Origin of the sequence: Rhizobium sp. BK313, assembly GCF_014193655.1 — a bacterium.
In the GTDB taxonomy this organism is placed as follows: Bacteria; Pseudomonadota; Alphaproteobacteria; order Rhizobiales; family Rhizobiaceae; genus Rhizobium.
Window position 1 is genome coordinate 115344 of the sequence record NZ_JACHZQ010000002.1, and the last position, 57226, is coordinate 172569.

General features: G+C 58.5%; 51 protein-coding genes and 8 pseudogenes (2 of these 59 only partly in view). 23 read left to right on the forward strand and 36 right to left on the reverse strand.

The window, feature by feature from the left end; all coding sequences use genetic code 11:
* Both FHT86_RS12930 and FHT86_RS37990 read left to right on the forward strand, forming a co-directional pair.
* Positions 1-423 carry the 3' end of a nucleotide disphospho-sugar-binding domain-containing protein gene (locus FHT86_RS12930; protein ID WP_133707222.1) on the forward strand. Its footprint begins 873 nt before the window's first position, so the window shows 423 of its 1296 coding nt (coding positions 874-1296); its start codon lies off the left edge, out of view; it ends in the stop codon at positions 421-423.
* A gap of 152 nt (positions 424-575) precedes the next feature.
* Positions 576-788 (forward strand): annotated as a pseudogene (locus FHT86_RS37990) (NAD(P)-binding protein); the annotation flags it as partial.
* A 55-nt stretch (positions 789-843) separates the two neighbouring features.
* On the opposite strand, the pseudogene FHT86_RS12935 reads toward FHT86_RS37990, so the two are convergent.
* Positions 844-1784, reverse strand: a pseudogene (locus FHT86_RS12935) (IS5 family transposase).
* Between the two features lie 109 nt (positions 1785-1893).
* Entirely contained in the window at positions 1894-2352 is a 459-nt protein-coding gene (locus FHT86_RS12940) for a winged helix-turn-helix transcriptional regulator (RefSeq protein WP_246779497.1), read from the reverse strand.
* A 145-nt stretch (positions 2353-2497) separates the two neighbouring features.
* On the opposite strand from FHT86_RS12940, the pseudogene FHT86_RS38870 reads away from it, so the two are divergent.
* The 4 genes and pseudogenes from FHT86_RS38870 to FHT86_RS12960 all read left to right on the forward strand — a co-directional run bounded on the left by FHT86_RS38870 (position 2498) and on the right by FHT86_RS12960 (position 6856).
* A pseudogene (locus tag FHT86_RS38870) lies at positions 2498-3219 on the forward strand (MBL fold metallo-hydrolase).
* Positions 3220-3262: 43 nt separating this feature from the next.
* Positions 3263-4255: a zinc-binding alcohol dehydrogenase family protein gene (locus FHT86_RS12950; RefSeq protein WP_133707223.1), complete on the forward strand. Its 993-nt coding sequence runs from the start codon at positions 3263-3265 to the stop codon at positions 4253-4255.
* 355 nt (positions 4256-4610) lie between these two features.
* Positions 4611-5276, forward strand: a pseudogene (locus tag FHT86_RS12955) (IS6 family transposase); the annotation flags it as partial.
* Between the two features lie 539 nt (positions 5277-5815).
* Positions 5816-6856 carry an AraC family transcriptional regulator gene (locus tag FHT86_RS12960; protein WP_166656808.1) on the forward strand — a complete coding sequence of 347 codons (1041 nt, stop codon included), beginning with the start codon at positions 5816-5818 and terminating at the stop codon, positions 6854-6856.
* On the opposite strand, the gene FHT86_RS12965 is transcribed toward FHT86_RS12960, so the two are convergent.
* Entirely contained in the window at positions 6853-7869 is a 1017-nt protein-coding gene (locus FHT86_RS12965) for an alpha/beta hydrolase family protein (protein ID WP_133707225.1), read from the reverse strand. The two genes, FHT86_RS12960 and FHT86_RS12965, sit on opposite strands and share 4 nt — an antisense overlap.
* A 309-nt stretch (positions 7870-8178) precedes the next feature.
* A pseudogene (locus tag FHT86_RS37995) lies at positions 8179-8298 on the reverse strand (IS5/IS1182 family transposase); the annotation flags it as partial.
* 243 nt (positions 8299-8541) lie between these two features.
* Here FHT86_RS37995 and FHT86_RS38875 point away from each other — a divergent pair.
* From FHT86_RS38875 to FHT86_RS38885, 3 genes and pseudogenes are all read left to right on the forward strand, one after another.
* Positions 8542-8637: pseudogene (locus FHT86_RS38875) on the forward strand (ATP-dependent Clp protease proteolytic subunit); the annotation flags it as partial.
* Complete coding sequence (locus FHT86_RS38880; protein WP_409527594.1) at positions 8614-9687, forward strand: UvrD-helicase domain-containing protein; 1074 nt, start codon at positions 8614-8616, stop codon at positions 9685-9687. The pseudogene FHT86_RS38875 and the gene FHT86_RS38880, both read left to right, overlap by 24 nt.
* Positions 9688-9896: 209 nt before the next feature.
* Positions 9897-10400 (forward strand): hypothetical protein, encoded by a 504-nt coding sequence (locus FHT86_RS38885; protein WP_208116649.1) that lies wholly within the window; start codon positions 9897-9899, stop codon positions 10398-10400.
* A gap of 310 nt (positions 10401-10710) precedes the next feature.
* Here the strand turns inward: FHT86_RS38885 and FHT86_RS38660 are convergent, their stop codons facing one another.
* The 5 genes and pseudogenes from FHT86_RS38660 to FHT86_RS13005 form a co-directional block, all read right to left on the reverse strand.
* Positions 10711-11847 carry a DUF2326 domain-containing protein gene (locus tag FHT86_RS38660; RefSeq protein WP_166656809.1) on the reverse strand — a complete coding sequence of 379 codons (1137 nt, stop codon included), beginning with the start codon at positions 11845-11847 and terminating at the stop codon, positions 10711-10713.
* Positions 11848-11897: 50 nt separating this feature from the next.
* Complete coding sequence (locus FHT86_RS12990) at positions 11898-12515, reverse strand: hypothetical protein (protein WP_166656810.1); 618 nt, start codon at positions 12513-12515, stop codon at positions 11898-11900.
* A 2-nt stretch (positions 12516-12517) separates the two neighbouring features.
* Complete coding sequence (locus FHT86_RS12995; protein WP_133707228.1) at positions 12518-12766, reverse strand: ABC-three component system middle component 8; 249 nt, start codon at positions 12764-12766, stop codon at positions 12518-12520.
* Positions 12744-13517 carry an ABC-three component system protein gene (locus tag FHT86_RS13000; protein WP_133707229.1) on the reverse strand — a complete coding sequence of 258 codons (774 nt, stop codon included), beginning with the start codon at positions 13515-13517 and terminating at the stop codon, positions 12744-12746. Before FHT86_RS13000 ends, FHT86_RS12995 begins: the two co-directional genes overlap by 23 nt.
* A gap of 352 nt (positions 13518-13869) precedes the next feature.
* A pseudogene (locus FHT86_RS13005) lies at positions 13870-13959 on the reverse strand (helix-turn-helix domain-containing protein); the annotation flags it as partial.
* A gap of 215 nt (positions 13960-14174) precedes the next feature.
* Here FHT86_RS13005 and FHT86_RS38010 point away from each other — a divergent pair.
* Entirely contained in the window at positions 14175-15014 is an 840-nt protein-coding gene (locus tag FHT86_RS38010) for an ABC transporter ATP-binding protein (RefSeq protein WP_166656811.1), read from the forward strand.
* A 26-nt stretch (positions 15015-15040) separates the two neighbouring features.
* Positions 15041-15436, forward strand: coding sequence for an ATP-binding cassette domain-containing protein (locus FHT86_RS13015; protein WP_166656812.1), 396 nt, complete (start codon positions 15041-15043; stop codon positions 15434-15436).
* A gap of 234 nt (positions 15437-15670) precedes the next feature.
* Here FHT86_RS13015 and FHT86_RS13020 read toward each other — a convergent pair whose 3' ends face one another.
* A complete protein-coding gene (locus tag FHT86_RS13020; protein WP_133707232.1) occupies positions 15671-16807 on the reverse strand; it encodes an aminotransferase class I/II-fold pyridoxal phosphate-dependent enzyme in 1137 nt (378 codons plus the stop codon).
* 136 nt (positions 16808-16943) lie between these two features.
* Here FHT86_RS13020 and FHT86_RS13025 point away from each other — a divergent pair, with 136 nt between their 5' ends.
* From FHT86_RS13025 to FHT86_RS13035, 3 genes are all read left to right on the forward strand, one after another.
* Positions 16944-17615, forward strand: coding sequence for a transcriptional regulator (locus FHT86_RS13025; RefSeq protein WP_166656813.1), 672 nt, complete (start codon positions 16944-16946; stop codon positions 17613-17615).
* A 633-nt stretch (positions 17616-18248) separates the two neighbouring features.
* Positions 18249-19250 carry a glutaminase A gene (gene glsA, locus FHT86_RS13030; protein ID WP_133707234.1) on the forward strand — a complete coding sequence of 334 codons (1002 nt, stop codon included), beginning with the start codon at positions 18249-18251 and terminating at the stop codon, positions 19248-19250.
* Positions 19251-19309: 59 nt separating this feature from the next.
* The gene (locus FHT86_RS13035; RefSeq protein WP_246779500.1) at positions 19310-20929 is read left to right on the forward strand and encodes an MFS transporter; all 1620 of its coding nucleotides are present in this window, start codon (positions 19310-19312) and stop codon (positions 20927-20929) included.
* Between the two features lie 101 nt (positions 20930-21030).
* On the opposite strand, the gene FHT86_RS13040 is transcribed toward FHT86_RS13035, so the two are convergent.
* The 10 genes and pseudogenes from FHT86_RS13040 to FHT86_RS13080 all read right to left on the reverse strand — a co-directional run bounded on the left by FHT86_RS13040 (position 21031) and on the right by FHT86_RS13080 (position 30694).
* Positions 21031-22077, reverse strand: coding sequence for an AI-2E family transporter (locus tag FHT86_RS13040; protein ID WP_133707235.1), 1047 nt, complete (start codon positions 22075-22077; stop codon positions 21031-21033).
* Positions 22078-22173: 96 nt separating this feature from the next.
* Positions 22174-23616, reverse strand: coding sequence for an amidohydrolase family protein (locus tag FHT86_RS13045; protein ID WP_133707236.1), 1443 nt, complete (start codon positions 23614-23616; stop codon positions 22174-22176).
* A 226-nt stretch (positions 23617-23842) separates the two neighbouring features.
* The gene (locus FHT86_RS13050) at positions 23843-24400 is read right to left on the reverse strand and encodes a DUF1269 domain-containing protein (RefSeq protein WP_133707237.1); all 558 of its coding nucleotides are present in this window, start codon (positions 24398-24400) and stop codon (positions 23843-23845) included.
* A gap of 70 nt (positions 24401-24470) precedes the next feature.
* Positions 24471-24621, reverse strand: a pseudogene (locus tag FHT86_RS38015) (exonuclease); the annotation flags it as partial.
* 121 nt (positions 24622-24742) lie between these two features.
* The gene (locus tag FHT86_RS13055) at positions 24743-26023 is read right to left on the reverse strand and encodes a TRAP transporter large permease (RefSeq protein ID WP_133707238.1); all 1281 of its coding nucleotides are present in this window, start codon (positions 26021-26023) and stop codon (positions 24743-24745) included.
* A complete protein-coding gene (locus FHT86_RS13060; RefSeq protein ID WP_166656814.1) occupies positions 26014-26592 on the reverse strand; it encodes a TRAP transporter small permease in 579 nt (192 codons plus the stop codon). Before FHT86_RS13060 ends, FHT86_RS13055 begins: the two co-directional genes overlap by 10 nt.
* A 129-nt stretch (positions 26593-26721) precedes the next feature.
* Complete coding sequence (locus FHT86_RS13065; protein WP_133707240.1) at positions 26722-27699, reverse strand: TRAP transporter substrate-binding protein; 978 nt, start codon at positions 27697-27699, stop codon at positions 26722-26724.
* A gap of 264 nt (positions 27700-27963) precedes the next feature.
* Complete coding sequence (locus tag FHT86_RS13070; RefSeq protein ID WP_133707241.1) at positions 27964-28842, reverse strand: amidohydrolase family protein; 879 nt, start codon at positions 28840-28842, stop codon at positions 27964-27966.
* Positions 28843-28976: 134 nt separating this feature from the next.
* Positions 28977-29882, reverse strand: coding sequence for a 5-dehydro-4-deoxyglucarate dehydratase (kdgD, locus tag FHT86_RS13075; protein WP_133707242.1), 906 nt, complete (start codon positions 29880-29882; stop codon positions 28977-28979).
* 71 nt (positions 29883-29953) lie between these two features.
* Entirely contained in the window at positions 29954-30694 is a 741-nt protein-coding gene (locus tag FHT86_RS13080; RefSeq protein WP_133707243.1) for a FadR/GntR family transcriptional regulator, read from the reverse strand.
* 353 nt (positions 30695-31047) lie between these two features.
* Between FHT86_RS13080 and FHT86_RS13085 the strand changes: the two genes are divergently transcribed.
* Positions 31048-31770 carry a glutathione binding-like protein gene (locus FHT86_RS13085; RefSeq protein ID WP_133707244.1) on the forward strand — a complete coding sequence of 241 codons (723 nt, stop codon included), beginning with the start codon at positions 31048-31050 and terminating at the stop codon, positions 31768-31770.
* A 75-nt stretch (positions 31771-31845) separates the two neighbouring features.
* Here the strand turns inward: FHT86_RS13085 and FHT86_RS13090 are convergent, their stop codons facing one another.
* From FHT86_RS13090 to FHT86_RS13130, 9 genes are all read right to left on the reverse strand, one after another.
* Positions 31846-33036 carry a cystathionine beta-lyase gene (locus tag FHT86_RS13090; RefSeq protein WP_133707245.1) on the reverse strand — a complete coding sequence of 397 codons (1191 nt, stop codon included), beginning with the start codon at positions 33034-33036 and terminating at the stop codon, positions 31846-31848.
* Between the two features lie 84 nt (positions 33037-33120).
* Positions 33121-34173, reverse strand: coding sequence for an LLM class flavin-dependent oxidoreductase (locus FHT86_RS13095; RefSeq protein ID WP_133707246.1), 1053 nt, complete (start codon positions 34171-34173; stop codon positions 33121-33123).
* Positions 34174-34203: 30 nt separating this feature from the next.
* On the reverse strand, positions 34204-35145 hold the full coding sequence (locus FHT86_RS13100; protein ID WP_133707247.1) for an ABC transporter substrate-binding protein: 942 nt from the start codon (positions 35143-35145) through the stop codon (positions 34204-34206).
* A gap of 80 nt (positions 35146-35225) precedes the next feature.
* The gene (locus tag FHT86_RS13105) at positions 35226-36170 is read right to left on the reverse strand and encodes an ABC transporter substrate-binding protein (RefSeq protein WP_133707248.1); all 945 of its coding nucleotides are present in this window, start codon (positions 36168-36170) and stop codon (positions 35226-35228) included.
* Positions 36171-36246: 76 nt separating this feature from the next.
* Positions 36247-38025: an amino acid ABC transporter permease/ATP-binding protein gene (locus FHT86_RS38455; protein ID WP_133707249.1), complete on the reverse strand. Its 1779-nt coding sequence runs from the start codon at positions 38023-38025 to the stop codon at positions 36247-36249.
* Positions 37973-38587 (reverse strand): GNAT family N-acetyltransferase, encoded by a 615-nt coding sequence (locus tag FHT86_RS13115; protein WP_246779501.1) that lies wholly within the window; start codon positions 38585-38587, stop codon positions 37973-37975. The genes FHT86_RS38455 and FHT86_RS13115 overlap by 53 nt, the downstream gene beginning before the upstream one ends.
* A 25-nt stretch (positions 38588-38612) precedes the next feature.
* Complete coding sequence (locus FHT86_RS13120; RefSeq protein WP_133707250.1) at positions 38613-39800, reverse strand: M20 aminoacylase family protein; 1188 nt, start codon at positions 39798-39800, stop codon at positions 38613-38615.
* An 18-nt stretch (positions 39801-39818) separates the two neighbouring features.
* Positions 39819-41168: an LLM class flavin-dependent oxidoreductase gene (locus FHT86_RS13125; RefSeq protein ID WP_133707251.1), complete on the reverse strand. Its 1350-nt coding sequence runs from the start codon at positions 41166-41168 to the stop codon at positions 39819-39821.
* Between the two features lie 24 nt (positions 41169-41192).
* Positions 41193-42185 carry an MsnO8 family LLM class oxidoreductase gene (locus FHT86_RS13130; RefSeq protein ID WP_133707252.1) on the reverse strand — a complete coding sequence of 331 codons (993 nt, stop codon included), beginning with the start codon at positions 42183-42185 and terminating at the stop codon, positions 41193-41195.
* Between the two features lie 296 nt (positions 42186-42481).
* Between FHT86_RS13130 and FHT86_RS13135 the strand changes: the two genes are divergently transcribed.
* From FHT86_RS13135 to FHT86_RS13160, 6 genes are all read left to right on the forward strand, one after another.
* A complete protein-coding gene (locus FHT86_RS13135; protein ID WP_133707253.1) occupies positions 42482-43120 on the forward strand; it encodes a TetR family transcriptional regulator in 639 nt (212 codons plus the stop codon).
* 221 nt (positions 43121-43341) lie between these two features.
* A complete protein-coding gene (locus FHT86_RS13140) occupies positions 43342-44181 on the forward strand; it encodes a metallophosphoesterase family protein (protein ID WP_133707254.1) in 840 nt (279 codons plus the stop codon).
* A 20-nt stretch (positions 44182-44201) separates the two neighbouring features.
* Positions 44202-45500 (forward strand): ABC transporter substrate-binding protein, encoded by a 1299-nt coding sequence (locus FHT86_RS13145; RefSeq protein WP_133707255.1) that lies wholly within the window; start codon positions 44202-44204, stop codon positions 45498-45500.
* Between the two features lie 60 nt (positions 45501-45560).
* Positions 45561-46511, forward strand: coding sequence for a carbohydrate ABC transporter permease (locus tag FHT86_RS13150; RefSeq protein WP_133707256.1), 951 nt, complete (start codon positions 45561-45563; stop codon positions 46509-46511).
* On the forward strand, positions 46501-47355 hold the full coding sequence (locus FHT86_RS13155; RefSeq protein WP_183868800.1) for a carbohydrate ABC transporter permease: 855 nt from the start codon (positions 46501-46503) through the stop codon (positions 47353-47355). Before FHT86_RS13150 ends, FHT86_RS13155 begins: the two co-directional genes overlap by 11 nt.
* Positions 47355-48104, forward strand: coding sequence for a tyrosine-protein phosphatase (locus FHT86_RS13160; protein WP_133707258.1), 750 nt, complete (start codon positions 47355-47357; stop codon positions 48102-48104). Before FHT86_RS13155 ends, FHT86_RS13160 begins: the two co-directional genes overlap by 1 nt.
* A 422-nt stretch (positions 48105-48526) precedes the next feature.
* Here FHT86_RS13160 and FHT86_RS13165 read toward each other — a convergent pair whose 3' ends face one another.
* Positions 48527-48673, reverse strand: a complete 147-nt coding sequence (locus FHT86_RS13165; protein ID WP_133707259.1) for a DUF1127 domain-containing protein — start codon at positions 48671-48673, stop codon at positions 48527-48529.
* Positions 48674-49169: 496 nt separating this feature from the next.
* On the opposite strand from FHT86_RS13165, the gene FHT86_RS13170 reads away from it, so the two are divergent.
* Positions 49170-49499, forward strand: a complete 330-nt coding sequence (locus FHT86_RS13170; protein ID WP_133707260.1) for a DUF6665 family protein — start codon at positions 49170-49172, stop codon at positions 49497-49499.
* 99 nt (positions 49500-49598) lie between these two features.
* On the opposite strand, the gene FHT86_RS13175 is transcribed toward FHT86_RS13170, so the two are convergent.
* The 6 genes from FHT86_RS13175 to FHT86_RS13200 all read right to left on the reverse strand — a co-directional run bounded on the left by FHT86_RS13175 (position 49599) and on the right by FHT86_RS13200 (position 56142).
* Complete coding sequence (locus FHT86_RS13175; protein WP_133707261.1) at positions 49599-50654, reverse strand: ABC transporter ATP-binding protein; 1056 nt, start codon at positions 50652-50654, stop codon at positions 49599-49601.
* Positions 50655-50684: 30 nt separating this feature from the next.
* Positions 50685-51539, reverse strand: a complete 855-nt coding sequence (locus tag FHT86_RS13180) for a sugar phosphate isomerase/epimerase family protein (RefSeq protein ID WP_133707262.1) — start codon at positions 51537-51539, stop codon at positions 50685-50687.
* A 45-nt stretch (positions 51540-51584) separates the two neighbouring features.
* A complete protein-coding gene (locus FHT86_RS13185) occupies positions 51585-52826 on the reverse strand; it encodes an ROK family transcriptional regulator (protein WP_133707851.1) in 1242 nt (413 codons plus the stop codon).
* A 64-nt stretch (positions 52827-52890) separates the two neighbouring features.
* A complete protein-coding gene (locus FHT86_RS13190; RefSeq protein WP_133707263.1) occupies positions 52891-53733 on the reverse strand; it encodes a carbohydrate ABC transporter permease in 843 nt (280 codons plus the stop codon).
* Entirely contained in the window at positions 53730-54659 is a 930-nt protein-coding gene (locus FHT86_RS13195; protein WP_133707264.1) for a carbohydrate ABC transporter permease, read from the reverse strand. The genes FHT86_RS13190 and FHT86_RS13195 overlap by 4 nt, the downstream gene beginning before the upstream one ends.
* A 184-nt stretch (positions 54660-54843) precedes the next feature.
* Positions 54844-56142: an extracellular solute-binding protein gene (locus FHT86_RS13200; RefSeq protein ID WP_133707265.1), complete on the reverse strand. Its 1299-nt coding sequence runs from the start codon at positions 56140-56142 to the stop codon at positions 54844-54846.
* A gap of 288 nt (positions 56143-56430) precedes the next feature.
* Between FHT86_RS13200 and FHT86_RS13205 the strand changes: the two genes are divergently transcribed.
* Positions 56431-57226: the 5' portion of a Gfo/Idh/MocA family protein gene (locus FHT86_RS13205; RefSeq protein WP_133707266.1), read on the forward strand. It continues 251 nt past the right edge of the window; only the first 796 of its 1047 coding nucleotides appear in the window; it begins with the start codon at positions 56431-56433; its stop codon lies off the right edge, out of view.

Consider the following 57226-nt stretch of genomic DNA (forward strand, 5'->3'; position numbering starts at 1 on the left):
CTTGTGCTCGTGACGACGGGCGGCCGCGCGGTCACCGATTTTCCCGTGGATCTTCCGGCCAACGCCCGTATTGCCGCATATCTGCCGTTCGACTGGCTGCTCCCAAAAATCAATCTGCTGATTACGAACGGTGGCTACGGGACGGTCAACCAGGCCCTTGCCGCAGGCGTTCCGATCATCGTGGCAGGCGCGACAGAGGACAAGCCAGAGGTGGCGGCAAGAATTGCGTGGGCTGGGGTCGGGATCGATCTTAAGACTGCTACCCCGACTGCGGAAGCCATCAGGGATGCCGTCACGCAGATCTTCGAAAACCAGGAGTTCGCCAAATGCAGCGCCGGTATTGCTTCTGAGTTTCAAAACTACGATAGCCCGGCAATTTTCATGCAGACGTTAGATCGTATCGCGGAAAGCCGAGGATTCTGATTCCGTTTGATTCCCGCCGTCCGAACTTAACATCGAGTTTAAGGAATTCTCATGAACGCTACCGATCTCGCTCCTGTCGAAAATACCATAGAGACCGCGTTCGACGTCAGGAGCCCGGTGACCGGTCCGCGTGTGGCGAAATGGGGAGCGTAATGACGATCGCAACGGACATTGTAGACGCCGTTGTCATCGGTGCTGGTTGGGCGGGGCTGGGCGTCAGTCATGCGCTGGCGCAGCGCGGCTTGCGTCATAGAGTGTTGGAGCGAGGTCGCATCGGTGAGACCTGGCGAACCCAGCGCTGGGACTCCTTTCGGCTGAACACACCTAATATACAAACGGTGATGCCCGGAGATACCTATCTTGGTCAGCGTTGGTGCGGGGATCGGAGAATTTTCGGACTCTGATCTTTGATGCCGTCGTTTAGGCGGTGGTTGTCATGCGACGAACGGATTTCGGGCGTGCGCACGCAAGCATGCGATTGAGGACGGCGCAGCCGATGGCAACCTCGGTCTGTTGCGCTTTGAAGGATCGCGCCCTCAGTCGACGTCCGATGATGGACTTGTAGCGACCGATCGCCGTCTCGACGAGCGATCGCTTGCCGTAGCCAGTCGTGGCTTGCCATTTCATCCGACCGTCGATGCTGATCGCAGCGGTATGACAGTCCCTCTGATTGGAGGGCTCGATGTCGTTCTGCCGTTCCACCGCATTGCTGCGCGGCGGAATGACCACCGCGGCGCAAGCGCTGTGGTTGGTGACGGCGTCGTAGGTTGGTTTGCCGTCATAGGCACCATCGGCGGTGAATTGGACAATCGGACTGTCGATCTGGTCTAGTAGCGGCTCCACCTGCGAGGCGTCGCCGGTATCCTGGTCGGTCATGATGTGAGCGATGATCTCGCCGCTGTCGGCATCCAGTGCCAGATGCAGTTTGCGCCACCTGCGCCGTGATCTGGCACCATGCTTTTCTTCCAGACTGGCCAGCGCCATAGACCTCCAGCCCGGTGCTGTCGATAAGAACGTGAACGGGCTTCTTTATCGGAGCGCCACGGCCTTGCCGGCTGTCGGCCAATCGCGATGTCCGTGCTCGTCGGCTCAGCGTCGTGTGATCGGGGACGGCGAGATCCAATTCCATCAACTTCAGCACCGATGTCAGTAAACCCTCCGTCTGGCGAAGTCGCAGGCCGAACACCAAGCCTAGCGTGAGAGCGGTTTCGATCGCCAGATCGGAGTAGCGCGGCTGGCCACCGCGTGTCGAGCGCTTCGGTGCTTGCCACAACGACAGCGCTTCCTCTGTCATCCACAGCGTCATGCTCCCGCAGAAGGCCTGCCTCGTATTCCGACCAGTTCGCGACCCTGAACTTCATCTTACCGATACGATGGCGGTGGGCGGCATTATGCTTGAACCGGTTGTTGCGCATGCCGATCACCTAAGCCAACGCGATTAACGATCCACGCACCAAAGCCCTTCCAGGCCTACTGCGTTGCCTCGTATTGTTGCCACTCAAATCCGTAGCCGTCCAGTTCACGTCCGTCAGCCGCCTTGAGTACTACAGGCAGCAGCACCTCGTGGCGCTTGCTGTCCACCATGCTCGCCCTCAGTTCCCCAGGCTCGAACGTGTGCTTCTCCCCCCACTGCCAGAGAGCGACAATGATCACATGCAGATCCCTGCCTTTTTCGGTCAGCACATATTCCTGATAAGCGCTGCCATCCGAAGCTGGGATCATCTCCAGGATTTTTTCGTCCACCAGCTTCTTGAGGCGGGCTGCAAGAATGTTCTTTGCTAGACCCAGTCTTTTCTGGAAATCGCTAAATCGACGCGTGCCATAGAAGGCGTTGCGAACGATCAGGAGAGACCACCAGTCTCCAATCTCGCCGACAGAGCGCGCTATGGCGCATGCGCTTTTCTCGAAACTTGTGCGCTTTCCCTTCAAGATGTCAGTTCCCTTCAACACGAGGGCGACGGCCGCCCCTACGATCTTACAGACCATACCATGAAAAAAATCAGTTGCAAATTTAAACCAACTGCGTACAGCTAATCCAGTTGCAAACTTAAACCACCTTTGTCGAAGTGCAATTATGGCGAAAAACAAGAGTGCCCTACCTCTTAAATGGGAAGTGTTTATCCGCAAGCGCGCTAGAGCAACCCAAGGAGTTCCGCCCGGCAAAGACGACCTCACATGGGTATCGAACGCGGTCACACTCATCTACGGTGACAGCGATGCAGTTCTCGTTGACACATTGCTCAGCGACCAGCAGAACAGCGAACTCGGGGACTGGATAGAGGCGCGTCACAAGACCCTGCGCTGGATCTACATCACCCATGCCCATCCTGATCATTTTTTTGGGCTTGCACTGCTTCTGAAACTGAGCTGGAAGGTGATAAGCTCCTTCCCATCGAGGTCGGCCACACTGACACCGACCACACGACCAGTTTGTTTGTGCCATCGATCGGCCTTGTCCTGGCAGGAGATGCTGCCTACAACGGCACACATCCGTTTCTTGCCGAGTCCGATCATGCTGGACGCCTGGAATGGATTGCCGCCATCGACAAAATCTCCGCGCTCCAACCGCGCCATGTCGTTGTTGGTCATGGTCCGCTCGATCCAGACCATGCAGCGGCGCATCTCGGCGCCACCCGGAAGTACGTCGAGGCCTTCGATCGGCTCGATAGCCAGACGGCCATCGCGCAGGAGCTGTATGACCACATGATCGAGCTTTACCCCGACCGGATCAATCCCGGTTCCCTATGGGGTGCCGCTGACGCAGCCAAGACTTTTCTCGCGCGGAAGTCCGCCTGAGGGCTCCAAGCAACATTTATCCCCACACAGAAGGAAATTCGACATGAAAGCAGTCCAGTATCAGGATTACGGCGACTACCATCAGAACCGGGTGGTGGACCTGCCGAAGCCCCAGGCGGCCGACGGCGAGGTTCTCGTCGACATGAAAGCGTTCGGCATCAATCCTCTCGACAACACATTCCGGTCCGGCCACTTTTACGCAGCAACTGCGGAAAACCTGCCGCGTATCGGTGGCCAGACGGGTGTGGGCATCGTTGCCGAATCAAAATCCGCGGACTTCGCAGTCGGTGACCGGGTGTTCGTGACCGGACGTGGCTTTGGTCTCGTCGCTGACGGCACCTGGCGCGAATACGTCGCCGCTCCCGCAGCCGGACTGGCCAAGGTACCGGACCATGTTGACGACGCTCACGCTGCTGCCTTCCTAGCGGGGGCGGGATACCTGACTGCCTATCTGGTACTCACAGAATTCACGCAATTCAAGGAAGGCCAAACCATCCTTGCTCCGGGCGTCGGAGGTGCAGTTGGCATGGAAGCGGTGCAGCTCGCAAAGGTCTTCGGAGCTTCGAAGGCGATCTCCACGGCCAGCACGACGGCCAAGGCCGAGCAGGCCAAGGCAGCGGGATACGAGCACGTCATCGATCTCTCCGAGGAGAGCATGAGGGACGGCGTGATGCGCATCACCAACGGGAAGGGTGTAGACGTCGCTATCGACGGCGTAAGCGGCAAGCTCACAAAAGACTCGGTGGGGTCACTCGCACAGGGCGGACTGCTCGCCGTTGTCGGCTATGCCGGAGGCCGCGAAGCGGAAGTCGACGTGACCGACATCATCTGGAAGGCCGCCACGATCCGAGGCTTTACGATGAGACTGTTCACTCCGGAAAAGCTGGGCGCGGCCCAGGCGAAACTCCGGGAACATCTGGCCGAAAAAAAGCTCCAGCCCACCGTCGCCAAGACGTTCCCGCTCGACCAGGCGCCGGATGCTGTCCAGTATCTGATCGAGGCGCGCCCCTTCGGGCGTGTAGTGATGACGGCTTGAGGCGGTAGCTACGGGTCAGCGAAGCCGGATCTCGTCCTCAAAGATTGGGCTCTGTGTATCGACCCTCCTCAGCTTTCCAGCCGCAAACGAACATCTGCAGCATCGTGGCGGAGCTGGTCGCTGTCCATGAGCGTCAAGCGTGCTGCCGATGAAGGACCAGTCTAACGGCGATTTCGCAATCCGCCGTTAGCTAGCCGGGCGATGACACGAGGCATAACGCATTTATGGAACTTCGCTCGGTTATCGCGGCAGCCTGCCCATCTGGTTTTGTCGCAACTTTTCGCTGGGTTTGCAACCTGATTGATGATGGCATAGATCCGGGTTGAAGATGAACAGGCGGGCTGATTTCTCCGTCATGGTCGATTTCAAGGGCAGCCACTACCCGAAGGACGTGATTTTGTATGCGGTGTTTTTCTACGTTAGATACGCCGTGTCTTATCGCGATCTTGAGGAGATTATGGCTGAGCGCAGTGTTGCCGTTGACCACGCGACGCTGAACAGATGGGTTGTGAAATATTCACTGCTTATTGCCTGTAAGGCCCAGCGCCGGAAATCTGCAACCAGCAGCTCCTGGCAGATGGACGAGACCTGCATCCAGGTCAAAGGCCGGTGGACCTATTTCTATCGTGCTGTCGACAAATTCGGCAAAACCCTCAATTTTATGCTGTCTGCGCACCGCGACGAGGCTGCGGCCAGCGCCTTCTTCGCTCGCATGATCGAGAATAACGGGTGGCCCGAAAAGGTCGTCATCGACAAGAGCGGGACCAATCTGGCAGGTTTGCAAAACATGAGCTGGATGCTGCTGTTGCAGGGATGGTTCTGGCTGATCGAGATCCTGCAGGTCAAATATCTCAACAACGTGATCGAGCAAGACCACCGGTTTATCAAGAAGCTGAGCCGCCCGATGAAGGGCTTCAAATCTTTTCAGTCTGCGTCAGCGACACTGGATGGTATCGAGGTGGCCCACATGATCCGCAAGCGGCAATTTTCAACCAATGGCCAATCCGCACTTAAGCAATTTCACCGCGCTCGCTGCATAAGTGTGCCCAGCGATAGTCGTTTCTACGACCTTCCCAAAAGTTTGCGACAAAACCAGCAACCGTCCCCACTGCGGTTATATTGCTCTCAGCAGGTGGGTGAACGATCTGCTCGACGCGGATAGCGCGAAGACGCTGATATGTCGCGGACATGTCTGCAGCTCTGCAGCAGAGACTTGCGCGAGATCCAGGCTGCCGTCCAGGCTAGAGAGACCGCTTCCCGGCAGTCTCTCTGGGTCGTCGTGTTCAACAGCGGTTTCAGCCGTTTTGAACCGCGGCTGCCGCCTTGCGAATGACGGATCGTCTCCCTTGTTAGAACAACGAAACCAACGGACATCGGCAATGTTCCATTTATGCGAGGAAAGGGAACCTTTCCGCCATACGGTCGAGTACCGCCTCTTCAGGTATGGAGCACGCGTCTAAAGGTTTAAGGTAGGCTGGAAAGGCGGCGGCTTGACGTGTCAGAATGCGGTACCGGACCTCTGCCTTACACCCACAAGCGGGTGCTCCTTCGGAAAGAATTATGCCGTCAATTCCATTGCCATTCGTGACCGCTTTGCTGCTAGTCGTGCTGCTGACACGCATGGTTGGTCGTGACGGCCTTTCATGCCGACCGCTGTCATTGTTTGTCGCGCTCTGCGCTGTGCAGGCGATCATTCTTGGCCTGCGCTGGAATTTCGACTGGTCTCTGGCGCATTTTTTCCAGCCGATCGTGGCAGCCACGCTGCCTCCGCTGGCCTGGCTGGGCTTCGAGGACTTGCGCCGGCCTGACGCAAGGATCCGGCATTCGAGTTCGCTACATGCCATTCCAGCGATTGTCATTGCGGTGATGGTCTTTGTTTGGTCAGATCCGATTGACATGGCGCTGATCGTGCTGTTTTTCGGCTATGGCAGCGCCCTGCTATGGGTCGCTCGACAGGGGCCAGATACCCTGAGCGCCGCCCGTTTCGGTGACGCTGTTGCCGCCAGCCGCTCGCTGGCGACCGTCGGCGTGCTCTTTATCTTCGCCGGCGTAGTCGAGATCGCCATTGCGCTCGACATTGGCGGCGATTCGGGCGCAGGGATGATCGTCGGCTCTGCCAATATCGTGGCGCTCATCATCATCGGTTATGCGGCCGCAGTCGCCGGCCGCAGCCGCGTATTCGAAGAGCCGGGCGGCCCGATTGTTGCTGTACAAGCGCAGGTCCTGCGCCCCTCGGATGGCGGGTCGGGAGACGATTCGCAGATACTGGCGAACGTCGACCGGCTGATGCGCGAGCGCAAACTCTACCGCGATCCCAATCTGACGCTCGACCGGTTGGCGCGCCGGGCAGGCATTCCGGCGCGCCGCATCTCGACCGCAGTAAATCGTGTCCATGGCCGCAATGTATCGCAAATCGTCAACGAATACCGTGTGGAGGAGGCCCAAAGGCTCCTTGCCGACACCGCCGCACCGGTGATCGAGATCATGTTCGAGGCAGGATTTCTCACCAAATCCAACTTCAACCGCGAGTTCCTGCGGGTGACTGGCCTGAACCCGAGCGGATATCGCCGCTCGGTCCGCCGTGCAGAGGGCGACACTTAGCCCTTCACATGAAGCACCTTTGCTAAGAAGCGTTCGATTTTCATCCGCGTCCGTTTGTGGATGCTCTCGCGATCGCCTCTGTCGTCGCAGATCGTCGCGTTGGGGCCACTCAAATGCTTGGCGGCGCCCGGCACGCAGACCGGCAGGAAGCTGTAGTGCACGGCGTCGCTGATCTCGACATAACGGGTGGTTAGCGCCGGCAACAGGCTGGCCATGTGGCGCGATTCCAGCGCCGCCGGCAAATCGCGCACGGGCGACCCGGCTGCTATCACCAGCATGGGAATTTTCACGGCGGCCAGGCTTTTGACGTCGAAGCCCCGGGTGACAGCAGCATCGAGTGTCACGCCGGCCTTGATGCGCGCATCCTGCAGCGACTGCCGCAACGCCGCGCGTGACGTTTCATCCCTGCCAACACCGAGTGCAAGATAACCCCCGCAGGAAATAAGTTCCTTATGGTCGCGGCAGTCCTTCTCGAAGGCATCGGGATCGAAGCGGCCGCCTGCCAATTCCGCGACGGTCCAGCCCCCAAGCGAATGACCGATGGCCGCGATGCGGCTTGCGTCGATGGCCGAAGACCAGACGGGATCGGAGGTAAGCCTGTCAAGAAGCGCTGAGACATCGCGCGGACGCTCCCACAGGCGCGCGCCGACAGATGGGTTCATGTTGGACGATGTCGTACCGGGATGGTTGGCAGCGGCCACGATATAACCGTGGCGCACGAGGTCTACCGCCAGCCAATCCTGGTTCGTCCAGTTGCCGCCGTAGCCATGCGAGAGGACGATGAGCGGATGCAATCCGTGCGGGATGGCGGCGTCGGCGATGGCGGGCTGCAGGACGAAGCTGTCATCCTCGCCTTGCCGGACCGGTGTACCGGCGGCATCCGTGGGATACCAGACGGCAACGTCGAGCGTTCGGTCGTGGCCTTGTGACAATGTGAAATGACGAAATCCAACTGCTTCAGCGGCACGGGCAGGGAATGCCGTCAGCAAGATGAAAAATGCGATCTTGAGCATGGGAAGGTCTCCGTTAGCAGAACAGGGTGCGTTCTGTGCTAACTGCGAGCTCTGCTACGACCTCGATCATGATCGAGGTCACTGAAATGCACTGGTCGTGGAAAATCCCGATGAAAACCGACAAAGTTGGGGTACAGACGTACGCACAAAGGCACGAAAGCCTGCGCCTCCACCAACAATCGACGTCATCGTGCGGGGCGAATTTGACATTATCAGCGTCAAAGGTGTTGCCATGCCACGGAAGGATCCGTGAGAGCGTTGGTGCGGGGATCGGAGTAATTTTCGGGCTCTGATCTTTGATGCCGTCGTTTAGGCGGTGGTTGTCATACGACGAACGGATTTCGGGCGTGTGCACGCAAGCATGCGATTAAGGACGGCGCAGCCGATGGCGACCTCGGTCTGTTGCGCTTTGAAGGATCGCGCTCTCAGTGGCGATGCCCAGCGCTTCACGATCTGGTTCAGCTTTGCCTTGGCATCCTCGCCGGCCCCCGCAATCTCAATGCCGAGATTGCCGATCAAACAGCCAAGAGCATATTCCTGTTGCATGTGGCCCTGCCCGAGCGAGTGAAAATGCCTGGCGATGCGATTGAGAGGAGCATGCTCCTCGTCGAACAGCACCGGGCCGTGCTTGGCTTCAACTGATCTGCAATAGCCGTCCAACAGTTCGATCGCAAAAGGCCGATCCATCTCTACATCAATTCGCCAGATGGCGTCGTAACCAGTGGTCTCGCGATGTACGATACGATGCGTTACATTCGCGCCGCGGTGCTTTCTCGCCAACGGCGGGTCATGGTTGCCGGAGGTGCCGGGACCGGCAAAACCCTGATCGCGCGCGAAAAGGCAGTGAGCGCCGCTGAACAGGGCCTCAACACCCTCCTGGTTTGCTACAATCGCGGGCTTGCCGATCATTTACGTGAGCAATGTGCTGGCATTGACAATCTGGACGTCGCAACCTTCCATCAGCTTTGCCGGCGATGGATCGACAAGGCCAAGGTCGAGCTCGGGCGCGACCTGATTGCAGAAGCCCGCCGCGACTATCCGGGACTAAACGAATACGATCATCACCAGCCGATTGCCTTGGCTTACGCAATCGATCTGTTTGGTCCGCACTATGACGCAATCGTTGTCGATGAGGCACAGGACTTTGGTGACGAATTTTGGATGCCGATCGAACTGTTGTTGTCGGACCACGAGAAGGCTCTTCTCTACGTCTTCTTGGACGAAAACCAAGATATTTACCGGCGGTCTGCAGCGATTCCCCTCCCTGGCGAGCCGATGATGCTCGACAAGAACTGCCGCAACACGAACCGTATTCATGATGCGGCATACCGGTATTACAAGGGTGGAGTAATCGAAGCGCCGGCAATCGATGGCGTCGATGTCGAATTGCTCCCAGCGACAGGTATCGATAAACAGGCCCAGGCAATCGCCTCGCTGGTCACACGGCTTGTTAGCGAGGAGAAGGTCAAACCCCGTGATATCGCCGTACTGCTTTGCAATCCCCTGAAGCGCGAGTCGAGTGAACGCGCTTTGACGAGCAACGCGATACCCGCAAGTGCAAAATGGGGTCGGTTGGAATCGTATGGGGTTGGATCCATCACAATCGACACTGTAGCCCGGTTCAAGGGGCTCGAACGGTCTATCATCATTTTGTGGGCTATCGACGACTGTGATGCAGTCAAAGACCGGGAAACGCTATACGTCGGCATGTCTCGTGCGAAATCGCTGCTGTTCATCTGTGGTGAAAGGGCCGCTTGTGACCGCCTTATCGGAGCGACTGCCGACCCCCTAATGCATGGCGGATCTGGGTCGCGTTGATGCCCGTCCGCCACCTTAAAAATCCTGAAAATGGTCGTAACACCACCCTCAGAGCTGATTTTGCGGTTGGCTGACCAAGACGAAGTGCGTCGATCCCTGCTATCTCTTGATGAGAGGTTGTCGTCGCGGATCACCGGAGCGCAATGCAGTACGCAGTTGTTGGAAGCGAAAGGATCGAGGCTGTCCCTAGCGGGCGCGGCGCGTGCCCTATGTGCGGTTCAGCCGTGGTGGCCAAGTGTGGTCCCCGCGTTGTTCATCATTGGGCCCATAAAGGACGACGCAACTGCGATCCCTGGTGGGAGAACGAGACCGAATGGCACCGCCAATGGAAGAACCACTTTCCCGAAGAATGCAGGGAAATCTCTCATATCGCAGAGGACGGGGAAATCCATCGGTCTGACATCAAGACGCCACACGGGGTCTACATCGAGGTCCAGCACTCCGCAATGACGGATGCGGAGAGAAAATCCCGGGAGGAATTTTATAAAAATCTTATTTGGGTGATCGATGGACAACCATTCAAAAAGAACTTCGCATTTATCACATGTTGCCTCATCCCGCGTCGGAAATGGCTCAGGACCTTGTCTGGGCGAAAGCTGCGCGCCACATGCATGGCGCAAACGCCGGGATTTTCTTTCGGTTATCCGTCAACCGGCAGCACGATCCTACCATCACCAAGTCAACACCCGTGGAGGATTTATCGAGGGGATTGAACGCATCAAGGGTGCTGTCGAAGCAAGCTATCGCGGTCATCATCAGTATGACTGGATACGGCACGGGCGACATGGCTAGATGCGACATGCCCGGTCTACCTCGATTTTGGCGGTAGTTGCTTATGGCGACTAGAAACCTACGACGAATCCGGCCTCCGCTGCGTGAGAATGGTCAACAAGGTTCAATTCGTGAACGAGGCAATGACAAGCGAGCGCGGTGACGAGATAGCGGCGTCAGCTTATGATTAAACCTGCCCATAGCACCTGGCCCATCGTCCACCGGGTCGAACAGCTCGGACGCGGGCTGTCGTTAAAATTCTGCCACTTTGAAAAGGCGACCGGCCTGCCCGCTGTCGTCAAGCCTCAGAACTATCTCATCATCGGCAAACGCGACAACCCTCCCCTTGGCGTCGCGGGGTAGATCGGATGCGATAACAGTCATAATATACTGGAGCTTTCTGTGGCTGACCTGATGACGGACAACCTCAAGGAAGGCCAACTTCTTTCGATCATCCAAGGCTTCGAACATGCCGTCATGGTAGACGAAATGGAAGAACGGAATGTCTTCGTAAACCTGCAGAAGAGCCAGATCGAACAACGCGCAAATCAGCTTCTTGTAGCTGGTTCCCTCGCCTTGACTTGAGGCCACGCCTTTCTGTCCGGCGAGGCCAAGGCTAATCTTGTAGTCGAGATTGTTGTTCGAGTTTATGTGGAAGAAGAACATCCCTTCGTGATTGAGGACCTTCTGGCAGTACTCGTTAAAAATCCGAGCAAACCGTTCATAGACGACCGTCGGTTTTTCGAGCATCGCTTTGATCTCGTCGACCACCCGGCCGCGGTCGCGCTCTGCTTCACGGACCTGCCGCGCGGTCTCGGCGACTGCTTCAAGCTTTTTGCGCTGCTCGCCCAGATAGACGAGCTGCGCCTTCTGCTCGGTGACATCCTTCTGCAATGCCTTGAACTTGTCGAATGTGTCAGTCGAGCGAAGAACTTTCAAACGTTCTACACGCCGAGCGTCAAGCAACGTCTTTCGACCTTCGGCCTCCGAAAGCTCCTGCTCTAGATCCTTGCGGCGCTTGCGCAGGGCAGCATTGCGCTCCTGCGTGACCTTCTTCTTAAACTCCACAAGCTCGCCATACTGCTTTTTCAGTTGGGTCGGGAAATGGAGTTGTGCCTCATCGAAGATCGATTGAACCTCGTTCAAATCGAACTTATCCTTGTGGCTAAGAGAGCTGTCGATCTGGCCAATATCGTATCGAGCATCGTAAATATGCTGATTGAGCGACGCAATCTCGTCTTCGATGGTCTCGACCAGCTCGCGCATAATCCGACGCTCTTTGTCATCAAACTGGAATGCATCAAGCTGCCCCTCCAGATCCTCGACGTGCTGATGAAGCACTCCGAGCTCCGCCGTCAGCTTTGGAAGATCCTCTTCCTTGAATTGCACTTCGGCCTGCTGCTCGCCTTGCTTTTCCTGCAGCTTAGCAATGAGGTCATCTAGCTCGTATTTTCGGATGATGGGATCTTGATTGAAGCCGAAGAGGTGAGCGACGAACGGTTTCCAGTAAAGGTCGCGCCCGGATTGGAACTTCTGCAGCTGCAGTTCATCGCTCCAATCGCCCTGGGAACGCAGTAGGTGATGGCCTTTCTGTAGTCGTAAGGCTGTAGAGCACGCAGATCGAGCCATGCATCGAGAAGCTTGATCGCCTCATCGATTGGCAGATCGGGATGATCCCACGTATCATCAGGAGCACCATCAAAATCAGCATTGGGGTCCTGATGACGGGCAAGCGCTATACGGGTAGGAGCATCAACGCTTCGCCTTATTGTGGCATACCCGCCGGTGTTTAGCGCGATCTCGAGATAGAAAACGAAGTTAGCGAAGCGGTCGCGATGCCGGAAGAGAAAGCTCTCCTGCGACCACCCCTTCAGCATCAAGAAATCGATCAGCTGCAAGAGGATCGTCTTACCGAGATTATGTGAATCCTTCTTTTGGTCCCTTGGATGCTTAACTTCGCCGAGCACAATGTTGAGGCGATTCGCATTGGCTCCGTGGTTGAAACCGATCGGCGAGAGAATATCCGGGAGGTTGGAATAGAGGCGGCTGAGCTGCATGGTCAATCCGCCTTATACTCAAGAGTGTCATTCTTTAGGTGGTACTCTGCCTTCCCCAGAAGAAACAGGAGATCGAGGGCGGGCAGGAAGGACAGCTCACCATCGGCGCCGACGCGGCGAATGACGACGCCCCGCAATTTCTCAAATTCGCACACGCCGCGCTTCTGCAACTCCTTCAGTATGAGCGAGAAAACACGCAGCAGTGACGTGTCCAGGTTGAGGTGTTTCTTAGGCGTCAGCATGGACGACATCTGCGTTTTCCTCCAGCTGCTTGATGCCGATATCACAATTGAAATACATGTAGTGCAGGACGATCGATATGAGGCGTCTTTTGCCCTTCAGAACATCGCGCTTCTGCTGAATTTGCTCGTACATGAATAGGAAAATGTCGTCGAACGCTCCGAACTGAGCGCGCTTGACAATGATTTTCTGTTTCAGCTCATCGGCAGCATCATGATAAAGGGCGGCGAATTCCCCGTTCCGTGGGTTCTGGAGGAATTGGGCCACGCGATCGAAATGCGGCATGGACTGAGCAACTATAACTTGCTTGTAATACTCATCCGACACGTCATTGAGCTTGTTTTTCAACGGCATCTTTAGCTTCTCGAAATCGAACGCGCTCTCAAAAGCGCTGTCGCCGTCATCCTTGGTATAGGAATGCAGCGCACCGATCACTTCTGCCAGATCGTCTGGGTTGAAACGAAATGGCGAGGGATCGAGCAAATTCGGTAATGTGCCGCGGATATCCGGATAATCGTCGAGAGCAAGATGAAGTCGCTCGACCCCAATGATGCTAGCTGAGGCAACACCAAGCGCCAAGAGATCCTTCATGTACTTTTCATCGGCGCCGCCGCTGTATTTCCGGTTCGTGAAAACCAGGTAATGGTCACAAATGCCCTCGCCGACTAACCGCTTGACCTTCGCATGCTCCTTTCCGAGCAGGCCGGCGAAATCAGGATCGGAACACGACTTGTTTGGAGCGCTGATGTGCTTCGCCTGCAAGACGAAATGTCCAGAGAAGGGTAAAGTGGCGCTCGGAAACCCGTTGGCGGTGCCGTGGAACTTTCCGTCACGGCCGTCGTCGCGACCGCGTGCGAAAGGGGGTTACGCCCTCACCAAGCCAACGAATGCAGATGCGCACGACGAGCTTCTCGAACTCGTCCTCATTCAGCTCGTGCAGTCTATAGTCGCGTGGCAGCATGGAGATAAGCAATGCAAACAAAAGTTGAAGATAATTCCAACGGTAATGGACTATCCGAGGCCATTTCTATTTGCAACGATCGACCGAGGGAGACGTGGTCGCTTTGGCCGAAAATGACGGCTCTCGGCTTGCTTGCTCCCTCTCCGTCTATCCCTAAAGCACCCCCCATGCCGTAAACCTCCCCCTCCCCGTGATCTCCCTCAAGCCCAGCTCCAAAACAATCCGCTGCGCCGCCTGAGCCGTCGCGGAAGTCCTGATTCTTTCGCTATTACTGCGCCAATCCACCCAAAGGGCGCAGGTACGTCGACGCACACCAAATCGGGTTCCTCTGACCATGGCGCTGGATTCCTTCAACTTAGGGGATACACTAGCCACGCAACGGGGGGCGGAAACGATCTAAAATGCTTGGCCGGATTTTAAAACTTGATCTTTCGATAAATTGGGGCCGAGTCGCATCGGTGATCATTATTGCGGCTGTCGCAGCCGTCCTGCCCGTCGGGGTGCCGCTGCTGCTCGGCCATGTCATCGACGCCGCACTCCAAGGCAAAGGCGTGCTCGAACTCTTGCCAACCCTCGGATTGATCGCGGTTCTCGCCGTTGCCGGCGCTGCCGCGGAACTGTTGACCAATGCATTTGGCGCTAAAGTCGGATACGGAATTTCGTGGGAACTAGCACGTAAGCTTTATGCAAGCCTACTCCGGATGCCGCTCCTCAGCTATTTCACGATCAACCCTGGCGTTCTCAACAGCCGGCTGACCAATGACATGCGGATGGTCGATCCATTGTTCGTCTCGATCCCTATTTCGTTCATTCACGGGTGGGCCGGTCTCCTGGCCGTCGCCGTCGGACTGGCGTTCATAAATGCATGGTTCCTTGCCGCCTTCATCCTTGTACCGATCGCACTTCTGGCCGTGCGTTTCGCCGAGGGGCGGATCAACGCGACGATCCGTGAATCTTACGAAGTCAATGCGCGGGTTGCCCTGCAAATCGAAAGCACCACCAGTGGCGATGCTGTCAGCTTGGTTCGCCAGGCACAGGCGACCGCGGCTGAAGAAAGGTGCTTTGCCGATCTAGCCGAGAAGTCGGTCGCGATCGCATCCCACATGGATGTCTGGCGTGCCATGATCGTCGTGGCCTACCGGTTATGCTTCGATCTGGTCACTGTGCTGTTCCTGGCAATTGGCGTCTTTCTCGCATCGACTGGCGGGCGTCGATCGGCAGCGTCGTATCTGCATTGTTCTTTGTCGGTCTGGTGCGTCAGCCGCTGGGAGAGGTGGTTGGGCAACGTTATCCATTAGTCCGGGCCGGCATGGGGCTTGGTAGGGTGGAGGAAGTTCTGGCATCATCCAATACTGGTCTCACAAACATTGCCGCTACCGCTCGTCGACACCCGGTAGACGCAACCAAGCCGCAATTGATCTTCGAGAGCGTGGGGTACGCCTATCCCACGCGCGACGACGTGGCCGTGAAAAGTCTCTCCGATGTGGCCGCCGCCAATTCAGCTACCAGTGGTTTCCTCGCCGGGGTATTGCTGACAAAGCTGGTGGAAGCGGCGCCCGTCGCAGAGGCGGGGGATGCGTCATGGGTGCTTGATGACGTTTCGTTCTCGATTTCCCTCGGCGAGACGGTGGCCGTCGTCGGAGAATCCGGGTCTGGCAAATCCACGATCATCACGCTGCGTGCGGCATCGTCCGGCCGGGGCGGGGGCGTGTCCATGTAGGCGGTGTCGATACCTTCGACATGACCGAGGAAGACGTCTGGAAATCCGTGTCGCTGGTAAGCCAGGACATCTATTCGGCTCGCGCGTAGCCGTCCCAATCCCACGATCCACTTGGCTCATGCCTTGGCGATCGAGGGCCGCCGGGCCGAAGAGGCCCGATATATCTCGATGGCGATCATCGCTCGTGGGGCGGAACGCGTAGGAGAGCAATGGCGTCTCGGTCGATGGACTGTCCTATTGACCGTTTCGCATCAGGTAGGAGCGCATCGCCGCGATGCCTTCTTCGATATTGGCGCGCCCGAAGCCGATGCGAAATCGGTTATCGGGCGTCGGATTGAGCTCGGAGCGATAGATGCTGGCAGGCAGCAAAAGCACGCCGGCGCTTTCCACGAGGTTGCGCGCAAAATTTTCCACGCCATCGGCGCCCCTGTAGCGTGGATAGCCGACGCAGCCGCCGTCGGGGGTATACCATTCGAACAGGCCCTCGAATTCCGCAAACAAAGCCTGCAACTTGCTCAGGTTGGCGGCAATCAGACGATTGTTGCGTTCAAGGATACGGCCGGAATTTTGTAGGGCGATCTTCGCCAGGCTTTCGCTGGGAGCGGCGTTGCAGATCGAAATATAGTGTTTCATCCGCTCCATGCGCGAGATCACGGCGCGATCCCGGCAGGCGATCCATCCGATGCGCAGGCCGGGAAGTCCGAAGGCCTTGGACATCACCGCAAGCGAAAGACCACGTTCGTAAACATCGGCCGCCGCCGGGAGTTGCGCTTTGCCGTCGATGCTAAGACCACGATAGACCTCATCGCTGAAAAGCCAGATGCCGTGTTGGCGGCAGAGCTCCACCAAAGCATCGAACCTGACCCTTTCGAGTATTTTGCCGGTCGGGTTGTGTGGGAAATTGATGGAAATCAGCTTCGTATTCGGCCGGATCGCCGCCCGCACCGCATCGATATCGAGCGACCAGCCGTCGGCCGGATCGAGCGCTATCCCCGAAACCTCGCAGATGCTCAGGGGGACCGTTTCGGCCGACTGGTAGTTCGGCGTCACCACGATCGCATGGTCACCCTTTTCGAGGAGCACATGCATGGCGATGTAAATCCCCTCGCCTGCTCCCGCGAAACAGAGAATATCCGCGCTCTGCATCCGCTCGTACAGGCCAGCAATGGTCTCCCGCAGTTCCGGATCGCCGAAGGTCTCCGTATAGCCGAGCCATTGGCTCTTGAACGCAGCCCGCTGCTCTTCGGACCCCATCGCCAGCAGCTCGTCCATCGTCATGCTCTGCGCATCGGACCCCGTCATGTGATAGCGAGCCGTGAACTCCCACTTCGAAAAATAGGCCTCGAGCTTGAAGTCAGGCAGTACCGGCATAACGAGATTCTCCAACTTGGACGGTGACAGGATCGCTTCGGCGGGTGACGGTCAGGAGATGTTAGGGTAGAAGTGCGTTGACATTTTGTCAAATGCAGAGATTTTGTTACCGCACATGCAGATAGGAATACCGCAGATGTCAAAGAAGGCCGCCAATGCCAAAGAGCCGACCTCTGAAGAGGATGTGCTGGGTTTTGCGTCAGTTGCGGAGGCGATCGCGATGCTGCTCAAACCGCATGCGGAGGTGGTCATTCACGATTTGAAGACAACGAAGATCGCCTATATCGCAAACAATATCTCGCGACGTCACGTCGGCGGCTCCTCGCTCACTGACCTCAAGGATATCGGTTCGCTCGACAGCGATGTTATCGGACCCTATCGAAAGACCAATTTCGATGGACGAAAGCTCAAGTCCGTGACTTCGGTCCTGCGCGGAAGGAACGGGACGCCTTTCGGATTGCTGTGCATCAATTTCGATATCGAGCCGATGGAATTGGCGCGTGACGCGCTGAATATGCTGACCGCATTTCAGGGAGATGGCAAACAGCCGTCAGCCCTTTTCCAGTCGGATTGGCAGGAAACCGTAAATGCAGCGATTGCGGACTTCCTCGGCGAACGCGGGCTGGCGGCATCGGCGCTAGCAAAGGAGGACCATGCCGGTCTGGTAGAAGCACTGGAGCAGGAGGGTTATTTCGCCATCCGAAATCTTGTGCCGTATCTGGCGCGGCTGCTCGGGATCTCGCGGGCCACAGTCTACAAGCATTTGCGGGAGGCCAGGCAGAGGAAAGTGCGGACCAGAGCAACTTGACCCCAACCCTATCCGAAAAGCTTCAAAGTACCTGATCGACCTAGCTGCCTTTTTGTCGCCGCTTTTGTTGCAGGTCCATGCAAACCACGGTTGCTCATTTGAGAACGAGGTCGTGCTGAAAACGGACAATTTGGCTTTCAATTAAGATCGATCGCAAAGCATCACTATAGAGATCTATAAGGGGATGTCAGATGGTCGCGACGTTCCGATCGGCAGATGCTTACTTGCGACCGACGCAGCCTCGGCAGCAGGGCTAGATGGGTATCAATCCGGTTGGGCATCTGCTCACTCCAACTTCCCCACTTAAGCAAAGCCTTGTGTTAGTCCGGCGATGAAGGCGTTCCAGGCGGTAGTTGCGATTGCTTAGTTTCCTTCCGGCGGATTTCGTCAGCGTTCGGCAGGATCTTCCGCTACCAAGGAGCGCGGGCGACAATGTCAATCGAGGGCAGAATGCCTTCTCTGGATTGCGCCAAATACCGCCGCACGATCAGCAAAGCCACCTGGTCAATCCCAAGGCATTTATTTTAGCAATCTATTGCAAAGGATGGTTTTAGGGACTAACATCCCACAATCAAGGCAAGAAAACTCCATCTTCAGCGAACTAAATTTCTCCTAAATGTTAAGGAGAAGTGCATGGAACTTCTAGACCCCTTGCATCACCCTCAAGATTCCTATGTATCGACAGGCAACCTCCCGCCGTCTGACACGGTCGTGCGATTAGTAACCGAGGCTCACGAGCGCTTTGCGCAAGTGACACTTGGGCAGAATTCTCAAGTCTACCCGGCCCTCGCGAATGTACCGAGCAATCTGTTCGGGATCTGTGTCGCAAGCATTGACGGGCGTATATTCGCCGTTGGCGATGCCGAGCACGAATTCACCATCATGAGCGTTTCAAAGCCGTTTATCTTCGCGCTGGTCTGCGACATCATCGGAGCAACGGGAGCACGCGAGCGACTGGGCGTGAACGCGACGGGTTACGCGTTCAATTCGCTTGCTGGCGTCGAACGCAATACGGATGGCCGTACCAACCCCATGGTGAACGCGGGGGCCATAGCCACAACCAGTCTCGTCCCCGGGGAAAACGCGGAAGCGAAATGGCGTTTCATCCACCAGGGATTGTCCCGCTTCGCTGGCAGAGAGCTGCCGCTCAATGAGGAAGTCTACGAGTCGGCGTCGAAAACAAACTCTCGCAACCGAAGCATTTCCTGGATGTTGCAGAGCCTCGGCCGCATCTACTGCGAGCCCATAGAAGCCGTTGAACTTTATACCCGGCAATGCTCCCTGAACGTCAGCGCAAGAGACCTCGCCGTTATGGGCGCAACACTTGCTCACGGCGGCTTTAACCCGGTTACGCGAGAGCAGGTGGTGAAGCCCGATGTTTGTCATTACGCATTGGCGGTGATGCTGACTGCCGGCCTATACGAGACCTCGGGCGACTGGCTCTATGAGATCGGACTTCCGGGAAAGAGCGGCATCGGCGGCGGAATTGTTACCGTTTCGCCCGGCAAGGGCGGGCTCGGTACTTTCGCACCGCCGTTGGATGAGGCTGGCAACAGCGTGAAAGGGCAACTCGTCGCACAGTTTCTATCACAACGGCTGGGGCTCGACCTGCTGATGTCGTCGCCAGACGGTTAGCAGACCGGCTGCTCAGACTGCATTGCATCGATCCCGCGATATCAAGAGGAAGTCGGTTCATGTCTGCAACTGTATCTGCGCAACAAACCCACATGGAAGAGCGCTCGTCTTGGATTCCCATGATTGCGATCGCATTCGGCCAGGCGATCATGTCGTTCAATGTAGCATCTCTGCCTGTGGCATTGGGGGGCATGGTAAACAGCTTCGGCGTTGCACCTACGGTCGTGGCCACAGGCATCGTCGCCTATTCCATGATCGTTGCAGGCTTTGTGATGCTCGGCGCAAAACTCGTGCAGCGCTTCGGCGCGCTCCGGGTATTCCGCTTGGCAGTGATCGTGTTTGGTTTGTCGCAGATTCTCATGACGTTCAGTCCAAACGCGACCGCCATGATTACCGCTCAAGCGCTCTGCGGGGCTGCTGGCGCTGTTATCGTACCTGCCCTTGTGGCACTCATCGCCGAAAACTACCACGGCAGCCAGCAGGCTACGGCGCTCGGCGCACTCGGTTCGGCGCGCGCGGGCGCAGGCGTTCTGGCATTCCTTATCGGCGGCGTCCTTGGTACTTATATCGGCTGGAGACCGGTATTTGGAATTCTTATCGCAGTCTCGGCACTCGTTTTCCTGCTCAGCTTCCGATTGAAACCCGATCACGGCCGTTCGGATGTACGCATTGACTTCGTAGGCGTGCTGCTTGCAGCGATCGCGATCATCTTTATCAGCTTCGGCTTCAACAATTTGAACAGTTGGGGTCTTGCCGTGGCGCGGACGACAGCACCTTTCAATGTGCTAGGTGCTTCGCCAGCGCCCATCATGATCGTTCTGGGCATCGTCCTCGGACAGGCATTTTTCCTGTGGACCCGCCGTCGCGAGGCGGCAGGGCGCACGCCACTGCTGCCGCTGGAAGTGCTGGATTCGCCCCAGGAGCGAGCCGCGGTCTATGCGATGTTCACCGTCGTCGCGCTCGAAGCGGCACTCAATTTTTCCGTTCCGCTGTACATCCAGATCGTACAAGGACGTTCGCCGCTGGCCACCGCTGTTGCCATGCTGCCTTTCAACTTGACCGTTTTTTTCGCGGCCATGTTGATCGTGCGTTTTTATGAAAGGCTGACACCCAAGCAGATCGGGCGCTTCGGCTTCGCGCTGTGCGCAGTAGCCCTTGTTTGGCTAGCCGTCGTCGTGCGGAATGACTGGAACTCGATCCCGGTGCTTTTCGGGTTGATACTGTTCGGCATTGGTCAGGGATCGCTCGTTACCCTGCTGTTTAATGTCCTGGTGACCGCGTCACCCAAAGAACTGGCCGGGGATGTGGGCTCGCTGCGAGGAACGACGAATAACCTCGCTGCCGCGGTTGGCACTGCCGTCGCAGGGGCTTTGCTGGTCGGGCTTCTCAGTTCAGCGGTCATGCGCCAGTTGGCAGAAAACCCCACACTTCCAATCGAGATACAGTCCGAAGTAAATCTCGACAGCATCACTTTTGTGAGCAACGACCAGCTCGCATCCGTGATCGCTAGCACGAGCGCCACTCCTGAACAAAAGGCCGAGGCACTTCGCATCAACACCGAATCCAGGCTGCTGGCGCTGAAGATCGGATTTCTGATCATGGCTGGACTCGCTCTTTTGGCGATGCTGCCCGCGGGCAGGCTTCCAAATTATCGGCCGGGTGAAATTCCGGAAAACTGACGGGCCGGAAAAGCGCGACCTCATTCTGATCGTCCTCGCTGGGAGAACGCCGTCTGCCCGCCATAGGAGTCGCACTGGGTTCCCGCCTGGGCACGCCGGATTTACCCCTCTTGGGTCAGCTCCTCATTGTCCGTTCCAAATAACTCGCCTACCCATTTGCTGGACGGATGATGACGGCAAAACGTCAGCAAAGCGATTGAAATCGGTACGCCTATGAACGCACCGAATATGCCCCAAAGATAGCCCCATGCGAAAACAGAAAACAGGACGATGACGGGCGAGAGAGACAGTGCACTGCCTGAAACTCGTGGCTCAATGTAACTGCCTACCGTAAACTGTATTAAATTAAGCCCGATAAAAATCGCGATTACCGACTGCCAGCTGTCAAACTGAATGAGAGCAAACAGAGTGGGAAACACGGTTGCCACCAGGGGGCCAATAAAAGGTATGTAGTTTAGAGCAAATGCTATGACGCCCCATTCTGCAGCGAGTGGCAACCCGACAAAGAGCGCAAAAAGCCAGACGAGGAGCCCGGTTGCGATGCTCATCACGGTTCTTATGGCCATATAGCGCCGAAGCTTCTGTGCGGTTTGCCGGCTGCCATTCAGAAGCAATTCCCTTGCAAGTTGACTGTCCATTCTGGCGATCCTGCGCTCGAAATCCTCGACCTCCATAAGTCCGAGGAGCACATATACGAGCGCGATCAGCCAGAAGCTGAATGCGCTATTGATGCGGCTGGTAACGGTCTGAACCGTTCGCAAAATCGTACTCACACCGAAGTTGTCCGACCAAAGGGCAGCCACGGCGATGCCCTGGTCTTCCAACCATAAACGGATTTCTTCGTATCTCTGTTGAAAGCGCGAAGCGTCTGCGATGAACCACCGACCAACCTGCCCGAAAGACCAGGCCACGATCCATGCGAACGCCAGGAAGGCCAGCACGACGACCAACAAGCTAATCAGGAGGGCGACGTATCGCGGAAGAATGGTCTGCATGCTCCGCTGGATAGGCCACAACAGCGCAATCACCAGCAGCGCAAATACCATCGGAGCAAGGACTGTGCCCGCCATGGAGAACATGGCAAGGACGAGTAGCACTGCAATCAGAACCTGGGCCGCATGGACTGTCTTATACGTCCCGATCCGCATTCGTTTTCCTCGACTGAAGTTCCGCGTTAGACAATGGGAGGACTTGATCACGTGGATCCGAATTCGATTCTCCCAGCCATACATTCCGACGACTGCTCACAGGGTATTCTTAAAAAACCGGCCATCCTTGATGATAACGCTTAGGTTCCGATGGGGATCTTCAATCATCCGAAAATCGTCGAGCGGATTGCCGTCCCAAACCAGGATGTCAGCGAGCGCCCCTTTCTCGATGACGCCCAGTTTGCCTGCATACGGCGTACGCAAATTGGAGAGCGCCAGAAGATCCGCGTTGCCTGACGTCGCCATGCGCAACGCCTCGGCGTTCGTGTACCAGTTGGCCAGATGGGTCAGCATGGTGTTCTGGCGGGGCGTCAACTCCGGAGAGAATAACACATCAGAGCCCCAAGCCGTCTTGATGCCGTATTTTCGCACAAACTCGTAGACCTTCGGCGTCCCCGCAAAAAGCTGTTTGATACGCTCCGCACCTGGGCCGGTTTGCGAAGCCGCATCTTCCATTGTCAGGAAGGGCTGAGTGCTCAGCCAGACATTCTTGTCCACAAACATCCTGGCAGTATCTTCGTCCATCAGATGCGCATGCTCGACGCACGCCACCCCTCCGGCAATGGCTCGTTGAACGGTATTGGGTGCGTAGGCGTGAACGGTTACGTATGTGTTCCAGTCCCGCGCCACATCCACGGCCGCGCGAATTTCATCCTGGCTGAAGGTGGTCATGTCGAGAGGGCTACGAGGAGACGAGACGCCTCCGCCTCCAACGAGCTTGATCTGAGAGGCCCCCTGCAGAAGCTGCTCGCGCACTCGGCGTTTTAATTCTCCGACATCATCGACTATGGCAGCGCTTCCCATCATCTCGCTGAGGCTAAGCTGACCATCTCTTGCGGGAATTTCGAATGGCATTCGCAGGTCGCCGTGACCGCCAGACGTTGTAATCATCGCGCCCGCTGGAAAAATGCGCGGGCCGGGGATGATGCCGGTGTCGATTGCCTGCTTGAAGGTAAACACAGGACCGCCCAAATCGCGGATGGTCGTGAAGCCTCTCATCAAGGTACGCTCCGCCTCAGCCGTGGACGCAGCAAAGATGATGCCGGGGTCTCCCATCATGAGAATTTGCAAGGGCACCGCGGCATATATCGTGTGCCAATGCGCATCGATCATGCCTGGCATAAGCACACGATCGCCGCAATCGATTACCGTTGCATCCGAAGGCGGCGTGTTGTTTGCCGTATCTATGGAGACGATCTTATTGCCGTCAATCAGTACCTGAACCCTTGTCTGCAAAGCATCCGACTTGCCGTCGAACAGCCGGACCTGCTTGAGCAAGATCTTGGAAGTCGGCCCTGGTGGCTGCGCGTTACCTGTTCCGGGCAGCATCCCGACAACCGCAGCCGATCCTATCCCTGCGAGAAAGTTTCGTCGCGAATATTCATTGAGATGGAAAAATCGTTGCTGGAGAAGGGGATTTACGCAGCCGCAGCTTGTATCGTGAACAAAGTGCCGATACTTCTTGCCCAATCGAAACATGGCATTCCTCCGAACGCACGCCGCTGGAATACAACCGAAAACCTAGCACTGTGTCTGTTGGGAATCTACTACTTCCCGTCGATAAATCGGCAGCCATTATTTTAGCGAGTTCAGGCGATCGAAGCGCGAGGGCTTCTGCCGACAACCATCGGAATTGCAAAGTAGAAGCGCAACGCGCGGCGAGGCGCGTCTGCAACGATCTTCACATTAAAAGTCGCCCGTACTGCTAGCTCGCAGCAGCGGGACTCTGGGACCCGGTTGGCGTCGCCGTCGCTCCGTCCGCAGAGAGAGCCTCACGCAGTCGCTTTTCTTGGTCTGGCGACAGTGACGTCCGCAAAATTCGTGCGCGTTCGCCCTTGAATTCCTCAAGGATCTTCTCCGGCTGAACCTTTCGGATCAGCAAGAACAAAGCTGAGGTGTTGACCGGAATTGTGTCCGCCAACTTCTTAATCAAATCGTCGTCAATCCCATAGTCGGTCATCGAGCCAGCGAGAGCGCCGGAACCGGCTCCGAACGCTCCTCCAACAACCATGCCCGCCAAGGGGTTGAGGAAAAGAAGGCCGACCAGAGAACCCCAAAGCGCCCCAGACAGGCCGCCTCTGGCCGCACCCATCGAGGTAAGGTTCACACTCTGCTTGAGGCGGACCTTTCCTGTACTGTCGCGAATAGCAACGACTGCATCCTCCAGGTCTATGAGATACTCTTTCTCAAGCGTCGACAATCGGTTGAGGATGGAATCAGCTTTATCAGTTTCATCGAAACCGAGCACAATGAGTTCAGACATGATCTCCTCCACGTTAGACCCAACCTGAGATAGAGCTTCTGAAGGTTTCGTCTAGATCAAGGGATACAAACGCAGTATTGAGCGCGTCATGCGCCTTTAACAGAGGATGTTCGACGCCATAATGGTTCGCAAAGCTTGTTGCTCGAAGTCCTCGCCAAATCCTCAGCCAGCATTCCCGCGGCGAATACGAGCTTGACGGCATTGTCAAACCGCTGGGCTGGCTAAATACTCGCGATTCTGGTCGCGAGCGGTTCAGCTTTTCAGGAGTCGCAGAACCGCTCTATCTCTTTGTTTTTTCGTAATTCCGACGGAAAGCCGCTTCGCACTTTTCCTGGACTTGTTCTATCGGAACAGATCCTGGACGAACATGGAGGTTTCCGGGATGAGAGTGACGATCATGAGCGTGGTCCAAAGAGCAACCATGAACGGCCAAATGGACCGGATCACCTTGCTGACAGGCACCTCGCCGATAGCGCAGCCGAGATAGAACGCGGCACCGACCGGTGGGGTGTTAAGGCCGATGGTCGAATTCAAAAGCACGATGATGCCGAACTGGACCGGATCCATGCCGTAATGCGTGACGATAGGCAGGAAGATCGGCGTGCACACCAGGATATGTGCGGCCATGTCGAGAAATATGCCGAAGATGAACAGCGCTATGTTGACCAGGATGAAGATCACCCATGGTTGCGTGCTGACATGGCTGAGCGCCTCGCCGACCATGTCGGCGACCCCATAAATGCTCATGAGATAACCGAACATCGTCGAAATGCCGATCAACAGCAGCACCACGCCCGTGGTCTTGGTCGCCTTTGCCACCGCCTTCAGAAAGTTTTCGAAGGATAGGCTGCGATAGACGAAAATCGTCAGCAGTAACGCGTAGAGGACGGCAACGGCGCCAGCTTCTGCCGCGGTGAAGACGCCGGACAAAATACCGCCGACGATGATGACGATGATGAAAAGGCCGGGAACTGCCGCCGCGAGGCTGCGCCAGACTTCGGTCCAACCAGGAAACTCGCCACGGCTGTAGCCGCGCGACCGCGCGACGAAATAGGCGGTGAGCACATTGGCAACCGTCAGGATCAGCGCCGGGATGGCGCCTGCCATGATCAAGGCATTCATCGACACGAGGCCGCCGGCGGCAAGCGAATAGATGATCATATTGTGGCTGGTCGGCATCAGCGCGCCGACGAGCGAGGAATAGGTGGTGACGTTGACCGCATAGTCCGCATCGATCCCTTCCCTTTTCATCAGGGGGATCAATGCCGAGCCCATCGCAGAAACGTCTGCGACCGGCGAACCGGAAACGCCACCGAACATCGTGCAGGCGACGACGTTGGTCATGCCGAGGCCGCCGCGTACATGGCCGACCATTGCCTTGGAGCTGCGGATGATCCGGTCGGCGATGCCGCCATACATCATCAACTCGCCGGTGAAGATGAAAAACGGAATGGTGAGGAAGGAGAAGGTGCCCATGCCCGACGCCATGCGCTGAAAGACGACGGCCAGCGGCAGCCCTTCGTAGAGCACCGTAGCGATCGACGAAAGGCCAATGGCGAAGATGACCGGCATGCCGAGCACCAGTCCGCCCACGAAGGTTGCGCAGAGAATGATCAATGCCATGAGGGGATAACCTTGATTTTCAGAACGGCTGCGACGATCCGCTCGACGGCGAACAGGGCGATGAGCACGCCGCCGGCTGCCAGCGGCACATAGCTCCAGGCCTGCGAAATCGGCAGGCCGGGGTTGATGTAAGGTGCCATCTCGATGCTGAGTTCTGCGCCGCTCCAGGCCATCGACACGCCGAAGACGATCATGCCGAGATAAACGATGATCTCGGCCGCCAGACGAAACCCTTCGGGCGCGAAGTTCAAGAGCGAGTCCATGCCGATGTGGCGCCCGTCGCGAACACCGACCGCGGCCGCCAGACAGGTGACATAAAGAATGACTACAAGCGCGAATATCTCGGTCCAGGCCGGGGAGTCGTTGAGCACGTAGCGCCCGAAAATCTGATAGAGGACGGCCGCAACGATCAGAATTGTCCCGACGACCGCAATCATGAGGCAGATGCGCGAGAGCCACGCGTGGAAGGCAAAATAGGCGCCGAGCATGCCCGTGGTGTTGGCGGTGGTACGGACCGCTTGCGAACGCGCGGCGGGATCTGCCGGCAGTGCATGCAAATGCGCGGCCATTGCTTGTCTCCTCGGGTTGATCATTTGATGCTGATGTATCGATCGCCATTGTTTCGGCGTCCCATCGGCGTCGGACCAGGGCGATCGCAGGCAATGCGGGGGCGCATCAAACGCCCCCGGCAGAATTCGTTACTTCGTTGCCTTGATACGGGTGATCATGTCCTTGAGCGCCGGATCGGTGACGAACTGGTCATAGATCGGCTGCATGGCGGCTTCGAACGGGGCCTTGTCCAGCGGGATGACCTCGACGCCGGCCTGCTTTACCTTCTCCTCCGACGTCGTTTCCATCGCGTCCCAGAGCTGACGCATATAGACGACGGACTGTTTGGCGAGCTTGCGCACCAGCACCTGCTCTTCCGGGGTGAAGTTGTCATAGACGCGCTTCGACATCAGCAGGACATCGGGAGCCATCGAGTGTTCGCTCAGCGAATAGTACTTGGCGAGCTCATAGTGATGGAAATTATAGTAGCTCGGCCAATTGTTCTCCGCACCATCGATCAGCCCCGTCTTCAGCCCGGTGAAAACCTCGCCCGTCGGCATCGGCGTGGCGTTGGCGCCTAGCGCCTTCATCATCGCCACCCAGATGTCGGACTGTTGTACGCGGATTTTCAGACCCTTGAGGTCCTCCATCTTCCGCACCGGCTTGGTCGTATAGAAGGATCGCGAGCCCGAATCGTAGAAGGCAAGGCCGACGAGACCATGGGCGTCGCAATCCGCCAGGATCTGATCGCCGATCGGTCCGTCGAGAACCGTGCGCATCTGCGCCTTGTCATGGAAGAGGAACGGCAGGACCGGCACCATCATCGCCGGGCAGATGGTGTTCAGCGTTCCGGAGTTGACGCGGATGAAGTCGAGAGCCCCAAGCTTGACCTGCTCGATGGTGTCCTTTTCGCTGCCGAGCTGCGAATTCGGAAAAACCTTGATCGTATATTTGCCATCGGTCGCCTTGCTGAGCTCGTCGCTCATGTACTGCACGGCTTTGACGGTCGGGTAATCCGGCGGCTGGACATCGGCCGAACGAAACTGACGGGCCTGGCCCGTCGTGAACGTGCCGAGCGCAAGAAGGCCTGCGAATGCGGTCGTAATGATTCTGGTGCTGCGCTTCATTGTTTCCCTCTTTTCTAATCACAAAACAAAAATGGCCGCCCACTTCCGTGCCTGGAGATCCCAGGTCACGGCTCGGGGCTGAAAACGGTGGTTATTTTTGGAATGGCAACTGCTGCGTGACCGTTTCGGTCTGTGTCAAGATCGGTCCGGACGGCGGCGCAACAACGGCGCAGCCGCTTTGGGCATCCAAGATGCCGGCAATAATCTTCATTATCTCCCCTCCTCAAAGAAAGCCGGAACCTCCTCGCTCCGGCCGAAATCTCATTACACTCCGCCCCTGAATGGCGCGAAACCGAACAGCGCCTCGGGATTGTCGACGAGGGCAAGCTTTCGGGCGCCCGCGTCCGGCAGCCAACCGAGCACCGTGTCCGTCAGTGCTGCGTCGTCAGGATAGTCAGCGTTTTGTCTCGCCAGATTGTGTGGCCAGTTCGTGCCCCAGACGATCCGCTCCGGCGCATGAGCAACGACGTCGCGGGCGACGGCAGCGATATCCTCATAGGAGGGACCACCGCTTTTTGAGGATTCGTAACAGCCTGCGAACTTGAACCAGCAATTGCCCTTGTCGATCAGCCGCTTCACGGCCGCAACCTGCGGGCTCTCAGGTATCACCCCGGAAAAGAACTTGCCGTGATGATCGAGCACCCAGCGAGATTTCAGCCGCGCCAGCCGAGACTCGTGCTCGAGAATGTGGCTGCCGTCGAACTGCACGGCCAGCATCCAGCCACGCGCACCCGCCCTGGCATCGACAGCTTCGAGCGTGCCGAGACCGACGGCGCCGCCCGGCAGGTCCATGATGCGCGCGCCGACGACGCCGGCGTTCGCGAGCCTATCAAGCTCGGCCTCCGGCGTCTCCGCGTCGATGACGGCGACGCCGCGGGCGATATCGCCCATCTCTGCAAGGCAGGCAAAAAGATTGCCGTTGTCGCGCTGGTGGGCATTGCCCTGCGTGATGACCACACGGTCGATGCCGAGCCAGCCCATCACCTGGCGATATTGGTCTGGTGTCGGCAGACTGCCGGCTGGCAGATCGGGGCCACCGGGCTGTGCCGGAAAACCGGGCAGATACATGTGCATCTGCGTGTCCACCGTTCCTTTGGGAAGGACGCTGCGAGGTGGAGTGCCTGATAGCGTGCGCACCAGCATGTCACTTGTCCTCCGTACGAAATTCAACCGGCGGCCCATCGCAGACGATCTCTGCTGACACAGAGGAGCAACGGCCGAAGTGCAGAGGCGACCGATATTCGAGGCGATATGGACGGGCGGCGGTCGTCATTGTCTCACCGCTTCCACGGCGAAATGAGCTTGTCGAGCATGGCCTCTTCCTCGGCAGTCAAATCGTCCAGAGGTGGTCGCACCTTGCCAGCTTCGAAGCCCTGAAGCCTGACGCCAGCCTTGATGGCGGAAACCGCATAGCCCTTGCGGCGGTTGCGGATGGCCATGAAGGGGTAGAAGAAATCCTTCAGGATCGTCTCGCAGCGTCCACGTTCACCGGCGCGAAGCGCCTTGTAGAACTCGACGGCAAGCGCCGGCACGAAATTGAAGACGGCCGAGGAGTAGGTGGTGAAGCCAGCCCCGAGATAGGCTTCGGCAAAGAGTTCGGCCGTCGGCATGCCGCCGAGATAGGTCAGTCGGTCGCCAAGAGTGGCGGTGATCTGGCGTACCACGCCGATCTCGCCCGTGCCGTCCTTGAAACCCACCAGGTTCGGGCATTCGTCGCAAAGGCGTTTCAATGTATCGACCGAAAGCACCGAATTGTCGCGGTTATAGACCATGACGCCGATATCGACCGACTGGCATATGCGTTTGACGTGGGTGTAGAGCCCTTCCTGCGGCGCATCGATCAGATAGTGCGGCAAAAGCAGGATGCCGTCGGCACCGGCCTTCTCGACCGCCTGCGCCAGCTCGACACCGACATGCGCGCCGAAGCCGCAGCCGGAAACGATCGCCGTCTTGCCGGCCGCCTCCTTGGCTGCCCTGACGATGCTGGGGATCTCATTCGGCGACAGCGAGAAAAACTCGCCCGTGCCCCCTGCAGCAAAGAGCACCGGCGCATCATAACCGGAGAGCCACTCGATATGACGCTGATAGCTGTCAGACCTGAATTTCTCATCCGCATCGAAATGCGTAACAGGAAAGGACAACAGGCCTGCGCCCAGCGCAGCCTTGATTTCTTGCGGCGTCATCAGGAATTCCTCTTCTGCCTCCTCAGGCAGGAGTTGTCATATATGTATGACGTTTTCCTGTCAACAACTCATCATACAGGTTTGCGCTGTTCGCGCAGAAGTGCGCGATAGCGCTCCTGGCTGCCCCGCAGATGCCTGCGCATCGCCTCACGGGCGCCTTCCTCATCGCCATTCGAAATCGCGACGACGATCTGATGATGCTCCTCGTCAATCAACAGGATGTAGGCATCCTGATCGGCCTCGAGTTCCCCCTCGCGCATGGCCGCGCGCGGAATGATCCGCGGCCCGATCATCGAAAGGAACTCCCGGAAACGGGAATTGTTTGTTGCCTCGGCGATAGCGAGATGGAGGGCGAAATCGGCTTCGCTTGTTGGCGCACCTGCATTGAGACACTCGCGCAGGGCATGATGCCGTTCGAAGATCGTCTCTTCCTGCGCCGGCGACCGGCGCAACGCGGCTAGCCCGGCAGCCTCGACCTCCACGGCAGTTCTGAGCTCCAAAAGCTCGATCACCGAGGAAACGCGGGCTTGGTCGAGATTTCCGAAGGAGAGGACCGGCGATGCCGGCTGCTCCAGCACGAAGACTCCAGCACCCTGCTGAGCCTCGACCAAACGGTCGGCTCTGAGCGCCGCGATCGCCTCGCGCACGACCGTGCGGCTGACACCATGGGCCTCCGTGAGTTGCGATTCGCTCGGCAGCTTGCTTCCCGGTGGAAACTGTCCGCTCGCAATGGCCCGACGCAGCGTATTGCTGAGACGCGCAACCAGCGTCTGCGACCTTGCTTCAGTCTGCGACTTTGGCTGAACGGCCACGTCGGTACCTCTCTTGATGGGCTTGGGCTGTGAGAAAAGCACTGCGCGAAGTCGTATGTCAAGTTGATGTCAATACATGCCACTCGATGAACTTGTAAACGAAAATTGCAAACATGTATGATGAGTTTGCTTTAACAAGCGAGCCCATAAAAATAAAGGGGTTGGTTTGCACCTTCGCCAAGATATGTCCGCGCTACAAATACGTGGTCCGTCACCCGCGCCATGCGGATATGATTGCTAATTCTGCGACCGATTTTGGAACAAATGCATTCGGCCTTCTCTTCCCGGGAGGCTAAGATACCGCCGCCCTTGGCATTATCCGTCCCATCTCCATTCCAATGAAGGGAACGCACATGATCGATCTCTACTACTGGCCGACTCCCAATGGCAAAAAGGTCGCGATTTTCCTGGAAGAAACCGGAACGTCCTACAAGCTGGTGCCCATCAATATCGGGCGCGGCGATCAGTTCAAACCGGAATATTTGAAGCTCAACCCCAATCATCGCATGCCGGCGATCGTTGATCATGAGCCGAGCGATGGCGGTGCCCCGCTGAGCGTCTTCGAATCCGGCGCCATCCTTTTTTATCTGGCGGATAAGACCGGCAAGCTCTGGCCGCAGGACCTACGCACGAAATACGAAGTCACCCAATGGGTGATCTGGCAGATGGCGAACCAGGGTCCGAAACTTGGCGAGGCCGGACATTTCCGCCGTCTCGGCGACCGCGAAGGCGATCAATCCTACGCCGTGCGGCGCTTCACAGACGAGGCCAACCGCCTCTATGGCGTCCTCAATATGCGCCTTCGTGACCGGCGCTATCTCGCCGGCGACGATTTCACCATCGCCGACATCGTCAGCTATCCTTGGACGGTCCACTGGGAGGCGCAGGGCCAGGACATCAACGAGTTCAAGCATTTCAAGCGCTGGTTCGAGGAAATCGGCGCTCGGCCGGCTGTACAGCGCGGCCTTGCCGTCGGTGCGGACCTCAGCACCGACGCAAGCAAGCTCTCCCCGGAAGAACAGCAGCGTATCCGAAAAATCCTCTACAACCAGCGTGCATTGCCAGTTCCGGATTGATGGCGATTTTTGTCCCTGAAAGCATTGCGCGCCTGTGACTGGGATGCCGCCGTGACGCTAAAGGAGCCGCGGAGCTCAAGCAGCTCTCGCCGCCGCCAATCCCCTCTCGAGATCTGCCTTCAGATCGGCGACATCCTCAAGACCGATCTGAAGGCGCAGCACCGGCCCCTCCTCCGGTGCTTTCAGGATGCGACGGTCATCCAGATCGACCTGAAGCGCGAGGCTGGGAAAACCGCCCCAGGAATAGCCCAGCCCGAACAGCGAAAGGCCATTGAGGAAGGCTTGCGCTTTGACTTTGAAGTCTTCGCGTCGTTCGACGGAGAGAACGAAGGAAAAGACGCCGCTTGCGCCTTTGAAGTCTCGCTTCCAGATGTCGTGACCTGGAAAACTCGGCAAAGCCGGATGGAGAACACGCGCAACGTCATGACGTGTTTCCAGCCATTCGGCGATCGCAAGGGCATTTGCTTGATGACGTTCGAGCCGCACACCCATGGTACGCAGCCCGCGAAGAACCTGATAGGCATCGTCAGCCGTACCGCATATGCCGAGTGCGCCATTGGCATGCTTGAGACGTTTCCAATATTTTGCGTTAGCCGAGATGGTGCCCATGAGAATGTCGGCATGGCCGGCTGGGTATTTGGTTGAGCCCTGGATGGATACATCCACGCCGAAATCCAGCGGTCGGAAATACAGAGGCGTTGCCCAGGTATTGTCCATGGTCACGACAGCCTCATGCCGATGGGCGACGGCAACGATCGCTGGAATATCCTGCATCTCGAACGTGTTCGAACCGGGCGCTTCGAGGTGCACAAGTTTCGTATTCGGCCTGAAAAGCCCTTCGATCGCCGCGCCGATCGACGGATCGTAATATTCGACCTCGACGCCGAAGCGGGTCAGCATCGTATCGCCGAAATGGCGAACGTTGCCGTAGACGGAATCGACAATCAGCGCATGGTCGCCGGGCGAAAGATAGGCCAGGAATGCGAGGGTGACGGCGGCAAGGCCGGAGGGCACAAGAATGGTTCCGGCAGCGCCTTCGAGTTCGTTGATCGCATTGCAAAGAGCATCGGTCGTTGGCGTCCCCCGCGTCGCGTAGGTGTACTTCTGCCCATGCTTTTCCATCGTCTCAGCATCCGGGAAAAGAACCGTCGAGGCGTGAACTGCCGGCGGATTGATGAAACCGTGAAAGTCGAACGGATTGTATCCGGCACGAATAAGCTGCGTGTTAGGACCGAGAGCGGTCGGAGTGTCCTCATTGTCTGCCATGGGTCTGCCTTGGTGTGGGGTTCAAGTTCCACTCGGTTGGGTGAGCTGAGCGCGACGAGCTCCTAACGGATGGGTGCCGGCAACTCAGGCGTAACGTCTTTCGTCGTCTGGCGCAGTCGAGCCAGCGCTTGACCAGCCAAGCTCCGGCGCGATCCGAGTGACGAAATCGTGGAGGATCTGGCGGTACTGCTCGTGCTCGAATTCGTAAGGCAACTCGAGCCGCAATTCGCTGACCTCAGGCAGCAGCGGGTCGGCGAAGAGCCGCTCCAATATCTCGTCTGAGGTGCCGACGATATCGCGCGCAAACAGGGTACGCCGCTCGCCCTGTGGCGACAACGTTCGTTCATGGCGCCCGGCAGCGTAGTCCTGATAGCGGCGACGGGTAGCAGCATCGGCGCTGTCGAAAGGCACGATAACGCGCCCAAGCGCAACACGGCGCCGAGGCCCGGCGGCGGCACGATAGGTTTCGACCAACCGCGATTGCGCTACAAAGAAATCGTCGGTGCCCTCGCCCGTAATCACATTGCCGGTCAGCAGGTTGAAGCCGTTGCGACCGGCCCATTCGGCCGAGCGCAGCGATCCGCCGCCATACCAGATCCGGTCGATCAGCCCCTTGGCATAGGGCTGCAGGCGCGGCCGGATGGGACCGAAGGGCGTCTTGATGAAGGTCTGCTCATCGCCGAGATGGGTGCCGCGCAGATTGTCGGCAAAGCGAAGGACGCGATCATGGGAAAAATCATTGCTCGTCCAGTCACCGTCGAAAACCAGCGGCGCGATCAGATCGGCATGCAGTGGACGTCCGGCGCTGACGCCGATATTCAGCCGCCCGCGCGACAGAACGTCGACGGTCGCAAGATCCTCCGCCAACCGGTAAGGACTTTCATAGCCGATCGGAATGACCGCCGTTCCCAATTGAATCCGGCTGGTGCGCTGGGTTGCCGCCGCCAGAAAGGCACTGCCCGACGAAATGCCGGGCTCCAGATGCCGCTGGCGGACCCAGGCGCTGTCGAAGCCCAGCTCTTCCCCATATCGCAGTTGCTGAAGCGTCTGCTCCAACCCCGACAGCGGATCTTCGTCCGGATAGTTGCCGGGAGTCAGGAAACCGATACGGCTGATCGATATCTTGCGGCCGCTCATGTCATCACTCCTCTCAACGCCATCAGGCGATCAATATTTCGGCAGGCCGGGTGGATTGGTTTCCGACTTCGGTAGCGCTTCCTCCGCGAGATGCCAGTGATTGAGAATCTTCCCGTAGGTGCCACTGGCGATCAGGTCATTGGTGGCGACGGTCAATACATTGGCCAAGCCGCTTCCCTTGCGCGTGGTGACCGCTACGTCGGACCGATCCGGCCAGCCGGCGCTCAGCGTGCCGACGCTCTTGATGTTCTTGTCACGGGCAGCGATGTAGATGAGCTGCGCATGCGGCTGCACGATGACGTCGGCACGGCCCGACGCTAAGGCCAGCAGGCTTGCGGCATCGTCGTCGTAATATTGCAGCTCCAGCGGCTTCAGCCCGGCGGCGACATTCTCCTTGCTCCATTCGAGCAGGATGCGCTCCTGGTTGGTGCCGGCACCGACGATGAACCTGAGGCCGGCCGCATCCTTGGGCTCCTTGATCGAGCTGATCTTGCTGTCCAGCTTAACGTAAATGCCGTGCAGGCCCTGGCGATAGGTGGAGAAATCGAACTTCTCCTTGCGCTGCTCGGTGACACCGACATTGGAGATGACGGCATCGTATTTGCCCGAAGTGAGACCCAGCGGCCAATCGATCCAAGCGACCGGCACAAGTTCCAGCTTCAGCCCAAGACTATCGGCGATAGCATAGGCGATATCCGGATCGGCGCCGACCACGGTCTTGGCATCCGTCGCATAGGTGGCGAGCGGTGGTCCACCGGGTGAGACGGCAACCGTGAACGTCCCCGGCGTCACGAACTTGAAATTCTTGGGAATGGCGGCAACCGCCGTCTCGTCCCGGACAACATGAATGCGGCCCGGCTGCTCGGGGCTCAAATCGAAGGTTAGATCATCGGCGCGGACCTCGCTGAAGGACGACAGCGCCGTCATCATCAAAGCGAATGAACATGCCCGGATGGCCGGTATGCCTGTCATGGGTGTCTTCTCCATATCCTGTCTTCATGAATAGCCGGCTCCGCGCAGGTGCGAGCCGGCCGTCAATCGCGTTAGGCCGATTACGAGCCGCTCTTCGGCAGGCCGGGCGGGTTGGTCTGCGACTTGTCGATCGCCTCGGAGCTAAGGCTCCAGCGTTTCAGCACTTCGCCGTATTTGCCGTCCTTGATCAGGTCGTTGAGCGCGATGGTGACCGCATCGGCGAGACCGGCGCCCTTGCGTGTCGTCACTGCAATCTCGGCCGATACCGGCCAGCCACCGCTGACGGTGCCGACCAGTTTGGTCGTGCCCTTGATGGATGCGCTGTATGCCAGCGTGGCGTTCGGGTTGAACTCGATGTCGGCGCGGCCGGACTGGATCGCCAGATCGGCGGCGGCGCGGTCGTCGTAATATTGTACCTCGATCGGCTTCAGCCCGGCGGCGACGTTCTCCCGATCCCACTCCAGGATGATCTTCTCCTGGTTCGTGCCGGCGCCAGTGATGACCTTGAGGCCAGCAACATCCTTCGGCTCCTTGATCGCGGTGATCTTGCTGTCGGACTTGACGTAGAAGCCGAGAACATCCCTGCGGTAGGTGGAGAAATCGAATTTCTCCTTGCGCTCCTCGGTGACCGTCACATTGCTGATGACGGCATCATATTTGCCGGAGGAGACGCCGAGCGGCCAGTCCTCCCAGGCAACCGGTACCAGGTCGAGCTCGAGGCCGAGCGAATCCGCGAGCAACTGCGCGATTTCCGGATCGGTGCCGACCACCGTCTTGGCGTCGGTGGCATAGGTCGCGACCGGCGGATCCCAAGGATTGATCGCCACGGTGAACTTGCCGGGATTGACGAATTTGAAGCTGGACGCAATCGCCTTGATTGCCGCGTCGTCCTTTTCCGCGCGGACGCGGTTCGACGTATCCGGGCTAAGGTTAAACTTTTCCGCCGCGTGCGCAGAGCCGAGGCCAATGACGGTCACGGCGATAATGCCGGCCACCAGAAATTTCGTTTTCCTGAAGACAGTCATGTAACTTACCTCTTATTCACTCTAGGGTTGTAGTTGCGTTTACTTTCTTCCTCTCGCGAAGGGGGCCGGGTTTTCGCTAGAGAACTTTTGCCAGGAACTCGCGGGTGCGCGGATGTTCCGCTTCGTTGAAGATGCGGGCCGGCGGGCCAGCCTCGAGAATGTGGCCGGCTTCCATGAAGACCACCGTATCAGCTACTTCGCGGGCAAAGCCGATCTCATGGGTGACGATGACGAGTGTCGTGCCGGTGCGCGCAAGTTCCTTGATGACGTCGAGAACCTCGCCCACCAGTTCCGGGTCGAGCGCCGAGGTCGGCTCGTCGAAGAGCAGCACCTTGGGGCGGAGCGCCAGTGCGCGGGCGATCGCGACGCGCTGCTGCTGGCCGCCGGAAAGCTGGCGGGGGTATGCGTTGATCTTGTCGCTGAGGCCGACGCGGGCGAGCAGTTCCTGCGCCAATTGCACGGCTTCCTCGCGGCTGAGGCCGCGCACCTGGATCGGCGCCTCGATGAGATTTTCGAGCACGGTCAGATGCGGAAAGAGATTGAAGCTCTGAAAGACCATGCCGATATCGGCGCGGCTCCTGAGAATATCCTTCTCCTTGAGCTCGTAGAGCGTGTCGCCCTTCTGGCTATAGCCGATCAGATCACCATCGATGGAGATGAAGCCGCTATCGACACGCTCCAGGTGGTTGATGGCGCGCAGGAGCGTCGACTTGCCGGAGCCGGACGGGCCGAGAATGGCGGTCACGCTGCCGGGGGGAAGGGTGAGCTCGATATTGTCGAGCACCTTCAGCGCACCGAAGCTCTTCGAAATTCCGTGAATGCGCACGGCCCCGCCGGCTGCCCTGAAGCTTGCTACGTCGCTGAAACCAGATCTGAACGCGGCATCTGTCGAGATGTCAAAGACGGGTAGCGGGCGGCGGAACCGTTCGAAGAAGGCCTGGAAGGGAAGCGGCGTCGGGTTGCGCAGCGCGCCCTTGGAGAAATAGCGCTCGATATAGTGCTGAGCGATCGACAGCACGGTCATGATGACCAGATACCAGACAGTTGCGACCATTAGCAGCGGAATGACTTCGAGATTGCGGCGATAGATGACCTGGACCGTATAGAAGAGTTCCGGCAGGGCGAGCACATAGACCATGGAAGTGCTTTTCGCCAATCCGATGATTTCGTTGAAGCCGGTCGGCAGGATGGAGCGCATGGCCTGTGGCAAGACGATGCGAAAGGCTTGGCGGCGGCGTGGCAGGCCGAGGGCGGATGCCGCCTCCAACTGTCCCTGGTCAACGGAGAGGATGCCCCCGCGCACGATCTCCGCGAAAAAGGCCGATTGATTGAGCGTCAGACCGAGGAAGGCGGCGGCAAAGGGCGTCAATAGTTGCACCGTCGGATAGTCGATGAAGACCGTATCGGTGAAGGGAATGCCGATCTTGATCGTCTCGTAAAGATAGCCGAGATTGTTCAGCACCAACAGCAGTACGATCATCGGGATCGAGCGCAGCAGCCAGATATAGCCCCAGGATAGGCCGGAGAGCAGCGGCGACTTGGAAACGCGGGCAAGCGCCAATGCCGTACCAAGGATAGAGCCGGAAATGGCGGCGAGCACCGTCAGAAGCAGGGTCCTGCCGAGGCCGACGAGAACAGGCTCGGCGAAGAACCATTCGGCGAAAACACCCCAACCCCAGCGCGGATTGGTGAAGGTGGAATAGAGCACAGCAGCGATGACAAGGGCGGCAAAAATGGTGCCTGCCAACCGACCGGGATGGCGTGCCGGTACGATGCGATAGCGGGAATAATCCTGCTTTTGATCAACGGTCCTGCTGCCGGGCTCGATCCCCGCGAAATCTGTCGTCAGTGCCATGATGTTTCCCTTTTATGAATTCTCGGTCTTTGCCGTTTTCACCTGTTGCCGCCAGCACACGCAGCTCCGGTTCGGCCAGATGGCTGACGTCCTTCTCGAAGGGCAGCGTCCGATGGATCTCCGGATCGACAGTCTGATCAAACAGGGCGGTGTAGCCGTAGTTGAGATAGAGACCGACCGCCTCCGGCTGGCGAAAGCCGGTGGTGAGATAGATGCGGGAATAGCCCTGGCGGGCCGCCCGCGATTCCAGCTCGACCAGAACCTTGCGCGCCAGCCCCTGCCGGCGCAGATCATGGCGGGTCCAGATGCGCTTGAATTCGGCCGTGCGTTCGTCATAACGCTTGAAGGCGCCGCCGCCGATGGTTTCGCCATCGCGGATCAAAAGCACGAAATTACCATTTGGCGGCGCAAAAGCCTCCGGCGGATAGCGGTTGAGTTCAGCGGCCGCGCCCTCGGCGTTGAAATAAGTGCCGTAGCGGCTGTCATATTCATGGATCAGCTCATCGATCAGCGGTTTGGCGCGGGGGTCGAGAGGGGTCGTGTAGAGAAAGCTGTCACTCATCTCATCAGCCGTCCTGTTGTCGTCACTATGAAAGGAAGGTCTCGACCAGCCGCACCCAGTAGCAGGCGGCAGGCGCGATGATCGCATCGTCGAAATCGTAATGAGCGCTGTGCAGGGGGGCGCTGTCGCCATTGCCAACGAAGAGGTAGCTGCCCTTCTGCGCCTGCAGCATGAAGGCGAAATCCTCGCTCGCCGTGCGTGGCCGAAAATTCCGCTCAATCCTTCCTTCGCCGAACGCGTCCAGAGCGACCTTGCGGGCAAAAGCGGTCTCTTCGCGATGGTTGATCAGCGCCGGAAAACCGAGGCGGTAGTTCACATCCGCCTGCGCACCGAAACTTTCGGCCTGGGCGCGGGCAAGTGTGGGAATACGCTCCTGCAGTTGCTGGCGGACCGTCTCGCTGAAGGCGCGCATGGTCAGCTTCAGCTCCACGCTTTCCGGGATCACGTTCGAGGCCGAGCCGCCATGGATCGATCCGACGGTCACGACCGCCATGTCCTGGGGATCGACATTGCGCGACACGACGCTCTGAAGCGCGGTGATGAAGGCGGCGGACGCCAATACCGGATCGACCGCCTTATGAGGCTCAGCTCCATGGCCACCCTTGCCGACCATGCGGATCACGGCCTGATCGACCGAAGCCATGGCTGCATCGGCGACGAAACCGAACTGACCGAGCGGGACACCCGGCCAATTGTGCAGGCCAAAGACAGCGTCGACCGGAAACCGTTCGAAAAGCCCATCCGAGATCATCTTGCGGGCGCCAGCGCCGATCTCTTCGGCTGGCTGGAAGATCAGCGTCAGCACACCGGAAAAACGTTTGGTTTCAGCAAGGTAGCGCGCCGCAGCCAGCAGGATCGATGTGTGCCCGTCATGGCCGCAGGCGTGCATGACGCCAGGATTGTCGCTGGCATAGGGAAGATCCGTCGCCTCCTCGATCGGCAGGGCATCCATATCAGCCCGGATCCCGATACGGCTGTCGCCGTCGCCGCCCCGAAGGGAAGCGACGACGCCGGTGCCCCCAACACCGGTCGTCACCTCATAGCCCCAGGAGGAAAGCAACGAGGCGACGATCTTGCTGGTCCGCCGCTCCTGGAAAGCAAGCTCCGGATAACGATGCAGATCGTGACGGAGAGCAATGATCTCGTCGAGAAAGGAGGCTATCCCCGTTTCGATGTTATCAGCCGGTCGATGGTGCTGGGTAATGACGTTCATGGCCCCGCCGATCGTGCCTCAGGCACGGATCGCCCTTCCTCGTTCGGCTTCGTCCTTGGCCTGCGCATAGCGACTCTCGCGATAGGGCAGCCCGAGATGATCACGCAGCGTCGAACCCTTCAGCACAGGGTCGAAATAGCCGCGCTCGGTGAGCCTCGGCAGGACGTATCTGGCGAAATCGTCGAAGCCTTCGGCGATCACCGGGAAGCCGAGAATGAAGCCATCGGCAGCACCTTGATCCACCCACCGGATAATCTCGTCGGCGATATGCTCCGCCGTGCCGATGAAGGCGGTACGAGGCGTCGCGGAATCGAGCGCGATCTCGCGCAGCGTCAGCCCCTTCTCGCGCGCGGTCCTCTTGATGCGATCCGTGGTGGCACGAAAATTGTTGCGACCGATATCGCCGAGCTCGGGGAAGGGCTCGTCCAGGGGATAGACACTGAAATCATGGTGATCGAAGAAACGGCCGAGATAGAGCAGCGCCTCTTCGATGGTGACGAGATTGCGGATCGCCTGATACTTCGCTTCCGCCTCTTCGTTTGTCGCTCCCACGATCGGGCCAATGCCCGGATAGATGCCGACTTCCGCAGCCGACCGCCCATGCGCGATCACGCTGTCCTTGAGCTGCCGATAGAAGGCCTGCGCCTCCTCTATCGGCCCGCCATTGGTGAACACGGCGTCGGCATGTTTGCCGGCAAGCCGGATGCCCGAGTCCGAAGCGCCCGCCTGAAAGACGACCGGCTGTCCCTGCTTGGAACGGCCGATATTCAGCGGCCCTTCGACACGGAAGAAGCGGCCCTTGTGGTTCAGCCGCCGCAACTTGGTCTTGTCGACGAAGACGCCGGTCTCACGATTGCGGATGAAGGCGTCGTCATCCCAGGAATCCCACAGGCCTTTGATGACGTCGAGATATTCGTCGGCGATCTCGTAACGCAGCTCGTGTTCGGGATGTTCGCGACTGTAGTTGCGGCCCGAACCCTCGAGCGGCGAAGTCACCGCATTCCACCCTGCCCGACCGCCGCTGATCAGATCGATCGAGCCGAATTGCCGCGCGACGGTGAAAGGATCGCTGTACGAGGTCGAGACCGTGCCGACGAGGCCGATCTTCGAGGTCGAGGCGGCAAGCGCCGACAAGATCGAGATCGGCTCGAAGCGGTTGAGGAAATGCGGGATCGACTGCTCGTTGATATAGAGACCATCGGCAACGAAGGCGAAAGCGATGCCGGCCTCTTCCGCCTTGCGCGCCGTCTTGACGAAGAAATCGAAATTGACGCTGGCATCGGCCGGGCCGCTCGGATGTTTCCAGGCGTTCATGTGGCCGCCCGGACCCTGCAGCATAATGCCGAACGTGATGTGTTTCTGAGCCATGGAACAATCCTCTTCAGTTCAAAATCAAGCGACGAGGGAGAGCCGCTCCTTGGCGAGCAGCTCGATGGAGGCGAAGCGCTCGGCGGCCGTCAGCGCCGGCGTGTCGAGAATGAATTCCTTGACGCCGTAGCGGCGATGCAATTCATCCAGCTCTTTTCGGATCTGCGCCGCCGTGCCGTGCAGCACACTCGGCACCTTTTCTTCAGTCCGGTAGTCGCTGACGCCGGCCTGGCGGGCGAATTCGGCTGCCTGCTCCTCGCTGCCGACATTGACCGTCTGCCCGTTGGGAAGGAAAATCTTGACGATACGGAGATCGCCGACACGCGCGCGCGCCTGCTCCTCGCTCTCCGCGGCAAAGGCCGCCAGCGCCAGGATCGGGCTCTTGCCGCCGCTTGCCGCCTCATAGGCTTCGAAGGTCTTGCGGAGATTTTCGGGATCGCCATTCAGATGGCCGGCGAAAACCAGCTCCCAGCCCTTCTCCGCCGCCAATTCGGCACTCTCGACGGAAGCGCCGAGCAGGAAACGCTCCGGCGCGATCGAAGGAACCGGCGTTGCGACGGCGGCATCAGCAGTGGATTCGGTTGAAAGATAGATGTTGATGTCGGCGAGCTGGTCGGCGAAGCTCGGCTTGCGCTCTGGATCGACCGCTGCCTGCAGCGCCCGTGTCGACAGCGGAAAGCCGCCCGGCGCCTTGCCAACGCCGAGATCGATGCGGCCGGGTGCCAGCGACGAGAGCAGATTGAAGGTCTCAGCCACCTTGTAGGCGCTATAGTGCTGCAGCATCACCCCGCCGGAGCCGATGCGGATCTTCGATGTCTTGGCGAGCAGATAGCCGATCAGCGCTTCAGGTGCGGAACTCGCTAGGTTCGCCATATTGTGGTGCTCGGCCACCCAGAAACGGTGATAGCCAAGCTCCTCGGCTCGAACCGCCAGCCTGGCGGTCGCCCGCAGCGCATCCGTCGCATTTCTACCGGCTTCGATGGGGCTTTTGTCGAGAAGGCTCAAAAGATAGGACATATAGGATCATCCGATTATCGTGCCGGACTGCGGCTTCGTTCCTATAGTCTATAAAATACGTAGACTAAATGGATTATAAGAAATGACTTTCTGTTCGCATGGCAAAGTGGGGAAATAAGTTGCAAAACATGCATACACGCCGTGCGTGAGGTTTGCGCGGGGACACCCGCCCAAAGTTATCTTTGCGGCTGTGGGGCGACGACAAACGCCCCTCCCGGCTTTCAACCGGGGCCGTCATCGCTACGACATCCAATCCATGCTAACCAAAGCCGGGCTGACGAAAGTTGGTATTAGTGATGCATGGCCGGACAAACCCCACCGCGTTCAGGCTGATGGATGCCTGCGAACATCTTCTTTGCGATGTGGCAACGCTTGAGGAATTGACGGCGCGGCGTATCGCTATCGCTGCGCATGCCACACCGTCGGCGATAAGCTATCATTTCGGCTCGCAGGAAGCATTGATCATTGCCGTCGCCGAGCGGGTATACCGGCGCCTGAATGCCGAGCGTCTGAGCCTTCTGCATAAGGCAGTCGCGCGCAAAGCGCCCAATGCTCCCGATCTTGATGAGGTCATTGCCGCTCATGTCGGTCCCTCCATCCGCTGGAGTCTCGACCCGACATCCAGCTACCCGGTGCTTTCGCATGTCACGTCGCTTGCCCAGCGCCATCGCGACGTCGAACACTATCGCCGGATCATCGATAATGTCGAACACCACAGGGCGTTCATCCCACCGCTGAAGCGCATCGCTCCCTGGCTCGACGACGTCGATATCGGCTGGCGGCTGAATTGTGCGCTGGGAATCCGCTCGCAGGTCACCCGCAGCCGTTCCCGCACCGAAATCCTGACCAATCACGCCATCGACCTCGACAATGCCGATATCGTGATCGCCCGCATGGTCGAGGTCATCGCGCCGATGTTCCGCCGCCAGAACTAGCGCGCTCTGGCGCTGGGCCGTTCTCGAACAGCGTTCGAAATTCGTCACGTCAACGATAACAAGCTCCTCTATCGGTCATGTTCATAGGCTGAACAACAGTGACGGAGCGTTGGCCGCAAGGGTGTCTGAACAATCCTGATCCCTTCCGTGCGCCGAAAATATCGGCCGTTCCGCTGCCTGCCACCTCAGCCCCCGAACCGTCTTTTGATTGGAGATCCGCAGTGTCACGCGAAACGACATTTATCCATCTGACCGACCTCCACATCGGCACGCCTGATGACGATCATCTCTACAGCGACACGACGGAAACGCTGCGCCAGATATTGGCGCTTGTTGCGACAGTGACGCCGAAGCCGGAATTCGTTGTCGCAAGCGGCGACCTCACCAATCGCGGCGACGCCGAAAGCTTTCGCAAGCTGCGGGATATCATGGCCGATATCGACGTTCCGGTGATCTACGCCCTCGGCAATCACGACACCCGCGCCGGCTTCTATGAAGGAATGGAAATCGCAACCGAAAGTCCCGATGCACCCTATGATCATGATCGCGTGGCCGGCGGCATCCATATCGTCACCATCGATTCCAGCACACCGGGCCTGATCGGCGGAACGATCGATCCTGCCCAATTTGAATGGCTGGAGCGCACGCTCGACACCCATCCGGATCTGCCGAAGCTCATCGTCGTGCATCACCCGCCCGCCCTGGGCGAAGAGCCCGATGTCACCCATTGGCGGACGATCCACTTCCCGCAATCGCAACGTCTTGCCGAGATTCTGAAGGGCCGCAATATCATCGGCATTCTGAGCGGCCATATCCATCATGACCGCGTGTCCGTCTGGCACGGCATCCCCGTCGTCGTCGGCATGGGCCACCATGCAGCGACCGATATTCTGCGCACAGACGTGCTGCGCATGGTTCGTGGCGCTTCTTTCGGCATCGGAACGATCCGCCCCTCCGGCCTGACGATGGCCTTTGTGCCGCTGCCCTCCGATCGCGCCGAGCTCAACATCTATCCCTTGAAAAGGCTGCTGGAACGGGCCGTACCCGTCGCCGCCGAATAATCCGACCGGAGAGAATTGAAATGCTGCGCAGAACCTATCTGAAGCTGATGTCGACGCTTGCCGTCGCCGCTCTGGTGCCCTTTTCCGCCGCCTTCGCGGACATGCCGGCAACCGTCGACGGGCCGGTGACGATCAGCTTCTACAACTACAATCTCGCCTCGGCGAGCGCCGGGGCCGATGCGACCAAGGAACTGCTTGCCGCCTTCAAGCAGAAATTTCCCAACATCACGGTGGAGACGATCGCCGTACCCTCGAACGAGATCATGAGCCGGGTGCAGGCCGATATCGTCGCCGGCCAACAGCCCGATGTCGCGCAGCTCGTCTTTCGTGACCTGATCTATATCGCCAACGATCTCGGCGCCAACGCTCTTGAGGACATGGTGAGCCCGCAGGAGCTGAAGGACCACCTCTCCGGCATGATCCCGCAGGGCCTCGAACTCGGCAGGGTCGACGGCAAGACCTATGGACTCGCCTATACTTTCTCGACGCCGATCCTTTACTACAACGCCGATCTCTTCCGGCAGGCCGGCCTTGATCCCGACGCCCCGCCGAAGACCTGGGCCGACGTCAAGAAGGCCGGCGAAGCGATCAAACAAAAGACGGGCAAGAACGGCTTCTTCCCCGGCGCCTATGGTCCCGCCGACGGCACCTTCGTTTATCAGGCGATCGTGATGTCGAACGGTGGCAAGGTGCGCCAGGGCAACACACTGACCTTTGCCGACGGCGACGCCGCCGATGCCGTCAAGATGTTGCGCGACATGGTCGATAGTGGCGCGCATGCGCGCATCGATGTCGCGAGCCCCGCCGATACGATGGCAAGCGGCAATCTCGGCATGTTTCTCTATACCAGCGCCTTGTACGCCAGCCTGAAGAAATCGGCCGCCGGCAAGTTCGATCTACGCGTCGCCGCCATGCCCTCCTTCGGCGACAAGCCAACGGCACCGACGAACTCGGGCAGCGCCCTCTTCGTTCTCAGCAAGGATCCGGTCAAGCAGCGCGCTTCCTATGAGCTCCTCAAATTCCTGACCAGCAGGGAAGCCTATACGATCATCACGAGCAAGATCGGCTATCTGCCGCTGCGTCTCGATATCGTCGATGATCCGAAATATCTCGGCGAATGGGTCAAGCAGAATCCGATGATCCGGCCTAATCTTGAACAGTTAAACCGCCTCACGCCCAACGTCGCCTTCCCTGGACCCAACTATCGGCAGGTGGAAAACATGATGATGGATGCGGTGCGCCAAGCCGTCTTCGGTAGCGGCGATCCGATCGCAACGCTCAAGACGGCGGAGCAGGCTGCGCAGGACCTCATGCCTTAAGGAGGACCGCACCGGCCGAAGCCCGAGGTTTCGGCCGGTTTTGTTTCGGGACGATTTTTCATGACCGATATCCAGGCCGACCTTTCGCAACCCATGAGCAGGATCACGACCCGCCCGGCACTCAACCGACAGCGCGGTGCCGGGATAACGCCATGGCTCTATCTTGCACCGGCGCTGATCCTGCTCTTCATGTGGACCTATGTTCCTCTGATAGAGGCCTTCAAGCTCTCCTTCTACCAGTGGAACATGTTGCCGACTGCGCCGCAGCGTTTTGTTGGCCTAGACAATTACCGCCGGATCTTCGCACTGTCCGAGATGCGCATCGCGCTTTGGAACACGCTTCTCTACATCATCGGGCTCTTTCCGATGTCAGTGATCATCCCGCTTTTCGCCGCCATCCTGACGCAGGATCTGCAGGGCCGCCTGCGCACGCTCTACCGCACTCTGATTTTCGTGCCGATGATCGTGCCCCCGGTCGTCGCGGCGATCCTGTGGCGCTGGCTTTTGAGCGACGATCATGGGCTCGTCAACAATCTGCTCGCGCTCGCGGGTTTCGGGACCGTGGGCTTCCTGACCGACCCGCATTACGCCCTGGCGACCCTCACCTGGATCACGGGCTGGAAACTCATTGGCTTTTCGACGCTGCTCTTTTCTTCCGCCAATGCCGGCATCGATCGGTCCTATATCGAGGCCGCGCGTATCGATGGCGCCAGCCGCTGGCAGATCGTCCGCGATATCCGCCTGCCGCTGCTATCGCCCACGGTCATGCTTCTGTCGATGATGACGATCCTGTTCGGCGCGCAGTGGAGCTTTGCCTATATCAGCGTGCTGACCAATGGCGGCCCGCTCAAATCGACGACGAACATCTTCTACGTGCTTTGGGAATACGGCTTCGAAACGCTTTCTGCCGGCTGGAGCGCGGCCGCGGGCATGATCACCTTTGCCAGCTTTGCGATCATCGCCTTCTTCTGCTTGCGGCTCATGAAGAGGTATGCCGTCTATGACAATTGACCTTGTATCGCAAAATCAGACGGTCGGCCGCCCTCACCTCACGTTCAGAAGCATATGCACCCATGCGCTGATGATCCTGCTGTCTTTCGTCGCGGTTTTTCCGATCTACTGGATGGTCGTCAGTTCGCTGAAAGCGGAAAATGACATCTTCTCCACTGCCCTCTGGCCGGCAAATCCGTCGCTTGCGAATTATGCCTATGTGTTCACAAAGATGCCGATCCTGCGCATCATCGCCAACACTGCCATCGTCTCGGCAACGACGGCTGCCTTGCAGGTTCTCACCGGCCTTTTCGCAGCCTATGCGCTGGTCCGCTGGCGCATGCGCCTTGCAGGCCTCGTCAACGGGCTGATCGCGCTTTCGTGGCTGGTGCCGTTTCAGGTCACGATGATCCCGAACTATGTTTTCGCCTCCAGGCTCGGTCTGCTCGACAGCCTCGGCGGGCTGATCATTCCAAATGCGGTTGCCGCCTTCGCCGTTCTTCTACTCTATCATTCCATGCGATCGTTTCCGACCGAGGTGCTGGAGGCGGCGCGCATGGACGGTGCGAGGCACTGGCGCATCCTGTGGGAGATCGTTGCGCCCAACATGCGAGCGCCGATCGCCTCGCTCGCAATCCTCGCCTTCATCTCCGCCTGGAACGAATATTTCTGGCCGCTGCTACTGTCGCGCAAGATCGAAAACTCGGTGGTGCAGATCGGCCTGCAAATGTTCATGACGCAGGAGGGCAATCTCTGGGGGCCGCTGATGGCAGCCGCAACCCTCGCCAGCCTACCGATCCTCCTCATCTATCTCGTCCTGCAAAGGCAGGTAATCGAATCCTTCATGAAGTCGGGAATCCGCTGATGTCAAAGACCTATGAGCGTCTTCTCGTGCTGGAGGGTGCACACAATGTCCGAGATCTCGGCGGTTATCCGACGACGGCCGGCACCAGGACGCGTTGGCGCTCGCTTCTGAGAAGTGATGGCCTGCATCTGCTCAGCGCTGCCGATATCGACAGCCTTCTAAAAGAGGGCCTTTCCACCGTGATCGACTTGCGCGGCGTGGAAGAAACCGCGCTGGAAATCAATCCGTTCGGTGCGGACGGCCGCGTGCAATATCACAATCTACCGCTTTTTTCCGCACTTGCACCGATCGCAGCAGCCGCGAAAGCCGGTGCGATTTCCTTCGACATGGCGGCGCGCTATCGTGACGCCATTGAAAACTGCCAGCCAGCCATTGCCGACGTGCTGCGCGCGATTGCAATGGCGCCGGAAGGGATTGTTCTTTTTCATTGCAGCGCCGGCAAGGATCGCACCGGCATTATCGCTGCCATCCTTTTGGCAATCGCAGGTGTCGATGACAATACCATCATCGAGGACTACGCCCTCACCGGCACGATCGCCGGCCGGTTGATCGAACGCCTGCGGGAGAAGTCATTGCGGGGCGGCGTCGACCCGGCACTTATCGAGCTCTTTCTCGCCAGCGAACCGCAGACCATGCGCTTCATGCTCCAACATATGGCCCGGATCTATGGTAGCATACCTGCCTACGCCGTGCGGATCGGCCTGTCGGACGCCGAGATTGAAAAGCTGCGCCATCGTATCCTTACCTGAAACGGCCGCTTTGCCGCTCGTGGTTACCGGGGCCTGCGCCGCGAACAGGTGCGTCAGATTTTGGACCGCCAATGGCACCGGCCAGCTCGCAATATCTTGCTCTCGGGTGCCGGACAGTTCTATTTATCCTCTCATGGATTCGGAGCGAAATAGAAACCCGGATAGTGCCCGATAGCTGAGGTCAAATGAACGACAACGTCATCAAATTTCGAAGGCCGAAGCCACCCAGGACACCGCGTCCTGGTTTGCGTAAGTTGCTTGTCGTCATCGTCGTGATCGCGGTTTTCGCCGCCGCCTGGGGATATTTTCAGATCTTTGGTTCGCCTGTGCAGTGAAGTGCGACCATCTGGTAAAACAAAACGCCCGCTGTATGAGAGCGGGCGTCCAAACATCGCACCATCAAGGCGCGAGAGAATTCAATATTACCGTGCGACTGCTTCGCGAGCGATACGCTGGATATCCGAGCGCTCGATACCGAGGTCGTTCAGCTTGCGGTTTGACATGCGACCGAGTTCCGATACGGTCCGACGATACTTGCGCCAGTTGTTGAAGGAATGCGCTACGTTCATGTTCATCCCCTTTCTGCGGGCTTGGAAGAGCGGCCGCCATCCAGGCGCCGCCGTGCTTTCGATGGTTGGAATATAAGGCCTGGCCTTCCCGGTTAACAGCGCCGATCCGTCAACGCACCACCGCAATAAATGCATAACTAATTGTCAATCGCACATTTTTTAGACGATAGCGCTGAGGGTTGTAACGATTATTGCCGGCTGTCTGGCGACCAACTGGTCGAGAATCGGCAGGGAATTTGTAGAATGCGAGGCGATCTGGAACTTCGACAGCATAGTTTTATCGACCGCTCTTGATGAGCGAGACAATCCATATGCTGTATGTGCATATCTGCTGCGAGGCATTGTTGGACGTCCGGTGTACCTTCGCCCCGATGACAAACACCATGGGCAACGCCGTGTCGAAGCTGACGCAAACTGTATCGGAGCATGGCCTTAGCCTATCGATCTGCCGGACATGATCGGGTAACATCATCGCGGAATAAGAGGGTTTCCATCCATGAGCGTTCGTCCGCCGCAATCCCTGAGGCAGTTTCATTCGATTGACAGTGGGTTCAATGTTCTCGAATACGAACTCATGTCCGAGCGCGCAAACTCCCTTGGACGCCACGGCCTGAAGGTCGAGTCTGCGCTTGCGGAGCTACGGGCATGGGATGCAGCCCGCCACAGCGACGTGGACCGAGAAAACCTTGTGGACAGGGCATCCGACGCCGTCTGGGCCTTCTTCATCCAGCGTGAAATCTGCGGCCTTCGAAACGGTCGCGACGTCATTCAACGCTACGCCATCCCCAACGAGGTGCTTGCAAAAGTCGGCGCTGTACGTCGGTGAAACCGGCGGCGCTTTGGACACCAGCCCTGTGGGCGCAGCCTTTCGCGCAGATAATATTGCGCCGCGCCAAACATCGGTCCAGCGTGGGCGCGATGCCGGTCACCAGGCGCGATTGTAACCTATGCTCACGCCGGCATCATCGAAGAGATGGATTGCCGACATGTCAGGGGAAACCCGCAATATCTCCCCCGGGTTGGCGCGAATGCGTTCGCGGAAAACGCAGGTGATGGTCTGTTCGCCCAGCCTGGCGATGATCAGTGTTTCCGATCCGGTCGGCTCCAGCACGACGATGCTGATCTCGATGCCATTGGGATCGAGATGGATGTTTTCCGGGCGTATGCCATAGGTGGAAGCATTGCCGGGCTTGTCGAGCGTCGGAAGTATGACGCCCTCGACTGTCCGAAAGCCATCCGGCGTCATCGTGCCCTTGATGAAGTTCATAGCCGGAGAGCCGATGAAGCCGGCGACGAAGATGTTGTTCGGCCGATCGTAGAGATCGAGCGGCGAACCCATCTGCTCGATTTTGCCGTCGCGCATGACGACGATCTTGTCGGCCATGGTCATTGCCTCGATCTGGTCATGCGTCACGTAGATCGTCGTCGTCTTGAGGCGCTGGTGCAGCTCCTTGATTTCCGAACGCATCTGCACGCGCAGCTTCGCATCGAGGTTCGACAGCGGCTCGTCGAACAGGAACACTGCCGGATCGCGCACGATGGCGCGGCCCATGGCGACGCGTTGACGCTGGCCGCCGGAGAGCTGTTTCGGATAGCGTTCCAGCAGGCTCTCCAGGCCAAGGATGCGCGCTGCCCGATCGACCCTGGCCTTGATGTCCGACCTCGGCATGCGCTTCAGCCGCAGGGAAAAGCCCATGTTCTGCTCTACCGTCATGTGCGGATAGAGCGCGTAATTCTGGAAGACCATCGCGATGTCGCGATCCTTCGGCGGCAGATCGTTGACGACATGCGTCCCGATCTGGATGGCTCCCGAGGTGATGCCTTCCAGGCCGGCGATCATTCGAAGCAGCGTGGACTTGCCGCAACCGGACGGGCCGACCAGAACGACGAATTCGCCGTTCTCGATCTCCATCGACACGCCTTTGATGGCTTTGAAGGCGCCGTAATCCTTGCGCGCATTGTTGACGGATACATTCGCCATTGGTTCCTCCCTTTCCTCTGGACGCGACCGTCAGATCGATTTCAACGTATTGCGCAGGAAGCTCAATCCAAGACGTTCGCCTTCCTTGCGTGCGGAAAGATCCTTGCGGGGCCAACCGTAAGCGGCGTCCTCATGCTCGATCGAGAGCGTGCCGTCGAAACCATAGGATTTTGCCTGGCGGAGGAACTTGTCCCAATCGAGCATGCCCTTGCCGGGCAGCTTGTATTGCCACCAGCCTTTGCCATGATAGCCCACGGCCTGCAGCTGCTCGGCATCGATGGCGGTATCCTTCGCGTGCAGGATGGCGATGCGATCCCTGACGTCGGCAAGCGCTGCGAACGGATCGACACCGATGCGCAGCAGGTGCGACGGATCGAATTCCAGGCCGAAGCGGGGGCTCTTGATCCGGGCGAAGAGTTGTTGCCATCCGTAGGGCGTCGTGCCCACGAAATTGTCCTTCGGGCCGGGCCAATTCTCGATCGCAAATGTGAGGCCACTCGCCTCAGTTGCCTCGATCAGCGCGTTGGCATGGTCTGCGAAGCTGTCGTAATTTTCCTCCTCGCTGGCATCGTCGTTCCGGCCGGGAAAAATGACGAAAATCGGAACCTTCGCCTCGCCGATCGCATGCGCGAACTCCAGGGTTTGGCTGCGTAATTCGGTCCGGCGGCCCACGTCAGCGTCAAGCTGATTGCCGAAGAAGGTGATCGAGGCGACGAACAGACCGCGATCCCGGGCAACGGTCACGGCGCTGGCGACGCGATCGGGAGTCTTGATATGGCCGCCAACGTCGATCTCGATCGCATCGAAACCTGCTTCCCTGGCGAAATCCGCAACCTCCTCAAAAGGTCTGTCGTTGAAAGTCGATGTATAAAAGCCGATCTTCATTGAATTCCTCCTTATTCAAATCGAATGACGGGTTCTAGGATCTCGTCATATGGCGTGTAGGCGATCCATGATCTGCAGTGGCGAGCGGATGCGCTGTTGTGGATCGGCCGACCCGAGCATCAGAGCTGCGGCTGTCGGCATCGCTGCGCCGCCAAGGGCGGCCGCGTCCTCCGACAGCGAGGCGCGATGAATGGACGGCAGGTTGGGGTCCGAGGTCTGCAGATGTTCGTTCACATAGCGCAGGAGCTCGTCGGTCATGCGCACCGGCAAGCGCCCGCCGACGATCACCGCGTCGGGATCGACGATCAGGCCGATGTGGATGACCGCTTCGGCAAGATGCACGCTCATTTGCTTCAGCCAGGACGAAACCAGCTTGCGTCCACGTCCATCGAGCGCCAACAAATCCTGCGGCTTGCTCACCTCAATACCGTGCTTGGCAAGGTGGTCATAGAGGAAGAACAGCGAGAAGATCTCGCCGAGAGGCTGCACCTTCGCACCCTTCGGGTCATTCGGATCGGCGATCGGCAGCCAGCCGATTTCGCCGCTCAGTCCCATCGCGCCGCGATGGCCGACCCCGTCAAGCACCAGCCCGCCGCCGGGGCAAGCGTTGATGGCGATATAGAAAAAACTACGGCTTTCGGCGCCGAGCCCATAGTCCAGCTCGGCCATTGCCGCGGCGTTGGCTTCGTTATCAATGAAGATCGGATGATCCGTGATGGCCTCGATCGCCTTGCGGACATCGAAAGTGGTCCATTGTGCATACTCATCCGGCCGTCCAAGCACCGGAATTTCGCCGAGCCAATCGGGGACAGCAAGGCCGATGCCGGCGATGCGGGCGTCGTCGACGAGCTTGCTGCGTTGGAAATGCGAGATAGCGTCGGCCGTCAACTCGACGAACTCGTCCGGAAGAATGAAGCGTTTCTCGTGGTGCACGCGTCCGCGGACGTTTCCGACCGCATCGACTGCCAGGATGGTCAGATGATCGCGGTCGATATTCACGCCGATCGAGAAACAGGCGTCCGGATTGATCTCCAGCTCGATCGCCGGTTGCCCGCGCAACCCATGACGCCGGCGCGCCTCCATCACAAGTCCTTCGTCAAGCAGCCGGTCGACGATGCGCGCGATCGCTGGCTTCGTAAACCCGGTTTGCCGCGCGATCTCAGCTCGAGAGATCGGCGCATGGCGATGAATGCAGCGCAGGATGACAGCACGGTTGTGCTCGCCGGCATCCTCGACATTGGCGCCGGTCAGGTCGAAGAAATTATGGGCATCGTCGAATTGTCGCATCGTCAAGGCAGCCTCGCGGTATCTCTCGTCCGCCTCGTACACGCAATTCTCTTTGACGGTAACATCATCCTTTCACGGCTCCGCTGGTCATCGCGCCGAGGATCAGCCGCTGCAGGGACAGAAAGGCGACGATGGCGGGAACCACCGAGATCAGGCAGGCCGCCGCCAGCAACTGCACGGAGGAGTCCGTCTGCATGCCTTTGAAGTTGAAGATGCCCACGCCGATCGGCATCAGGTTGTTCTGGGTCAGCAGCAGGAACGGCACCAGGAATTGCGACCAGCCAGCAATCACGGTGATGATGAACACAGAGGCGATGCCGGGTGCCGAAAGCGGCAGAATGATGCGCCAGAAAACCGAGAAGCGGTTGCAGCCGTCGATCATCGCGGCCTCATCGAGGCTCCTCGGAATGCCGTCCACAGCGCTCTTCAGCAGCCATGTCGCCAGCGGCACGCCGAGGGCGATATAGACCATGACCACGGCGAAATGGGTATCGAGCAGCCCGAGCCTGTTCATGTAGCGGTAGAGCGGCACCATGATCACCAGCGGCGAAATCATCTGGAACAATAAAAGCCCCATCATCGAGAGGCCCTTGCCGCGGAAATGAAAGCGGGAAAAGGCGTAGGCCGCCGGCAACGCGACGATCAGGACGCCAAGCCCGCTCAGCGACGCGAGCTTCAGGCCGTTCCAGAGATAGAGCGGGAAATAGCTGTTGCTGAGCACCGAAACGAAGTTGTCGACAGTCGGGTTCTTCGGGATGTAGCGGGCAACGCCGAGATAGATTTCCCGCCGGTCGCGCAAGGCAAGGGACAGCAGATAAGACAACGGCCCGGCAAAAAACACGAACATGACAAGCATGAAGATATAGCTGACGGCATCGCCCCAGCGGCTGCCTGTTCTCACACTCATGTTTCTTCCTCCTTCGGCAGGAACGAGGCGTAAACGAAGGCAAGGCCGAGGCTGATGAACAGCATCAGCACCGAGAGCACACTGCCGCCCGAAAGGTCGTAATTGCGGAAGACGATGTTGAAGACATAGAGCGATATGACCTCGGTCGCCCGGCCCGGCCCGCCCCCCGTCAACGTGATGATGGCGTCGAAGGTATTGAGCGTCATGATGGTGATCAGGATCATGTTGACGAGGATTGCGGCACGCAGTTGCGGCAGGGTTATGAAAACCAGTTGCTGCGTCGAGGATGCGCCATCCACTTCGGCCGCCTCGTAAAGCGACGGATCGACCGCCTTCAGCGCCGCATACATCACGACCATCGAGAAGGCCGTGCCGCGCCAGATATTGGATAGCAGCGCCGACCAGGGCGCGATTGCCGGATCGGAGAGCCAGGCAACCGGCGGAATGTGCATCATGCGCAGGATGCTGTTGAGGGCGCCGTAGGGCGCCTCGCTGAACAGCATTTGCCAGATGATGCCGCCGGCAATGCCGGGCACGACCCAGGCGACAAGCGCTGTCGTGCGCAGGATGGTCGTGCCGAACAGTCCGCGCTTTTCGCCGCGAACGACGACGACCGCGACTGCCAGACCGAGAATCTGCTGGCCGACCACGCTGCCGCCGACGAAGATCAGCGTCGCCCATAGGATGTCGGGCAGTTGCGGCGAGTTGACCACGTTCCTGATCGAATCCAGGGTGTAGCTGGGATTGTCGCCGATCAACGTCGCGTTGGTCAGTGACAGCCGGAAGACGTCGAGCACGGGGTAAAGGTAGAATACGCCGATGACCAGGATGACCGGCATGATCCACGGAAGCGGTGCGCCGGCAAAATCGCGCGGAAGGAACCCGCGTCTTCGGCCCGTCGGGGCCTCCATTGCAATTGGGCTCATCTGCTCTCTCTATCCGAATGTTTCGAATGGACGGTGGCGGCGCCGCCGATGTCGGAGCGCCGCCGCCGATCATCTTTCGGCTGGAGCGTGCGGCTTAGAGGTGGTTTCACCAGCAAGCTGACGAGATGCTCCAGAATCAAAAGAGTAGGACGACCTTTGCGCGTTCAGTTGAACGCGCGGCGCTTTAGAGGCGCTTGTAGGCCTCCATCGTCGCATTGAACGCCGCGTTCAAGGCCTCCTCGGGCGACTTGGTGCCGGAAAGGACGTCGCCCATCATGATCTGAATCTGGTTGGAGATCTCAGGATAGATCGGCGCGCCCGGGCGAGCCTGGCCGTTGGCCAGCGCAGCCGCGAACGTCTTGTTCGCATCGGTTGCAAAGACCGGATATTTGTCGAACAGCGATTTGCGCGTCGGCAGTTGCTGCTGCAGGGCGTTGGCCGGCCCCATATAGACCTCGCGAGCCAGATTGGCGCACATCTCGACCTTTTCCTTGTCCTTGCTGAAGGAGGCGATGGTCCAACCGCCGGTACCGGTCGAGCGCTTGTCCGCAGTCGGACCCGGGATCGGCGAGAAGGTCCATTTGTTGAACTCATCTTCGTCGAGCGTCGCCTTCAACTGGGCATATTGCCAGTTGCCGCCGATGAATAGCGCGGTCGTGCCGGCGGCAGCGGCAGCATTCAGGTCGTCATAATTGCCGATTGTCGTGACGCGCTTCGGCGCGGCGCCAGTATTAACGAGATCCTTGTAGTAGTTCAGGGCTTTCAGGAACTTTTCCTTGTTGTCGCCCTCGCCAAAAACCGGCTTGCCGCTGTCGTCCACCAGTTTGCCGCCGAGCGCCCAGTAGTTCGCCAGCCAGTCGAAGGTGGAACCTTCATAGCGGCCGGCATTGAAGATGACGCCTTCCATGCCCTGGTCCTTGGAGGCAAGGGCAGCTTTCTTCAGGTCGTCCCAGGTCTGCGGCGCGTCCGGAACGATCGATTTGTTGCGATAGAGGACACGCAGGTCGGTATCCCACCACCAGGCGCGGATGGTTCCATCCTTGTCGGTGATGCCATTGCGGATAAAGGGAAAGAGATCGGCGACTTCGTCCTTGCTGAAATAGGGCGAGAAGTCGGCAAGCACATGATTGATCATGAATTGCGATAGCACGAAGGAGTCGACCGCCGCACAATCCGGCGCATTGCCGGCTTTGGCTTGTTCGAGCATTTTCGCCTGTTCGGTGCCGATGTCGGCGGACATGAACTGCATTTGCAGCTTCCAGTCCGGATATTTCTTGATGAATTCCACAAACAACTTCTGATAGCCATCGGCAATGGCCGGATCGGCATTGTTCGGACTGTCATTCGTCAGGCGGACGACCAAAGACTTCGGAGCCTTCTCCAACCCTATTCTGTCTTTTGTCGCCAACTCCTGGGCATAGCCGGACTGCACTGCAAATAGCATCGTGCTCAGCGCCAAGGCGCTGACAATAGACTTCATCATGATGGGTCTCCTCCCCCATTTTGGCGAATACAGCAGGTTTGATCTGTTGACCTATCCTCATTTCCGTGCTGCATTGATTAGATTAAGTTACTTTGTTTTGATGTCAAGCCGGAACCTGGGAGGAGCGGAAAATGGCGATTTTTGCGAAGACATAGCGCCCGGCGACATAGCTGAAAGGTCACGTCAATCAACTTTTGAACGGCAAAGCGGAACTGCTTTTTGCTGCGGCTATCGTGTGTTCGAGCTTGAGTGCTCGGCCGCGGAACGACGATCCTATGGGAGGATATCATGCGCTTACTTATTCTCGGCACCGGCGGAATGGCCGACAAGCACGCATCAAGTTTCAAGGCGATCGAAGGTGTGAGCGTTGTCGGCGGCGTCGACATCGTTCCCGAGCGGCTGGCGGCCTTCTGCAGCCTCCATGGCATACCCAATCAATTCAGCTCTCTCGAAGAAGCGCTTGCTTGGGGAGAGTTCGATGCGGTCGCCAATGTGACGCCGGACCGCGTCCACCACCCGACTACTATGCAGGCGATCGCGGCCGGCAAGCATGTCTTCTGCGAAAAGCCGCTTGCGACCGATGCCGTCAAGGCGATGGAAATGACGGAAGCGATGGAGAAATCCGGCAAAGTCGGCATGGTGAATTTCACCTATCGCAACTCCCCTGCACTGCAGAAGGGCCGGCAGATGGTGCTCGCCGGCGAGATCGGCGCCGTCCGCCATGTCGAGGCGTCGCACCTGCAAAGCTGGCTGGTCGGCAACGCCTGGGGCGACTGGAAGACCGAAAGCAAGTGGCTATGGCGCCTGAGCAAGAAACACGGCTCCAACGGCGCGCTGGGCGATATCGGCATCCACATCGTCGATTTCACGTCCTATGGCTCGGGGCTCGACGTGGCCCACGTTTTCGGCCGGCTGAAAACCTTCGCCAAGGCGCCTGGCGATAAGATCGACGAATATGATCTCGATGCCAATGACAGCTTCACGATGAATGTCGATTTCACCACTGGCGCGATCGGGACGATCCAAGCGACCCGTACGGCGGCCGGCCAGCTCGACCAGCTGCGGCTGCGCGTCTATGGCGAGA

What these genes read in the sequence shown, in the direction of transcription:
- FHT86_RS12950 (WP_133707223.1), top strand. Translation starts at nt 3,263, where the DNA reads ATGAAAGCAGTCCAGTATCAGGATTACGGCGACTACCATCAGAACCGG.
- FHT86_RS12960 (WP_166656808.1), top strand. Translation starts at nt 5,816, where the DNA reads ATGCCGTCAATTCCATTGCCATTCGTGACCGCTTTGCTGCTAGTCGTG.
- FHT86_RS12965 (WP_133707225.1), bottom strand. Translation starts at nt 7,869, where the DNA reads ATGCTCAAGATCGCATTTTTCATCTTGCTGACGGCATTCCCTGCCCGT.
- FHT86_RS38880 (WP_409527594.1), top strand. Translation starts at nt 8,614, where the DNA reads ATGCGTTACATTCGCGCCGCGGTGCTTTCTCGCCAACGGCGGGTCATG.
- FHT86_RS38885 (WP_208116649.1), top strand. Translation starts at nt 9,897, where the DNA reads ATGTGCGGTTCAGCCGTGGTGGCCAAGTGTGGTCCCCGCGTTGTTCAT.
- FHT86_RS12990 (WP_166656810.1), bottom strand. Translation starts at nt 12,515, where the DNA reads ATGCAGCTCAGCCGCCTCTATTCCAACCTCCCGGATATTCTCTCGCCG.
- FHT86_RS12995 (WP_133707228.1), bottom strand. Translation starts at nt 12,766, where the DNA reads ATGTCGTCCATGCTGACGCCTAAGAAACACCTCAACCTGGACACGTCA.
- FHT86_RS13020 (WP_133707232.1), bottom strand. Translation starts at nt 16,807, where the DNA reads ATGCCGGTACTGCCTGACTTCAAGCTCGAGGCCTATTTTTCGAAGTGG.
- FHT86_RS13025 (WP_166656813.1), top strand. Translation starts at nt 16,944, where the DNA reads ATGTCAAAGAAGGCCGCCAATGCCAAAGAGCCGACCTCTGAAGAGGAT.
- glsA (WP_133707234.1), top strand. Translation starts at nt 18,249, where the DNA reads ATGGAACTTCTAGACCCCTTGCATCACCCTCAAGATTCCTATGTATCG.
- FHT86_RS13035 (WP_246779500.1), top strand. Translation starts at nt 19,310, where the DNA reads ATGTCTGCAACTGTATCTGCGCAACAAACCCACATGGAAGAGCGCTCG.
- FHT86_RS13040 (WP_133707235.1), bottom strand. Translation starts at nt 22,077, where the DNA reads ATGCGGATCGGGACGTATAAGACAGTCCATGCGGCCCAGGTTCTGATT.
- FHT86_RS13045 (WP_133707236.1), bottom strand. Translation starts at nt 23,616, where the DNA reads ATGTTTCGATTGGGCAAGAAGTATCGGCACTTTGTTCACGATACAAGC.
- FHT86_RS13050 (WP_133707237.1), bottom strand. Translation starts at nt 24,400, where the DNA reads ATGTCTGAACTCATTGTGCTCGGTTTCGATGAAACTGATAAAGCTGAT.
- FHT86_RS13055 (WP_133707238.1), bottom strand. Translation starts at nt 26,023, where the DNA reads ATGGCATTGATCATTCTCTGCGCAACCTTCGTGGGCGGACTGGTGCTC.
- FHT86_RS13060 (WP_166656814.1), bottom strand. Translation starts at nt 26,592, where the DNA reads ATGGCCGCGCATTTGCATGCACTGCCGGCAGATCCCGCCGCGCGTTCG.
- FHT86_RS13065 (WP_133707240.1), bottom strand. Translation starts at nt 27,699, where the DNA reads ATGAAGCGCAGCACCAGAATCATTACGACCGCATTCGCAGGCCTTCTT.
- FHT86_RS13070 (WP_133707241.1), bottom strand. Translation starts at nt 28,842, where the DNA reads ATGCTGGTGCGCACGCTATCAGGCACTCCACCTCGCAGCGTCCTTCCC.
- kdgD (WP_133707242.1), bottom strand. Translation starts at nt 29,882, where the DNA reads ATGACGCCGCAAGAAATCAAGGCTGCGCTGGGCGCAGGCCTGTTGTCC.
- FHT86_RS13085 (WP_133707244.1), top strand. Translation starts at nt 31,048, where the DNA reads ATGATCGATCTCTACTACTGGCCGACTCCCAATGGCAAAAAGGTCGCG.
- FHT86_RS13090 (WP_133707245.1), bottom strand. Translation starts at nt 33,036, where the DNA reads ATGGCAGACAATGAGGACACTCCGACCGCTCTCGGTCCTAACACGCAG.
- FHT86_RS13095 (WP_133707246.1), bottom strand. Translation starts at nt 34,173, where the DNA reads ATGAGCGGCCGCAAGATATCGATCAGCCGTATCGGTTTCCTGACTCCC.
- FHT86_RS13100 (WP_133707247.1), bottom strand. Translation starts at nt 35,145, where the DNA reads ATGACAGGCATACCGGCCATCCGGGCATGTTCATTCGCTTTGATGATG.
- FHT86_RS13105 (WP_133707248.1), bottom strand. Translation starts at nt 36,170, where the DNA reads ATGACTGTCTTCAGGAAAACGAAATTTCTGGTGGCCGGCATTATCGCC.
- FHT86_RS38455 (WP_133707249.1), bottom strand. Translation starts at nt 38,025, where the DNA reads ATGGCACTGACGACAGATTTCGCGGGGATCGAGCCCGGCAGCAGGACC.
- FHT86_RS13115 (WP_246779501.1), bottom strand. Translation starts at nt 38,587, where the DNA reads ATGAGTGACAGCTTTCTCTACACGACCCCTCTCGACCCCCGCGCCAAA.
- FHT86_RS13120 (WP_133707250.1), bottom strand. Translation starts at nt 39,800, where the DNA reads ATGAACGTCATTACCCAGCACCATCGACCGGCTGATAACATCGAAACG.
- FHT86_RS13125 (WP_133707251.1), bottom strand. Translation starts at nt 41,168, where the DNA reads ATGGCTCAGAAACACATCACGTTCGGCATTATGCTGCAGGGTCCGGGC.
- FHT86_RS13130 (WP_133707252.1), bottom strand. Translation starts at nt 42,185, where the DNA reads ATGTCCTATCTTTTGAGCCTTCTCGACAAAAGCCCCATCGAAGCCGGT.
- FHT86_RS13135 (WP_133707253.1), top strand. Translation starts at nt 42,482, where the DNA reads ATGCATGGCCGGACAAACCCCACCGCGTTCAGGCTGATGGATGCCTGC.
- FHT86_RS13145 (WP_133707255.1), top strand. Translation starts at nt 44,202, where the DNA reads ATGCTGCGCAGAACCTATCTGAAGCTGATGTCGACGCTTGCCGTCGCC.
- FHT86_RS13150 (WP_133707256.1), top strand. Translation starts at nt 45,561, where the DNA reads ATGACCGATATCCAGGCCGACCTTTCGCAACCCATGAGCAGGATCACG.
- FHT86_RS13155 (WP_183868800.1), top strand. Translation starts at nt 46,501, where the DNA reads ATGACAATTGACCTTGTATCGCAAAATCAGACGGTCGGCCGCCCTCAC.
- FHT86_RS13160 (WP_133707258.1), top strand. Translation starts at nt 47,355, where the DNA reads ATGTCAAAGACCTATGAGCGTCTTCTCGTGCTGGAGGGTGCACACAAT.
- FHT86_RS13165 (WP_133707259.1), bottom strand. Translation starts at nt 48,673, where the DNA reads ATGAACGTAGCGCATTCCTTCAACAACTGGCGCAAGTATCGTCGGACC.
- FHT86_RS13170 (WP_133707260.1), top strand. Translation starts at nt 49,170, where the DNA reads ATGAGCGTTCGTCCGCCGCAATCCCTGAGGCAGTTTCATTCGATTGAC.
- FHT86_RS13175 (WP_133707261.1), bottom strand. Translation starts at nt 50,654, where the DNA reads ATGGCGAATGTATCCGTCAACAATGCGCGCAAGGATTACGGCGCCTTC.
- FHT86_RS13180 (WP_133707262.1), bottom strand. Translation starts at nt 51,539, where the DNA reads ATGAAGATCGGCTTTTATACATCGACTTTCAACGACAGACCTTTTGAG.
- FHT86_RS13185 (WP_133707851.1), bottom strand. Translation starts at nt 52,826, where the DNA reads ATGCGACAATTCGACGATGCCCATAATTTCTTCGACCTGACCGGCGCC.
- FHT86_RS13190 (WP_133707263.1), bottom strand. Translation starts at nt 53,733, where the DNA reads ATGAGTGTGAGAACAGGCAGCCGCTGGGGCGATGCCGTCAGCTATATC.
- FHT86_RS13195 (WP_133707264.1), bottom strand. Translation starts at nt 54,659, where the DNA reads ATGAGCCCAATTGCAATGGAGGCCCCGACGGGCCGAAGACGCGGGTTC.
- FHT86_RS13200 (WP_133707265.1), bottom strand. Translation starts at nt 56,142, where the DNA reads ATGATGAAGTCTATTGTCAGCGCCTTGGCGCTGAGCACGATGCTATTT.